Origin of the sequence: Bradyrhizobium sp. WU425, assembly GCF_021052305.1 — a bacterium.
Lineage (GTDB): Bacteria > Pseudomonadota > Alphaproteobacteria > Rhizobiales > Xanthobacteraceae > Bradyrhizobium > Bradyrhizobium canariense_D.
In genome coordinates this window covers 7,715,141-7,772,811 of record NZ_CP088089.1, presented here as the reverse complement: position 1 = coordinate 7,772,811, position 57,671 = coordinate 7,715,141, and the positions used below count along the sequence as shown (strand labels likewise).

General features: G+C 63.6%; 48 protein-coding genes (2 of these 48 running past the window's edge). 28 read left to right on the top strand and 20 right to left on the bottom strand.

The window, feature by feature from the left end; translation table 11 throughout:
• On the top strand, positions 1 to 282 hold the 3' end of the coding sequence (locus BcanWU425_RS36930; RefSeq protein ID WP_204513105.1) for a caspase family protein. 1,551 nt of this gene lie to the left of the window's left edge; 282 of the gene's 1,833 nt are visible here — the last part of the coding sequence; its start codon lies beyond the left edge, outside the window; it ends in the stop codon at positions 280 to 282.
• A 16-nt stretch (positions 283 to 298) separates the two neighbouring features.
• On the opposite strand, the gene BcanWU425_RS36925 is transcribed toward BcanWU425_RS36930, so the two are convergent.
• Positions 299 to 991, bottom strand: a complete 693-nt coding sequence (locus BcanWU425_RS36925; RefSeq protein ID WP_085349782.1) for a DUF1345 domain-containing protein — start codon at positions 989 to 991, stop codon at positions 299 to 301.
• Between the two features lie 7 nt (positions 992 to 998).
• Positions 999 to 1,922: a polyprenyl synthetase family protein gene (locus tag BcanWU425_RS36920; protein ID WP_085361935.1), complete on the bottom strand. Its 924-nt coding sequence runs from the start codon at positions 1,920 to 1,922 to the stop codon at positions 999 to 1,001.
• A 160-nt stretch (positions 1,923 to 2,082) separates the two neighbouring features.
• On the opposite strand from BcanWU425_RS36920, the gene mtgA reads away from it, so the two are divergent.
• From mtgA to BcanWU425_RS36905, 3 genes are all read left to right on the top strand, one after another.
• Entirely contained in the window at positions 2,083 to 2,757 is a 675-nt protein-coding gene (mtgA, locus tag BcanWU425_RS36915) for a monofunctional biosynthetic peptidoglycan transglycosylase (RefSeq protein WP_018455922.1), read from the top strand.
• A gap of 168 nt (positions 2,758 to 2,925) precedes the next feature.
• Positions 2,926 to 3,108 (top strand): 50S ribosomal protein L32, encoded by a 183-nt coding sequence (gene rpmF / locus BcanWU425_RS36910; RefSeq protein ID WP_007598106.1) that lies wholly within the window; start codon positions 2,926 to 2,928, stop codon positions 3,106 to 3,108.
• A 143-nt stretch (positions 3,109 to 3,251) separates the two neighbouring features.
• A complete protein-coding gene (locus BcanWU425_RS36905; protein WP_026233053.1) occupies positions 3,252 to 3,893 on the top strand; it encodes a hypothetical protein in 642 nt (213 codons plus the stop codon).
• 1 nt (position 3,894) lies between these two features.
• On the opposite strand, the gene BcanWU425_RS36900 is transcribed toward BcanWU425_RS36905, so the two are convergent.
• The gene (locus BcanWU425_RS36900; protein ID WP_026233054.1) at positions 3,895 to 4,155 is read right to left on the bottom strand and encodes a hypothetical protein; all 261 of its coding nucleotides are present in this window, start codon (positions 4,153 to 4,155) and stop codon (positions 3,895 to 3,897) included.
• A 220-nt stretch (positions 4,156 to 4,375) separates the two neighbouring features.
• On the opposite strand from BcanWU425_RS36900, the gene BcanWU425_RS36895 reads away from it, so the two are divergent.
• Positions 4,376 to 6,073 carry a bifunctional diguanylate cyclase/phosphodiesterase gene (locus BcanWU425_RS36895; protein ID WP_204513106.1) on the top strand — a complete coding sequence of 566 codons (1,698 nt, stop codon included), beginning with the start codon at positions 4,376 to 4,378 and terminating at the stop codon, positions 6,071 to 6,073.
• Positions 6,074 to 6,089: 16 nt separating this feature from the next.
• Here BcanWU425_RS36895 and BcanWU425_RS36890 read toward each other — a convergent pair whose 3' ends face one another.
• The 7 genes from BcanWU425_RS36890 to BcanWU425_RS36860 all read right to left on the bottom strand — a co-directional run bounded on the left by BcanWU425_RS36890 (position 6,090) and on the right by BcanWU425_RS36860 (position 15,695).
• The gene (locus tag BcanWU425_RS36890) at positions 6,090 to 7,598 is read right to left on the bottom strand and encodes a tripartite tricarboxylate transporter permease (RefSeq protein WP_204513107.1); all 1,509 of its coding nucleotides are present in this window, start codon (positions 7,596 to 7,598) and stop codon (positions 6,090 to 6,092) included.
• A 4-nt stretch (positions 7,599 to 7,602) separates the two neighbouring features.
• A complete protein-coding gene (locus BcanWU425_RS36885) occupies positions 7,603 to 8,088 on the bottom strand; it encodes a tripartite tricarboxylate transporter TctB family protein (protein ID WP_204513108.1) in 486 nt (161 codons plus the stop codon).
• Positions 8,089 to 8,242: 154 nt separating this feature from the next.
• Positions 8,243 to 9,220, bottom strand: coding sequence for a tripartite tricarboxylate transporter substrate binding protein (locus BcanWU425_RS36880; RefSeq protein ID WP_085349787.1), 978 nt, complete (start codon positions 9,218 to 9,220; stop codon positions 8,243 to 8,245).
• A gap of 205 nt (positions 9,221 to 9,425) precedes the next feature.
• Positions 9,426 to 12,293: a PAS-domain containing protein gene (locus BcanWU425_RS36875; protein WP_204513109.1), complete on the bottom strand. Its 2,868-nt coding sequence runs from the start codon at positions 12,291 to 12,293 to the stop codon at positions 9,426 to 9,428.
• Positions 12,294 to 12,519: 226 nt separating this feature from the next.
• Complete coding sequence (locus BcanWU425_RS36870; RefSeq protein WP_026233056.1) at positions 12,520 to 13,395, bottom strand: hypothetical protein; 876 nt, start codon at positions 13,393 to 13,395, stop codon at positions 12,520 to 12,522.
• A 37-nt stretch (positions 13,396 to 13,432) separates the two neighbouring features.
• The gene (locus BcanWU425_RS36865; protein WP_018455931.1) at positions 13,433 to 14,413 is read right to left on the bottom strand and encodes an amino acid--[acyl-carrier-protein] ligase; all 981 of its coding nucleotides are present in this window, start codon (positions 14,411 to 14,413) and stop codon (positions 13,433 to 13,435) included.
• Positions 14,414 to 14,477: 64 nt separating this feature from the next.
• On the bottom strand, positions 14,478 to 15,695 hold the full coding sequence (locus tag BcanWU425_RS36860) for an acyl-CoA dehydrogenase family protein (protein WP_026233057.1): 1,218 nt from the start codon (positions 15,693 to 15,695) through the stop codon (positions 14,478 to 14,480).
• Between the two features lie 356 nt (positions 15,696 to 16,051).
• Between BcanWU425_RS36860 and BcanWU425_RS36855 the strand changes: the two genes are divergently transcribed.
• From BcanWU425_RS36855 to mtnA, 3 genes are all read left to right on the top strand, one after another.
• Positions 16,052 to 16,324 carry a phosphopantetheine-binding protein gene (locus BcanWU425_RS36855; RefSeq protein ID WP_018455933.1) on the top strand — a complete coding sequence of 91 codons (273 nt, stop codon included), beginning with the start codon at positions 16,052 to 16,054 and terminating at the stop codon, positions 16,322 to 16,324.
• A gap of 124 nt (positions 16,325 to 16,448) precedes the next feature.
• Positions 16,449 to 17,324 (top strand): S-methyl-5'-thioadenosine phosphorylase, encoded by an 876-nt coding sequence (locus tag BcanWU425_RS36850; RefSeq protein WP_018455934.1) that lies wholly within the window; start codon positions 16,449 to 16,451, stop codon positions 17,322 to 17,324.
• Positions 17,325 to 17,342: 18 nt separating this feature from the next.
• Positions 17,343 to 18,452 (top strand): S-methyl-5-thioribose-1-phosphate isomerase, encoded by a 1,110-nt coding sequence (mtnA, locus tag BcanWU425_RS36845; RefSeq protein ID WP_018455935.1) that lies wholly within the window; start codon positions 17,343 to 17,345, stop codon positions 18,450 to 18,452.
• Positions 18,453 to 18,493: 41 nt separating this feature from the next.
• Here the strand turns inward: mtnA and BcanWU425_RS36840 are convergent, their stop codons facing one another.
• Positions 18,494 to 19,129 carry an HAD-IA family hydrolase gene (locus BcanWU425_RS36840; RefSeq protein WP_018455936.1) on the bottom strand — a complete coding sequence of 212 codons (636 nt, stop codon included), beginning with the start codon at positions 19,127 to 19,129 and terminating at the stop codon, positions 18,494 to 18,496.
• Between the two features lie 111 nt (positions 19,130 to 19,240).
• Here BcanWU425_RS36840 and BcanWU425_RS36835 point away from each other — a divergent pair, with 111 nt between their 5' ends.
• Both BcanWU425_RS36835 and BcanWU425_RS36830 read left to right on the top strand, forming a co-directional pair.
• Positions 19,241 to 19,999, top strand: coding sequence for a S1 family peptidase (locus BcanWU425_RS36835; RefSeq protein WP_018455937.1), 759 nt, complete (start codon positions 19,241 to 19,243; stop codon positions 19,997 to 19,999).
• 125 nt (positions 20,000 to 20,124) lie between these two features.
• Positions 20,125 to 21,627: a flavin-containing monooxygenase gene (locus tag BcanWU425_RS36830; RefSeq protein ID WP_204513110.1), complete on the top strand. Its 1,503-nt coding sequence runs from the start codon at positions 20,125 to 20,127 to the stop codon at positions 21,625 to 21,627.
• A gap of 213 nt (positions 21,628 to 21,840) precedes the next feature.
• On the opposite strand, the gene BcanWU425_RS36825 is transcribed toward BcanWU425_RS36830, so the two are convergent.
• Both BcanWU425_RS36825 and BcanWU425_RS36820 read right to left on the bottom strand, forming a co-directional pair.
• The gene (locus BcanWU425_RS36825) at positions 21,841 to 22,770 is read right to left on the bottom strand and encodes a response regulator (protein ID WP_007598081.1); all 930 of its coding nucleotides are present in this window, start codon (positions 22,768 to 22,770) and stop codon (positions 21,841 to 21,843) included.
• Positions 22,754 to 26,125, bottom strand: coding sequence for a hybrid sensor histidine kinase/response regulator (locus BcanWU425_RS36820; RefSeq protein ID WP_231190985.1), 3,372 nt, complete (start codon positions 26,123 to 26,125; stop codon positions 22,754 to 22,756). Before BcanWU425_RS36820 ends, BcanWU425_RS36825 begins: the two co-directional genes overlap by 17 nt.
• Before the next feature lie 175 nt (positions 26,126 to 26,300).
• On the opposite strand from BcanWU425_RS36820, the gene urtA reads away from it, so the two are divergent.
• From urtA to BcanWU425_RS36775, 9 genes are all read left to right on the top strand, one after another.
• Entirely contained in the window at positions 26,301 to 27,560 is a 1,260-nt protein-coding gene (gene urtA, locus BcanWU425_RS36815; RefSeq protein ID WP_018455941.1) for an urea ABC transporter substrate-binding protein, read from the top strand.
• Between the two features lie 148 nt (positions 27,561 to 27,708).
• Positions 27,709 to 28,635 (top strand): urea ABC transporter permease subunit UrtB, encoded by a 927-nt coding sequence (urtB, locus tag BcanWU425_RS36810; protein ID WP_204513111.1) that lies wholly within the window; start codon positions 27,709 to 27,711, stop codon positions 28,633 to 28,635.
• A 17-nt stretch (positions 28,636 to 28,652) separates the two neighbouring features.
• Positions 28,653 to 29,792 carry an urea ABC transporter permease subunit UrtC gene (urtC, locus tag BcanWU425_RS36805; protein WP_018455943.1) on the top strand — a complete coding sequence of 380 codons (1,140 nt, stop codon included), beginning with the start codon at positions 28,653 to 28,655 and terminating at the stop codon, positions 29,790 to 29,792.
• A 117-nt stretch (positions 29,793 to 29,909) separates the two neighbouring features.
• Complete coding sequence (gene urtD / locus BcanWU425_RS36800) at positions 29,910 to 30,665, top strand: urea ABC transporter ATP-binding protein UrtD (protein WP_018455944.1); 756 nt, start codon at positions 29,910 to 29,912, stop codon at positions 30,663 to 30,665.
• Positions 30,666 to 30,676: 11 nt separating this feature from the next.
• Positions 30,677 to 31,366, top strand: coding sequence for an urea ABC transporter ATP-binding subunit UrtE (gene urtE, locus BcanWU425_RS36795; RefSeq protein ID WP_204513112.1), 690 nt, complete (start codon positions 30,677 to 30,679; stop codon positions 31,364 to 31,366).
• A 27-nt stretch (positions 31,367 to 31,393) separates the two neighbouring features.
• A complete protein-coding gene (gene fmdA, locus BcanWU425_RS36790) occupies positions 31,394 to 32,623 on the top strand; it encodes a formamidase (protein WP_007598072.1) in 1,230 nt (409 codons plus the stop codon).
• Positions 32,624 to 32,713: 90 nt separating this feature from the next.
• On the top strand, positions 32,714 to 33,088 hold the full coding sequence (locus tag BcanWU425_RS36785) for an FmdB family zinc ribbon protein (RefSeq protein WP_018455946.1): 375 nt from the start codon (positions 32,714 to 32,716) through the stop codon (positions 33,086 to 33,088).
• Between the two features lie 40 nt (positions 33,089 to 33,128).
• Positions 33,129 to 34,169, top strand: coding sequence for an aliphatic amidase (locus tag BcanWU425_RS36780; RefSeq protein WP_204513113.1), 1,041 nt, complete (start codon positions 33,129 to 33,131; stop codon positions 34,167 to 34,169).
• Between the two features lie 369 nt (positions 34,170 to 34,538).
• Positions 34,539 to 37,592, top strand: coding sequence for an autotransporter outer membrane beta-barrel domain-containing protein (locus tag BcanWU425_RS36775; RefSeq protein WP_231189564.1), 3,054 nt, complete (start codon positions 34,539 to 34,541; stop codon positions 37,590 to 37,592).
• Between the two features lie 3 nt (positions 37,593 to 37,595).
• Here the strand turns inward: BcanWU425_RS36775 and BcanWU425_RS36770 are convergent, their stop codons facing one another.
• The 5 genes from BcanWU425_RS36770 to BcanWU425_RS36750 form a co-directional block, all read right to left on the bottom strand.
• Positions 37,596 to 38,426 carry an MlaD family protein gene (locus BcanWU425_RS36770; protein WP_204513115.1) on the bottom strand — a complete coding sequence of 277 codons (831 nt, stop codon included), beginning with the start codon at positions 38,424 to 38,426 and terminating at the stop codon, positions 37,596 to 37,598.
• Between the two features lie 146 nt (positions 38,427 to 38,572).
• Entirely contained in the window at positions 38,573 to 40,792 is a 2,220-nt protein-coding gene (locus tag BcanWU425_RS36765; RefSeq protein WP_204513116.1) for an acetate--CoA ligase family protein, read from the bottom strand.
• 159 nt (positions 40,793 to 40,951) lie between these two features.
• Positions 40,952 to 41,932, bottom strand: a complete 981-nt coding sequence (locus tag BcanWU425_RS36760; RefSeq protein ID WP_204513117.1) for a glycosyltransferase family 2 protein — start codon at positions 41,930 to 41,932, stop codon at positions 40,952 to 40,954.
• Positions 41,933 to 42,082: 150 nt separating this feature from the next.
• A complete protein-coding gene (locus BcanWU425_RS36755) occupies positions 42,083 to 42,652 on the bottom strand; it encodes a class GN sortase (RefSeq protein ID WP_085348665.1) in 570 nt (189 codons plus the stop codon).
• 189 nt (positions 42,653 to 42,841) lie between these two features.
• Complete coding sequence (locus BcanWU425_RS36750; protein ID WP_204513118.1) at positions 42,842 to 45,103, bottom strand: marine proteobacterial sortase target protein; 2,262 nt, start codon at positions 45,101 to 45,103, stop codon at positions 42,842 to 42,844.
• Positions 45,104 to 45,286: 183 nt separating this feature from the next.
• On the opposite strand from BcanWU425_RS36750, the gene BcanWU425_RS36745 reads away from it, so the two are divergent.
• Positions 45,287 to 46,057: a helix-turn-helix transcriptional regulator gene (locus tag BcanWU425_RS36745; RefSeq protein WP_231189562.1), complete on the top strand. Its 771-nt coding sequence runs from the start codon at positions 45,287 to 45,289 to the stop codon at positions 46,055 to 46,057.
• A gap of 47 nt (positions 46,058 to 46,104) precedes the next feature.
• Complete coding sequence (locus tag BcanWU425_RS36740) at positions 46,105 to 47,616, top strand: glycosyltransferase family 2 protein (protein ID WP_204513119.1); 1,512 nt, start codon at positions 46,105 to 46,107, stop codon at positions 47,614 to 47,616.
• A 50-nt stretch (positions 47,617 to 47,666) separates the two neighbouring features.
• Here BcanWU425_RS36740 and BcanWU425_RS36735 read toward each other — a convergent pair whose 3' ends face one another.
• Together BcanWU425_RS36735 and BcanWU425_RS36730 are read right to left on the bottom strand one after the other, a co-directional pair.
• Entirely contained in the window at positions 47,667 to 48,887 is a 1,221-nt protein-coding gene (locus tag BcanWU425_RS36735; RefSeq protein ID WP_204513120.1) for an ABC transporter substrate-binding protein, read from the bottom strand.
• A 73-nt stretch (positions 48,888 to 48,960) separates the two neighbouring features.
• Positions 48,961 to 50,511 (bottom strand): acyl-CoA synthetase, encoded by a 1,551-nt coding sequence (locus BcanWU425_RS36730; protein ID WP_026233060.1) that lies wholly within the window; start codon positions 50,509 to 50,511, stop codon positions 48,961 to 48,963.
• A gap of 262 nt (positions 50,512 to 50,773) precedes the next feature.
• Between BcanWU425_RS36730 and BcanWU425_RS36725 the strand changes: the two genes are divergently transcribed.
• The 7 genes from BcanWU425_RS36725 to BcanWU425_RS36695 all read left to right on the top strand — a co-directional run.
• A complete protein-coding gene (locus tag BcanWU425_RS36725; RefSeq protein ID WP_018455957.1) occupies positions 50,774 to 51,910 on the top strand; it encodes an acyl-CoA dehydrogenase family protein in 1,137 nt (378 codons plus the stop codon).
• Between the two features lie 76 nt (positions 51,911 to 51,986).
• The gene (locus tag BcanWU425_RS36720; RefSeq protein WP_204513121.1) at positions 51,987 to 53,150 is read left to right on the top strand and encodes an acyl-CoA dehydrogenase family protein; all 1,164 of its coding nucleotides are present in this window, start codon (positions 51,987 to 51,989) and stop codon (positions 53,148 to 53,150) included.
• The gene (locus tag BcanWU425_RS36715) at positions 53,150 to 53,806 is read left to right on the top strand and encodes a glutathione S-transferase family protein (protein ID WP_018455959.1); all 657 of its coding nucleotides are present in this window, start codon (positions 53,150 to 53,152) and stop codon (positions 53,804 to 53,806) included. The genes BcanWU425_RS36720 and BcanWU425_RS36715 overlap by 1 nt, the downstream gene beginning before the upstream one ends.
• A 170-nt stretch (positions 53,807 to 53,976) precedes the next feature.
• Entirely contained in the window at positions 53,977 to 54,777 is an 801-nt protein-coding gene (locus BcanWU425_RS36710; RefSeq protein WP_018455960.1) for a helix-turn-helix domain-containing protein, read from the top strand.
• A gap of 199 nt (positions 54,778 to 54,976) precedes the next feature.
• Entirely contained in the window at positions 54,977 to 55,843 is an 867-nt protein-coding gene (locus BcanWU425_RS36705; protein ID WP_018455961.1) for a BKACE family enzyme, read from the top strand.
• Positions 55,844 to 55,956: 113 nt separating this feature from the next.
• Positions 55,957 to 57,573 (top strand): acyl-CoA carboxylase subunit beta, encoded by a 1,617-nt coding sequence (locus BcanWU425_RS36700; RefSeq protein ID WP_204513122.1) that lies wholly within the window; start codon positions 55,957 to 55,959, stop codon positions 57,571 to 57,573.
• Positions 57,570 to 57,671, top strand: partial view of an acetyl-CoA carboxylase biotin carboxylase subunit gene (locus tag BcanWU425_RS36695; RefSeq protein ID WP_204513123.1) — the beginning only. Its footprint extends 1,872 nt past the window's final position; the window shows 102 of its 1,974 coding nt (coding positions 1–102); the start codon lies at positions 57,570 to 57,572; its stop codon lies beyond the right edge, outside the window. Before BcanWU425_RS36700 ends, BcanWU425_RS36695 begins: the two co-directional genes overlap by 4 nt.

Here is a 57,671-nt window from a genome sequence, read left to right as displayed (position 1 = left end):
GCCAAGCCTGCGACCGCCAAGCCTGCGACCGCCAAGCGGGACGACGGCGACGAGCGTCCCGCACGGCAGCGTCGTCAGGCCGGCGGTGAGGCTGCCGGAGCGGCCGGCGGCTTTGGTGGCGCTGCGGGCATCGCTGCTGCCGCTGGCGCCAGCCGCCGCTCGAGTGGCGGACAGCTATTCTGCAACAACAGTGGCTGTCGTGCGGTCAACCGCGGCTGCCATCTCGAATATCGCGGCGGCGGCGGCCCGGGCAACGATGGCAATGCCGAGGTCTGTAACTAGGATTGCGGAAATGAGTTCAGGTCGAGATCGCGCTCGCCGCGATGTTGACCGTCAGCGCCAGCAAGGCCGTGTTGTAGATGAATGAGACGATGCCGTGCGCGGTGGCGGTGCGGCGGATGGTCTTGTCGGAGATGCCGACATCGGAGACCTGCGCGGTCATGCCGATCACGAACGAGAAATAGACGAAGTCCCAGTAATCTGCGTGGTCTTCCTTGTCGCCGCTGGGAAACTGAAGGCCGCCCGGCGTGGCGTGCCGGTAATAATCATGCGCGTAATGCAGAGCGAAGATTGTGTGCACGGCGGCCCATGACAATACGATGGTGGTGATTGCGATGCTCAGCTCCAGGCCGCCGCGATGCGGCGTTCCAAGCTCGGAGACGATCGCGGCGATGCTGGCGAAGGCGCCGATCGCCGTCACCAGCAGGATCACGAAGCGACCGTCGTCCTGCATCGCTGCGGCGCGGCGGATGTGCTGGTGGTCGTTGCACAGCATCATCGCGTAGACCAGCACCAGATAAACGGCGATCAACGCATCCCAGCCGAACAGAAGCCGCGTGACCAGCCGGTGCGAACCCGGGATGAGCAGGCAGACGAGAATACCAACGGCAAGCGACATGAACGTCCGCGGACGCGCATAAATCAGCCGCATCGGCCGCGACATCTTGCGAAAGCGGGCGAGGGCGGGGTCTTCCTTGCTGCCGCCCGCCATCGCGCTATCAGCTCTTCCGTTCGGCCACGAACCGCGCAGCCGCTTGCAGCACGGCGGCCCGTTCGCCGAAGATCGACACGGCGCTGTCGGCGCGCGCGAGCAGATCGCGCACGCGCTGCTTGGCGCCTTCGATGCCGAGCTGGGTGACGAAGGTGGTCTTGCCGAGCGCTGCATCAGCGCCGGCAGGCTTGCCGAGCGCGGCGGCATCGCCTTCGACGTCGAGCAGGTCGTCGGCGATCTGGAAGGCTTCGCCGAGCGCGCGGCCGTAATCGTCGAGCGCCTGATATTCCTTTTGCGAGGCCTGGCCGAGGATCGCGCCGGCGATGCAGCCGTAGCGCAGCAGCGCGCCGGTCTTCATCTGCTGAATGCGGGCGACGTCGATCGGCTCGTTGCCGCCAAAGCGGCCTTCGCCGGCGAGGTCGAGAATCTGGCCGCCGACCATGCCGCCGATGCCGGCGCAGCGCGCGAGTGCGCGGGTCAGCAAAAGCCTCACATTGGCGTCGCGATGAATCTCGTCGCGGGTGATGATGTCGAAGGCGAGTGTCAGGAGGCCGTCGCCGGCGAGGATCGCGGTCGCGTCGTCGGTCTTCTTGTGCAGGGTCGGGCGGCCGCGGCGCAGGTCCGAATTGTCCATCGCCGGCAGATCGTCATGGATCAGCGAATAGCAGTGGATGCATTCGAGCGCCGCACCGACGAGCAGCGCGGCTTCGCGGGACACGCCGAACACGGCCGCGCTCTCGACCACCAGGAAGGGCCGGAGGCGCTTGCCACCGTTGAGGCTCGAATAGCGCATTGCGTCCATCAGTCGCTTGGGCCGGGCGATCTCATCGGGCAGGATGTCGTCCGACAGCAGGCGCCCGAGCAGGGCCTCGGTGTCATCAGCGGTCTTGTCCAGACGTTTGGCGAAATCGGACGGGGACGTGCCGGTCATCAAGAAGGGCTCCAGAACTAAAATTCGGCGGGACAATCCTTTATGCGCCCGCCTCAGTCAATCGTTTGGAAGGCCTAAAAAGTGCTGGAAAAGGCCCGAATTATCACAGACTTAATGCCGGGCCCGTGGCCGCGTTTCGTTCTGCGCCGGAAAGGTTGATTTGCGCGTCGTCAAAACCCTTCTCCTGGTGCTCGCGGTCGCGGCTCTCGCGCCCTATGTCGTCGCGCCGTTCTACCGTGCCGGCCATCCCGTTTCGACGCTGATGATCTGGCGCTCGCTGCGGGGTGCGCCGATGCAGCGGGAATGGATCGATCTGGCGGCGATGTCGCCCTCGCTGCCACGCTCGGTGGTGGCGGCCGAGGACGCCCATTTCTGCAAGCATCACGGCATTGACTGGGGTGCGCTGCGTGAGGCGATCGACGATGCGAAGGAGGACGGCACCCCGTTCCGGGGCGCTTCCACCATCACCCAGCAGGTGGCGAAAAACCTGTTCCTCTGGCAGGGGCGGGACTTCGTCCGGAAGGCGCTGGAATTCCCGTTGGCGCTGTGGATCGATCTCGTCCTGCCCAAGGCACGGATCCTGGAGATTTACCTCAACATCGCCGAGCTCGGCCCGCAGAGCCAGTTTGGGGCCGAGGCCGCCAGCGCCTATGCCTTCGGCAAGTCGGCGGCGAACCTCTCCCCCCGGGAGGCCGCGCTTCTAGCCTCTATCCTGCCGAATCCGGTCAAACGCAGCGCCAGGACGCCGGGACCGGGTGTCCGGCGGCTGGCCGGGACCTATGTGGCGCGAGCGCAGGCGAGTTCACTTTCGACCTGCTGGCGGGAGAATCGCTGATTTCCGGTCCTTTTCGGGCGCATTTTCCGGCCCAGAGCCCTAGATTTAAGGCAGGCCTTCCTCTATAAGCCCGGCCTTGACCGGCATTCAGCTCGCCTCGGTTTGCGGGTGCTGAGCCGTCCCCTCGCGGACGATGCCCCAAAACACCAATCCCTAGAGGATATTGAAATGGCCGTTCCGAGAAGAAAAACCTCGCCGTCCCGTCGTGGCATGCGCCGCTCGGCAGACGCCATCAAGAAGCCGACCTATGTGGAAGACAAGGATTCCGGCGAACTGCGTCGTCCGCACCATCTCGACCTCAAGACCGGCATGTACAAGGGCCGTCAGGTCCTGAAGAAGAAAGAGTCCTGAGTTCGGGACCTTTCTGTGGGCAGGACGATCGGGCCTGCCTGATTTCGGTCCACCCATGAGATATGACAGTGACGGCGGCGGAGCGAATGCATCGCCGCCGCATTGTCCTGTCTGGATATCTTGATCGAGAAGGCATTTCGCCGATGGTCGGTTTCCCGCTGCTCCTGATCCCGCTCGCGGTCTACAACATCATCGCATTCCTGATGCCGAGCGTGTCCTTTGCGGACGTGCTGTTCAAGGTGCCGATGATCACGGGCGAGGCCTGGCCGGTCACGCTCGCCGACGTGATGCTCGCGCTAGGTATCGTGCTGCTGCTGCTCGAAGTGGTCAAGGGCGCGCGGCCCGGCTCGAAATTCCTGATGGATCATCTGCTGTCGCTGATCGTGTTCGGCGCGGCTGCGGCCGAATTCGTGATGTGGCCGAAATTCGGCAACTCCACCTATTTCCTTCTGGTGCTGCTCGCGATGGCCGATTTCCTCGGCGGCATCGCCCAGCGCACCCGCCGCCGCGTCGCTTATGTCGCTGAAACGACGGTGCCGGCGCCCCGCAAGACCAAGCGCCAGGCCGAGACGCCGGCGGATGAGTTCGAGCCCAAGTTCGAGCCAGTGTCCGCTCCGCGACCAGCTCCGGCGGAGCCGCCCGCGCCCACGGCACAATCGGTCGCCGAATCCGTGCTGATGGATCACCCGGCGCCGAAGCCTGTGAGTGCGCCCTCGCCGGAAATTCCCTCGCCGCATTTGCAGCCGGGCAACGGCACCCAGCCGTCTCCCGACGCGCCGCGCTGATTCAAGCCACCTGCCGCGTGCGCGCGCTAACGCTCGGAAGCGGGCGCTTGCTGCCATAGGCGACCTGCGCATCCTCGGAAGACGCGCGGCGGAGCCGGCTCGCCTGGGGCAGATGCTCGGCATTGGCGATGAGCTGGGCGACGAAGCTGGGATCGGGGCGTGGCAGCGGGGCCTTGTGGACCCACTGCAAAACCGGCATCAGCGGCACCAGGGCCGAGCCTGTGCCGTTGTCCGCCACGTCCAGTTGACCAGTACTCAACATCGCAATCACCGTTGACCGGCCTAGATTGTCGCGTTTCGAGACGCTGGCGCCGGTGCGTGTCATGTACTCGCAAGGCCTATGCCGGGTGAGCCGCTTCGGTTCCTGCGAGCGAGGAAACGTGGTTTCCAAATTGTTTATCAACTTTGCCTAGGGTCAATGGCGAATCTGGCTTTATCCTGTGCCGGCTCAGGACTCCCCGCTGTCCCGAAACGAGGCGATTTTGACCCCCGCATTGCCGCAAGCCTCCGACATCCTGGCTGCCCTCGGCCAGGCCGTGTTCGCCTGGGACATCGCCAGCGATGCCATCGTCTGGGGTGAGCAGGTCAGCGCCATCTTTCCCGGAATTCCCGCCGAACGGCTGGCCACCGGCGCCGAATTCGCCAGGCTGATCGAGCCCGCGCAATCAATGCGGACTGCCGCGCTGGCACAGACCTCAGCCGTGCATGGCGCCGACGGCACGCCCTACCGGGTCGAGTACGGCGTGCGCATGAGCGCCGCCGATCCCATGGTCTGGATCGAGGAGACCGGCCGCTGGTTCGCCGGCCCCGACGGCCGCCCGGTGCGTGCGATCGGCTCCGTCCGCATCAACAATGAACGCCATGCCCGCGACGAGGAACTGACGAAGCTGGCCCGGCTCGATCCGCTGACCGGCGAGCTCAATCGCTCGCATCTGATCGCCGCGCTGGCCGAGGCCATCGAGGAGACGACCCGTTTCCGCTCGACCGCGGCCTTCATGCTGGTCGGCATCGATCATCTCGCGCGTGTCAACGAGGCCTTCGGCTTCGACGTTGCCGACGCCGTGATCCTCGACGTCGCCACGCGCATTCGCGCGCGCTTGCGCGGCGGCGACGTGCTCGGCCGCTTCTCCGGCAACAAGTTCGGCCTGATCCTGAAGAACTGCACCGTCGATGACATGAACGTGGCTGCCGAACGTTTCCTCGCCGGCATTCGCGACGAGGTGGTGCCGACCAAATCCGGACCGGTGTCGGTCACCGCCTCGATCGGCGCGGTCAGCGTGCCGCGCTATGCCCGCAACGCCGATGAAGCCGTCAATCGCGCCCACGAGACCCTGGACACCGCGAAACAACGCCGCGTCGGCTCGTTCGCAGCCTGGCGCCCGGATGCCGCGCGCGACGCCCAGCGCCGCGTCAACATCCGCGTCACCGACGAGATCGTCACCGCACTGAATGAGCGCCGCATCAAGCTTGCCTATGAGCCGGTAGTTGCCGCCCTTTCGCGCGACTGCGCCTTTCACGAATGCCTGGTGCGGATGGACCAGGGCGACGGCCAGGTGCTGCTCGCGCCCGACATCGTGCCGGTTGCGGAACGCCTCGGCCTGATCCGCCTGGTCGATCACCGGGTGCTCGAGCTCGTGGTCGCCGAGCTCGCGGCCGCGCCGGACATCTGCCTCAGCCTCAACATCTCGCCCGACACCACCATGGATCCGGATTGGTGGGCGGGAATCGAATCGCTGATGCGTGCCCATCCCGGCGTCGCCGAGCGGCTGATCGTCGAGATCACCGAAACCGTCGCGATCCAGGACATCGACGATGTGCGCGGCTTCGTCACCCGGCTGAAGAATTTCGGCAGCCGCATCGCCATCGACGATTTCGGCGCCGGCTACACCTCGTTCCGCAATCTGCGCAAGCTGGGCGTGGACATCGTGAAGATCGACGGTGCCTTCGTGCAGAACATCACCCGTTCCGCCGACGACCGCGCCTTCGTGCAGACCCTGATCGACCTCGCCCGCCGCCTCGACATCAAGACGGTGGCCGAATGGGTGCAGGACGAAGAAGCTGCGAACATGCTGCGCGACTGGGGCTGCGACTACATCCAGGGCCGCCTGATCGGGCTCGCCTCAGCCGACCGCCCCTGGGGTGCGCCGCCACCGGACAGCGTGCTGCCCGCGGCAGGCTGAGACACCTGCCGATCCCTCACGCGCCCTCATCCAGCGCCACGAGCTCGCGCTTCTTGCGCAGCGCGGGTAATAGCGGCGCCATCAGCAGCACCAGCGCGAGCGCAAGACACGCTGCCGAGATCGGCCGCTGCACGAAGGTCCAGAGGTCGCCTTGCGACAGGATCAGCGACTTGCGCAGATTGTTCTCCATCATCGGTCCCAGCACGAACGCCAGCACCAGCGGCGCGGGCTCGAAGCCGAGCTTGCGCATGAAATAGCCGATGATCCCGAACGCGATCATCACGTAGACGTCGAACACATTGTTGCTCGAGCAGTAAACGCCCAGGATCGTGAACAGGATAATCAGCGGGAACAGGATGTTGTAGGGCAACTTGAGCAGCTGCACCCACATGCCGATCAGCGGCAGATTGAGGATCAGCAGCATGACGTTGCCGATATACATGCTGGCGACGATGCCCCAGAACAGGCCGGGGTTTTGCGTGATCAGTAGCGGCCCCGGTTGCAGGCCGTGGATGACGAAGGCGCCGAGCAGCAGTGCCATCACCACATTCGGCGGGATGCCCAAGGTCATCAGCGGAATGAACGCGCCGCCGGCCGCCGCGTTGTTGGCGGATTCGGGACCCGCTACGCCCTCGATTGCGCCATGGCCGAAGCGCTCCGGCGTCTTCGACAGCCGCTTCTCCAGCGCATAGGACGCGAACGAGGCCACCACCGCGCCGCCGCCCGGGAGAATGCCGAGCAGGAAGCCAAGTAACGTGCCGCGCGCCACCGGGCCGGCGCTCGCCTGCCAATCGGCCTTGTTGGGCAGCAGCTGCGTGATTTTGGCGTTGATGATGTCGCGTTTGATCACCTGCTCGGTATTGAACAGCACCTCGGCGACGCCGAACAGGCCCATCACGACGGGGACCAGTCCTATGCCGTCGATCAGCTCCATGCGGCCGAATGTCAGCCGCGGCTGCGCGGTGATGCTGTCGAGCCCGATCAGTCCGAGCACGACGCCGATACATGCCATCAGAAGCGCTTTCGGCATCGATCCCTGCGTGAGGAAGGTGAGCACGACGAGGCCGAGCACCATCAGGCTGAAATATTCGGCAGGGCCGAACGCGATGGCGATGTTGGCGAGCCGAGGCGCCACCAGCATCAGTGCAACGAGTGAAAATGTGCCGGCGATGAACGAGCCGAAGGCTGAGATGCCCAGCGCGGGGCCGGCACGACCCTGCTTCGCCATCTGGTGGCCGTCAATACAGGTCACGACGGAAGCCGCCTCGCCGGGAATGTTGACCAGGATTGAGGTCGTCGAGCCGCCATACATCGAGCCGTAATAGATTCCCGCCATCATGATGATGCCGGATTCCGGCGTTCCTGACAGTGTCACCGGAAGCAACAGAGACATCGCCGAGATCGGCCCGATGCCCGGCAGCACGCCGACCAGCGTGCCGATGAAGACGCCGATGAAGCAGTAGAGCAGGTTGATCGGCAGGAGAGCGACGCCAAACCCATGCGCGACGTTGAGAAGCGTATCCATGCGATCAGCCGATCCCGAACAGGCCGGAGGGTAACTGGATCAGCAGCAGTCGCTTGAGCATCCACCACATGCCGAGCGGTGCCAGAACGGCGATCGGCATCGCCAATGTCCACCGCAAGGGATCGATCAAGCGCAACAAAAGCAGCATGAGCGGGATCGATGACAGCAGGAATCCCAGCGGCTCAAGGGCAAAGGAAAACGCGGTAAGGCAGACGATGACGAGTAACGGCTTGCTCCAGCTCACGTTCTGCCAACGCGAAGCCAGCGTTGGTCCGCCCTCGGTGATGGCCGAGATGATAATGCTGGCCGCGAACACGCACATCAGGATGCCCGTGTAGAAAAGCACGTAGCCGGAGCCAGGGTCGTTGATGGTGCCGAGCTTGAGCTTTAAGCCTTGCCAGATCACGAAGCCGCCGAGCGCGAGCCCGATCAACCCACCCCAGAGTTCGGAGTTGTTGAGGCGGAGTTTGACGGTGGTTTGGTCGTTCATCAATACCTCTCGGCCGTGCCGGGACGCTACGCGGCGCGAAGCGGTGCGCTGCAGATCCGGGATCGATAGGTGCGTGGCAAAGGTAGGTCCCGGCTCTGTGGTGCAGCGCTGGAGAAGCGCTGCACCACGCCCGGAACACGAAAGTGGCTCAATACTACTTCTTCGCAAGCCCGAGCGTATCGATCACCTTGCGCTCCGATTCCGTGACCTCGACGACGAACTTCTTGTAGTCCTCGGTATTCTTGTAGCTCGGCACCATGTCGTATTTGGCGAGCGTGGCGATCACTGCGGGATCCTCGACTGCCTTCTTGAAGGCGTCGTGCAGCTTGGCGACGATCTTGGGATCCATGCCCTTGGGGCCGGCGATGCCGAACGGGGAATCATAGACCATGGGATAGCCGAGTTCCTTCAGCGTCGGCACGTCAGGATAGTTCGGTGATCGCGCGCCGGTCCACACCATGAGAAGCTTCAGCTTGCCGGCGTCGACCAAGGGTCGCCAACCGGTGGAGTCGGCCTGCAGCATGGTGTGCTGGCCGAGTACCGCGGCGTTGGTCTCTGCCCCGCCCTTGAACGGCACCTGCGTGAGCTTGATGCCGGACATCGCGGCGATCTGCTCCATGCCGATATGAAGCGAGGTGCCGGTGCCGGGCGTCGCGTAGGTCACCTTGCCCGGATTTGCCTTCGCGAACTCGACCACGTCTTTCCAGGACTTGAATTGCGACTCCGCGCTGGTGGTTACGCCGAAGGTGTAGCCGGTGAGATGTATGATGTAGGTAAAATCCTTTGCCGGATCCCACGACACCTCCTGCATCAGGGGCAGGCGGAAGACGGTGATCGGAAGCTGTGAGATGGTGTAGCCGTCCGGCTTCGCAGCCGCGGCCATGGTGGCCGGTCCAACCGTACCGCCGCCACCGGCTTTGTTGTCGATCACGATGGGCTGCCCCAGGACCTTGGACGCGCTGTCGGCGATCGCGCGCATCGAGATGTCGGTCGATCCGCCGGCCGGCCATGGAACGATCAGCGTCACCGGTTTGGTGGGATAATCCTGTGCACCCGCGGCGGTTGCGAGCAGCGCGCTCACGACGGCATGCATGGCGGCAATGGCAAAGGTCTTCAGCCCGTATCGCGACATCGAAACTCCTCCCTCGCGGTGGCCTCGTTCGGACCGCGGTTTCTCATTGTTATGACGGGATTGTCCCCGAAATCATGGGAGAAGAAAAGCGCATTGCGCGGCGGCCCCGCAGGGGCGATACGGTGATCCCGCCGAAAAGCGCACATGCGACAATTGGTCGTTTGGAGGCGTGCCGAGATACGGAATTTGGCTCTCGGCTGAGCCCTTACGCCACACGGCGGACTGCGCTCAGCGTCTCGATCATGCGTCCGACCTCCGCGGCCGGCGAGGGCTTGCCGAAATAATATCCCTGCACGGCGGTGCAGCCGCATTCGCGGACGAAGTCGAGTTGTTCGATCGTCTCGACGCCTTCCGCCGTGGTCTCGACGCCGAGCACCGAGCCGAGGCTGGCGATGGTGCGGACGATCGCCACGCTCTCCGGGCTTTCGCCGAGCGTGCCGACGAAGGAGCGGTCGATCTTGATGCGATCGAACGGAAACTTGCGCAAATAGCTCAGAGAAGAATAGCCGACCCCGAAATCGTCGAGGCTGACGCGCACCCCCAACGCGCGCAGCTGGTGCAGGATCTCGATCGTCGCCTCGCTGTCGTCGAGCAGCGCCGTCTCGGTGACCTCGAGCTCGAGCCGATGCGGCGGCAGGCCGGCCTCCGCAAGCGCGCTCGTCACCATCGTCACCAGCCCGCGCGATCGGAACTGCACCGGCGACAGGTTCACCGCGACCGTGAGATCGGGCCAGGTCGCGGCGGTCGCGCAGGCTGTGCGCAGCACCCACTCTCCGATCGGAACGATCAGCCCGTTCTCTTCCGCAATCGGAATGAATTCGGCCGGCGGGACGAGGCCGCGCGAGGGATGTTTCCAGCGCAGCAGCGCCTCGAAGCCGGTAAGTTCGGTGGTGTCGAGCCGCACCTGCGGTTGGAACGCCAGGTGGAATTCACGGGCCTCCAGCGCGCCGCGCAGATCGTGCTCGAGCGCGTGCCGGCTGCGCGCCTCTTCCTCCATTTTGGGCTCGAACAGCTGATAGGCGCCGCGCCCCTTGGCCTTGGCCTCGTACAGCGCGAGGTCGGCGCATTTCATCAGCTCGTCGGCATCGAGCCCGTGATCGGGAGCGATTGCGATGCCGACGGAGACGCCGACATGGATCGACTGGTTCTCCAGCGGCGGCGGGTGACCGATGATCTCCACCAGGCGGCGTGCGAGCCTTTCCGCCGATTGCGGCTGCGGTCCGCGCTGGAGAACCGCGAACTCGTCGCCACCGAGCCGCGCGACGGTGTCGTGCTCGCCGACATTCTCCTGCAGCCGCGCCGCGACCCAGCGCAACAGCCGGTCGCCGGCCGCGTGTCCGAGGCGGTCGTTGACGGTCTTGAAATTGTCGAGATCGAAGCACAGCACGGCCATCGCGCCACCTGCGATTGCGACCTGGTTCAGCCCCTCGCCCATCTTCTCGCGGAACAGCGTGCGGTTGGGCAGGTCGGTGAGCGAATCGTGCCGCGCCATATGCGCAACGCGGGCCTGGGCCTTGTGGCGCTCGGTAACGTCCTCATAGGTGACGACCCAGCCGCCATGCTCCATTCGCTTGTGATTGAGCTTGATGATGCGGCCGTCGCCCAAATAGCGGTGCAGTGTGTGCTCGCCCTCGCGCAGCCTCTCGACATAGTCGGCATAGAGCCGCGCGGCGGTGGTGTTTGGATGGATGCCGAGCTCGCAGCTGTGCTCCATGATCTCGCGCATCGACACACCCGGCTTCACCAATTCGGGTGACAGTCCGTACATCTCGATGTAGCGCCGATTGCAGACAATGACGCGCAAGCTCGAATCGAGCATGCACAGGCCCTGGCTCATGTTGTTCAGGGCCGCGTCGAAGCGCCGATACTGCTCGCTCAGCTCCTCGACTGCGTGCTCGCGCTCGGTGATGTCCTCGTAGGTGGCCACAAAACCACCCTCGGCCAGGGCGCAATAGCGCACGGAGATCGTGGTGCCGTTCGACATCCGTCGGCGTATCGGCGAGGAGTTGCGGTCGGCGATCCTTGCGCTGGCGGCCTCCAGGAGGTGTCGCGGGCTATACTCGGAAGAGAACGCGCCGTTTGCCATCGAGCGTTCGATCAGTTCGCCGAGATGCGTGCCCGGCTTGGCTTCCTCCGGCGAGAGCCGATAGATCTTCCGGTAGGTGGTGTTGCAGACGCGCAGGCGCATCTCGCTGTCGTAGAAGGCGAGTCCGTGCGCCATGTTCTCCAACGCCGCATCGAGCATGAAGTTCTGCTGCCTCAGCATCTCCTCGTATTGCAGCCGCTCGGTGACGTCTTCGTGCACCGTCACCCAGCCGCCGTCGGGCAGAAAACGGGAAACCACCTGCACCATCCGTCCGTCATAGCGCATCACCAGCAGGGTTTTCTCCTTCCTGGTGCGCACGTCCTCCAGCCTGGTGTCGTGGAATTCCTCGCCCGGCATGCCCGGCAGGTTGCCGCGCGACATCCAATGCTCGATGACCGTACAATGCGAGACGCCCGGCTTCACGATTTCCGGGTCGAGGTTATAGAGATTCAGGAAACGTTCGTTGCAGACGACGACGCGGCTGTCGGCATCGTACATGATCAAGCCGTGCGCCATGTTGGCGAGCGCGTGCTGGCTGCGCTCGGTCTGCACGCGCAGCTCCGCCTCGAGCCGGGCGAGGCGGCTGACGTCGTCGCAGATCGTCATCCAGCCGCCGCCGGGAAGCGGCTTCAGCTCGAGCGCCATGACGAGGCCGCTCGCGAGTGTCTGTTGAGTCCGGAACGGCTGGCCGGCTGCGATCCGCGCCATGCGCGCGGCATAGAGTGCGTCGACTTCCCCCGCGGGGATGTTGCCGAGGGCCACACTGTGGGCGAGCACGTCGCGGTAGCTCGTGCCGACCCGCACGATTTCGGCCGACATGTTGAACAGGCTGAGATAGCGCTGATTGACCAGCACGATCCGGTTGCCGGCATCGTAGACGCAGACACCCTGTTCCATGTGGTCGAGTGCAAGCTGGCTCAGCCCGACCAGGGCCTTCGGGCCCTGCTCGCGGCGTGCATCAAGCTCGTTGTCGCGGATCGACGTCATGGGGCGGCGGGGTCTCGGCGGGCAATAGACTTAACGCAGGGCAATTCAGCCGCCGAGGCTAGCGAACAGGCGGGAAAATTCCCTTAAGCGCCGTAGTTTACGGAGGGTGACCGTGATGCAGAGATGCTGCCAATGTGGAGGGGGGTGCAAGGTAGCGTCGCGCCGGTCGGCCTGCGCAATTGCGCCTTAGGCCCGGATGGACATCGAATGTCTGGTCCAAACGGGCCTACGGCCCGTACAGCACGAGTTCCGTATCCGTGAGATCGGCGAGCTGCGGCCGGTGCGGGCCCTTGAAATATTTGCGGCCGCGACGCTCGGTGTAGATGCCGACGAGGCCGGGAACGGAGCCGTTGGAATCGACGGCGACCGCGATCTTGCCGAGCCGCAGCAGCAGCCGGCCGATGCGGCCCGCGCATTCGGTGTACTCGGCCGCGTTGCGGCAGTAGATCAGCTTCATCGCGGGCGGCGCAATGATGCCACGGCGGATGCGCACCGGTTGCAGGATGAAGGGGAACGCTCCCTTCGGCGTGCGGCAGACGAGGCTGAGGCAATTGTAGCGCGCATGCCGCGTCAAGAGCTCGGTCTCGGCATCGGAAAGCCCGTCGATCGTTTTGGCGTGCTGCGAGATGACCTCGATCTTGCTCCAGCGTGGGACGCGCGCCAGCGCAGGCACGGAGAAGAATATACCCCTGCAATAGGCGCGAAAGCCCTGCGTCTCGATAATCGGCCAGGTCCACGGCGCCGGGCTGATGTTGAGATAGGTGACGTCCTTGTGCCGCTGCGCGATCTTGGTCAGGAGCGGGGCGTAGTTGCGGTAGGCCGGATCGACGTACCAGCTCGACAAATTGCACTGGATGGCGGTCTCATCGCCGTCCCTCCGCGCCGTGTAGATCAGCAGCAGCACGCCGACCGGCGTGCCGTCATTGTCGAGCATGTAGCCGAAGCGCGGGTAGCCATCCGGTACCGGTCGGAAGGCTTGCCGGCGCAGGCCTTGGATCCAATAGCCGCGCGAGCGCCCGACGAAGCCGCGCGTCAGCAAGTCCGCGACCGCATCGACGTCGGACTCGGTGATCTCGCGGCATCGGACCTTGGTGTGGATCACGCTCGTCTTTCCCGTGGAAATGACCGGCCTCGTTCCGTTAGCGCCAGCCTTCGCCGTGGGCATCGGCCGCGATCTGCGGCTGCAGGCCCATGATCTCCCGCACCTTGGCGGGCCAGGCGGAAGGGTCGGTGCCGTGGGTGTGGAACATGGCGACCGCCAGCCGGTCCATGCCGAAAGCGACGCAGCCGGTGTGGGCCGGCTCGCCATTGGCGTCCTTGATGTCCCACGTCGTGCCGAAATGCTCGCGGTGATAATTGAAGCTCATGCAGGCGGTCGGCTGCTCTTCCGAGCGCAGCGGGATCAGCAGTTCGAACTTGAGCTGCTGCTGCTTCTGGCTCACGGCCTTCATCTGACCGACGCGGCCGAAGAACGGATCGCTGGCATAGTCGACGCGGAAGGTGAGACCGAGATCGGTCGCAATCGCCTGCGCGCGCACCATCCAGCGCTCGCGGAAATCGGCCACGTCATCGGGGCTTCCGATGCAGACATATTCCCGCATCCGGAACGATTGCAGCCGGTCGAGATGTTTTGACGGTTCACGGCGGAAGCAGTCGGCGGCGACGTCGAAGCGCAGGCCACCCTTCGGCAACTGGCCGCGGCTCGCCGCGATCGGATAGACGGGATAGCAGGCCGCCGGCGACAGCACGAGGTCTGCCGGCGAGAGCGAGCTGGTCCAGTCACCGCCGGCGTCGAAGCGGCTTACCGCGGCGTTGATCTCGCGCTCGGTGCCGTGCAGGCTGCAGACGCAGCCGAGCAGGTTCGGAAAGCTCTTCAGGTAGCCGGACTTCTCAAGCTGAGATCGGCTCATCACCGGCGGGAAGCGCATCACCTCAGTGCCGGCCTCGCGATGGCTCGTGATCAGCGCGGCGAGCCGCTCGACGATGCCCTCATAAAGCGCGGTGCGGGCGTAGACGCCGTCCGAGCCCATCGGATGAAAGAGCTTATCGGCGAGATGATCGAGCGGATCCGCGATCTGCGGCGCGGTCTCAGGCGAGTTGGGGAGAACAGCAATGTTCATTGTCGGCTTCCTGCTATCTGAAATTATTCTTATTGAACGAAGGCACGTCGGTCTCGAAAGCTCGTCAGTCCCGAAGGCTTGTCGGCACGCCGCTCATCAGGGTCGATGTTGCGGCATTGGCCAGAATGCGGTCGTTGTTGATCATGATCGGCGACGACAGCACGTCGCGCAGGTGGCGGCCCATCGTGAACTCGCCGTCATTGCGGTAGCCGGAAAGGCCTGCGGTGCGCATCGCATGCATCACGGTCTCGACCGCGAGCTCCGAGGCCTGCACCTTCAGAAGCGTGATCGAAGACTGGAAGTCGAGCGAGCCGAGCGCGCGTTCATCGTGCTCGGCGAGAGCAAAGGCGTCGATATTGGCCGATATCAGCGCCCGCAGCTTGGCCAGCGACATCTTGGCGGCGGTGAAATGTGCGGCTGCCGGAGGCATCTGTCCGCCCGAGGTGCGGGCCGCCTTGCGGACGAAGGCCTGCGCACGGGTAACGGCGGCTGCAGCGATACCAGCCCAGGCCGAGGACCAGCACAGATGCGCGAACGGCGTCATGGTCTGGGCGTGGATCTTGTCGTAGGATTCCGGGAAGACGCGGTCGGTGGGGCAGTCGACCTTCAGCTCGAAACCGGTCGAGCAGGTGCCGCGCATGCCGAGCGTTTCCCAGCCCAGCGTCCGCTTCAGCGAATAATCGTCCCTGGCGAGCGCCAACAGCACCTGGTCGGACGCAGAAGCGTCTGTGGCGCGGCGGGCGATGGTCACGAGGCCGTCGGCCTCGGCACCGTAGGAGATCACGGTGGCGTCGCGCAGCAGCGAGACAGTGTCGCCGGCGACGTCGACGGCGGCGGCGCTAGCGCGGATGTTGCCGCCGTTCTGACCTTCGGTGGTGGAGGAGGCGAGCAGCCACTGGTCGCGTGCGACCCGGCGCATCATGGTTTCCATCCAGGGGATGCCGTGGCCGTGCCTGACGACGCAGGCGACCTTCGTGGTGTGCATGGCGTAGATCATCGCCGTGGAGGCGCAGGCGCGTCCGAGCGTGTAGCAGACGTCGGTGGCGTCGTGGATCGAGGCACCGAAGCCGCCGAACTCGGCCGGGATCATGACGCCGAGCAGCTTCTGCTCACGCGCAACCTCGAAAGCCTTGTGGGGGAAGCGGGCATCGCGATCGACCCCGTCTGCGTCGGCAGCCGCCACGGTGGCGGTGCGGGCGGCGCGCTCAATGAGAGAGGGACCATGCTCGAGAAAGCTCGTCTGCGTCTCGTCGACAGTGAGGACTGCTTCACGCACGTTCATATCGTCCGCCTCCGGTTTGCCGTTCAGGATCGCCGGCATCATTCGCGATGCCGCTTGAGCGATTCCTTCGACCATCTTTGCTTATGAGATGAGGCTACGGATTTAATTCAAATTCGTCGATGAAATAGAGGGTAAACAAAGCCCAATTCCGAACGAACAGTTAAGTTCGGGTTGTTTGCCTCGTCCGGATTTCCGCGATCGCGTTAGGGATCTGTAAGAAGCCGGAAATCCAACAATCTGAGTCATCGTTTACTAAGAAACGCGAAGTAATGGTGGCGTCCATTGCGGGATCGGCCCGCCGTGCCCATCGTAGCCGGCAACCGGTCCGACCTTTGTCGACAGATGGGAATTTACCGATGCAGGCTTTCGATACCGAGTTGCGCAATCGCATCATCAAGCTGGTGAAGGGCATCCTCGCGCAGAACTCGCTCTCCGCTGAGGTCACGCCGCAGGCCAAGCTCGTCGACGTCGGCCTGACCTCGATGGACATGGTCAATCTGATGCTCGGCGTCGAAGCCGAATTCGACTTCACGATTCCCCAGGTCGAGATCACACCGGAGAACTTCCAGTCCGTCGAGACGCTGGAGCGCATGGTCGCGACCCAGCTGCGGTCGGCGGCCGCGGCATAGCCGGGAGTGCTGGCGCGCGTTCTCCTGACGGCACCTCTTGACCCCATCACCCGTTCCAAAACCGACGTAAAACTGGCATAGCTTCTCCACGGAATCGCGATGGCGCGAACGGGGTGGAGCAGGCATGACGCAGGCGGTATTGGGCATCATCGGCGGCTCCGGCATCTACGATCTGCCGGGGCTGGAGGACGCTCGCGAAGAGGTGATCAGGAGTCCCTGGGGTGAACCGTCGGCACCCCTGCGGCGCGGCTCGATTGCCGGCCTGCCGATCGTGTTCCTGCCGCGCCACGACAAGGGCCACCGGCTGTCGCCCTCCGACATCAATTATCGCGCCAATATCGACGTCCTCAAGCGCGCAGGGGTCACAGACCTGATCTCGCTGTCGGCCTGCGGCTCGTTCAGGGAGGAACTGCCGCCGGGAACCTTCGTTCTCGTCGACCAGTTCGTCGATCGTACCCACAAACGCGAGAGCTCGTTCTTCGGGAGGGGATGCGTCGCGCATGTGTCGATGGCGCACCCGGTCTCGCCGCGGCTGCGCATCCACCTTGCCACGGCGGCCGAAGCCGAGGGCATCGCGTTTGCGCGCGGCGGCACCTATGTCTGCATGGAGGGACCGCAATTCTCGACCTATGCGGAAAGCATGACCTACAAGACGCTTGGCTATTCCGTAATCGGCATGACCAACATGCCCGAGGCGAAACTCGCGCGTGAGGCGGAGCTTTGCTACGCCACCGTCGCGATGGTGACGGATTTCGATTGCTGGCATCCTGATCACGACGCCGTCACCGTGCAGGACATCATCCGCGTTCTGAGCTCGAACGCCGACAAGGCAAAAGCGCTGGTGGCGCGGCTGGCGAAAGACTTCCCGCGCGAGCATGAGCCGTGCCCGATCGGCTCGGACCGCGCGCTCGATACCGCGCTGATCACCGCGCCCGAGGCGCGCGATCCCGAGCTCTTGAAGAAGCTCGACGCGGTGGCCGGGCGCATCCTGCGAACGTGATACGAAAGGCAGAATCCCATGAAGGTCGACGGCAAGCATTTCCGCAGCATCTGGCGTGAGCGCGACGGCTGGTCGGTCGGAGCGATCGACCAGCGCCGGCTGCCGCATGAGTTCATCGTTGCGAAGCTGACCTCATGCGAGGACGCGGCCCTCGCCATCCGCGACATGCTGGTGCGCGGTGCGCCACTGATCGGCGCGACCGCAGCTTACGGCATGGCGCTGGCGATGCGCGAGGACGCTTCCGACGCCGGCCTGAAGCGCGCCTACGACACGCTCGTGGTGGCGCGGCCGACCGCGATCAATCTGAAATGGGCCCTGGACGAGATGCGCGCGAGCCTCGCGCCGATCGATGCACTGGAGCGCGCGGAGGCCGCCTATGCGCGCGCCGACGAGATCGTCGAGCAGGACGTCGAGATCAACCGCGGCATCGCCGGCAACGGCCTGAAACTCATCGAGGCGATCGTCGCAAGGAAGAAGCCGGGCGAGACCGTCAATGTGCTGACCCATTGCAATGCCGGCTGGCTTGCGACCGTCGACTGGGGCACGGCGACGGCGCCGATCTATCTGGCGCACGAGCGCGGCATCAAGATCCACGTCTGGGTCGACGAGACGCGGCCGCGCAACCAGGGCGCCTCGCTCACGGCCTGGGAGCTTGGCCATCACGGCGTGGCGCATACGGTGATTCCGGACAACACCGGCGGGCATCTGATGCAGCACGGCATGGTCGATCTCGCCATCGTCGGCACCGATCGCGTTGCCGCCAATGGCGATGTCTGCAACAAGATCGGCACATATTTGAAGGCGCTCGCCGCTCACGACAATAATGTGCCGTTCTATGTCGCGCTGCCGTCGCCGACGATCGATTTCGCCGTTGATGACGGCATCCGCGACATCCCGATCGAGCAGCGCAGCGGCACGGAAGTCACCGACATGACCGGCCGCACCGCGGACGGAAGGCTTGAGACCGTGCGCATCGTGCCGGAGGGCTCGCCGGTCGCGAACTATGCCTTCGACGTGACCCCGGCACGGCTCATCACCGGCCTCATCACCGAGCGCGGCGTGCTGAAGCCCGATCGCGCCTCACTTGCCGCGGCGTTTCCGGAGCGGATCGCAGCTGCGGCGGAGTAGTTCTGGCTCGGCGATAGCTCGCAATGACGGAGAATGACGCTCTAGCTCAGCTTCAATCCCGTCGCGGCCTCGAGCCCGGCGATCGCCTGGGCGCCGCTGGTGACCTTGATCGTCGTCATGCCCATCTCGCGTGCCGGCTTCAGATTGACGCCGAGATCGTCGAGATAGACGCAATTCTTCGGATCGACCTTCAGCGTTTCGACCATCAGCTGATAGATGCGCGGGTCGGGCTTGCGCAGGCCGATTTTGGCGGACTCGATGACATGGTCGAACAGCACCATCACCTCGGCGACATAGAGTGAGCGCCCGGTCATGCTGCCGATCGCATTGGCCGGCAGATTGTTGGTAATGCAGCCGGTCTTGAATTGCGCCTTGATGCGCTTCAACGCTTCGACCATCTCGGGGCGCAGATCGCCCTGAAGCAGCGGCAGCACGTCGCGGCCGCGCACCTCCGCGCCGAGCGCCAGCGATTCCGTCGCGAACAGTCTGTCGAACGTGTCGATATCGACCTCGGCGCGCTCGAACTTGGCCCAGGCATTTTCCAGATGATTGGCGGCATTGGTGCGCCGGATGATGTCGATGGGCAGGCCACGCTCTGTCTCGAACCGCGTGAACGCTTCAAACGGCGAACTCGTCAGCACGCCACCAAAATCAAAGATCACAGCCTCGATCGTCAAGATCCCGCCCTCGTCAATTCCTTTCCAAGAGCGCTAGCATGCGCTATCGGCAAGGGCCAGTCCGAAGCCATCCTAATGCTGTCACCGACGCCAACACCAAAGCGTGTTCCCATGAAGAAGCTCGTAACCCTCATTGCGATCGCGCTGCCGCTCGCCACGCCCGCTTATGCCATCGTTGGTGGCGGCACGCCCCAGGCCGATGGCGTCGCGCGCGCCGTCGTCACGATCGTCGGCTCGCGCGGCAATTTCTGTACCGGCACCCTCGTTGCGCCAAAGCTGGTGCTTACCGTCGCCCACTGCGTGCAACCCGGCGCGGACTACAAGATCGTCGATCGCGGCACCGACGGGCAGCCGCAACTGCTGAATGTCCGCACCGTCGCGATCCATCCGAATTTCAACATGCAGGCAATGCAAGCGCATCGCGCTACCGCCGACGTGGCGCTGCTGCAGCTGGAAATTCCACTCAAGGGAAAATCGACGGTGCCCGTCGGCGCGCCGAATATTCCGATCCAAGTCGGCAGCCGCTTCGTCGTCGCCGGTATCGGCGTCACCGTGCGTGGCGAGGGCAAGAGTGGCGGCGCGACGCGTGTTGCCGGCCTCGTCGCGACGGGTCAGCCCGGCACGCTCCAGATCCGGCTGGTCGACCCCGTAACCAACGGTGTTCGCGACGGAATTGGCGCCTGCACCGGCGATTCCGGCGGTCCCGTGTTCGAGGACAAGCCGACCGGATCCGTGCTCGTCGGCGTCATCAGCTGGTCCACGGGGCCGAACGGAGCCGCCGGCTGCGGCGGGCTGACCGGTGTTACGCCGCTCACGCTCTATCGCGACTGGATCTTGCAGACCGCGCGGAGCTGGGGTGCGGCGCTGTGATTTGACCGCGACCCGATCTATGTCATCTTGAAGCGGAAGCGCGATGGGCGACCATGTCCGTCGCGGAGGAAACGCGCCGCCCAACCAAGGGCGGCCACAAAAACAAGCAAGGCATAGAAGCAACAATGAATGTCGCTGTTCGCAGTCACGCCACGGCCAAACAGGCTTCTGAACATTTCGACGTGCTGATCGTCGGCGCCGGCATCTCGGGCATCGGCAGCGCCTATCACATGACCAAGCAGCTTCCGGGTGCGAGCTTCGTCATCCTGGAAACGCAGGCGACGTTCGGCGGCACGTGGACCACGCATCGCTATCCCGGCATCCGCTCCGACAGCGATCTCCACACCTTCGGTTATAGCTTCAAGCCCTGGGTCGGGCCGCCGATCGCGACCGCCGAGGAAATCCTCGCCTACATGAACGAGGTGATCGACGAAAACGATATCGCGCGGCATATCCGCTACAAGCACAAGATCAATTCGGCGAGCTGGTCGAGCGAGCAAAACCTCTGGACTATCGAGGCGGTGACGACCGACACCGGCGAAGCGAAAACATTCACTGCGAACTTCCTCTGGATGTGCCAGGGCTATTACCGCCATTCGGAAGGCTATACGCCGGAATGGAAAGGTACCGATCGCTTCAAGGGCCGCATCGTTCATCCGCAGACCTGGCCTGATGATATCGACCTCGCGAACAAGAAAGTCGTCGTGATCGGCTCCGGCGCGACGGCGGCGACGCTGGTGCCGAACATTGCCGACAAATGCGCGCATGTCACGATGCTGCAGCGTTCGCCGACCTATTTCCGTCTCGGCCGCAACGCCATCGAGATCGCGGAGGAGCTGCGCCGGCTGCAGGTCGACGAGGCCTGGATCCACGAGATCGTTCGCCGCAAGATCCTGTTCGAGCAGGACGCGTTCACCAAGCTTTGCTTGTCAAAACCCGAGCAGGTGAAAAAGGAGCTGATCGGGCAGATCAGCGCTGTGCTCGGTCCGGAGTACGATGTCGACACGCATTTCACGCCGAGCTACCGGCCGTGGCGGCAGCGCATCGCCTTCGTGCCCGATGCCGATCTGTTCAAGGGCATCGCCAGCGGCAAGGCGTCCGTCGTCACCGACGAGATCGAGTTCTTCGTTGAGAACGGCATCCAGCTCAAATCCGGCAAGCTGCTTGAGGCCGACGTCATCGTCACCGCAACCGGCTTCAATCTCGCGGCGCTCGGCGACATCGCCTTCGAGGTCGACGGCAAGCCGCTCGCTTTCGGCGACACCGTCACCTATCGCGGCATGATGTTCACGGGCGTGCCGAACATGGTCTGGGTCTTCGGCTATTTCCGCGCCAGCTGGACGCTGCGCGTCGATCTCGTCGCTGACTTCGTCTGCCGCCTGCTCGGTCACATGAAGGCCAAAGGCAAGAAGAAGGTCGAGGTCAAGTTACGCGCCGAAGACCACAACATGCCGATCCTGCCCTGGATCGATCCGGAAAACTTCAATCCCGGCTACATGATGCGCAACATGGACCTGCTGCCCAAGCGCGGCGACAAGCCGGAATGGCAGCACAGCCAGGATTACTGGACCGAAAAGGACGAGATCCCGAAGACGAATCTGGATGGCGGGGAGTTTGTGTACGGGTGAGGACTAGGCGCTAACCAAGCATTGCAACGTCGTCCCGGCCTAGTGCGCAATTGCGCACGGGGGCCGGGACCCATACAGCGAGGCCTATCGATTGCGGACGGTGCTAGTCCGAACGACTAGTCTTCGCCAAATCACTCCCTGGGGTTATGGGTCCCGGCCTTCGCCGGGACGACACGGTGTGCTGAGTCACATCCCAACTCACTCGGAGCAAGACTACGAATTCCTTCTTGTCGCATTCGTTGCAATCGCCGCAGCCGCGGTCCGGTTCTCGACTCCAAGCTTGGAGTAGATCTGCTCGAGATGCTTGTCGACCGTGCGCGGGCTCAAGCCCAAAATCTGCGCGATGTCGCGGTTGGTTTTGCCCTTGCTGAGCCAGGCCAGCACCTCGCCTTCGCGGGTAGTGAGGCCGAGCTCGCTGGTGAACTCGGGTGGCGGCGCGGTGCCGGATTCCCTGGAGAGCCGCAGCAGGAACTCGTTCGGTGCGGTCTCGCCCATGTAGTACAGCCGGAGCTGAGGATTGTCGGGCAAGGAAGCCGCCTGAGACTTCGAGCTGCCCTTGCCCTTCGCCTGCTCCAGCCATTGCAGCAATGATACCGGCAGGACGAAATCGTCGTCGGCCTGCGCGCCGTGGTGGTCCGCCAGCAGCTTCTGCGCCTGCGGGGTCGCCCACAACAATTTGCCCTGGCGGTTGACCGCGAACAGGAATCGGCCGGAGACATCGAGCGCGGCGCGTGCGCTTTGCGTCAGCCGCGCATTGCCGAGATGAACGCGGATCCGCGCCAGCATCTCCTCGATCACGATCGGCTTGGTCACGTAGTCGACGCCGCCGGCCTCCAGCCCGCGCACGATGTGCTCGGTCTCGGCGAGCCCCGTCATGAATATCACCGGGACATTGGCAAGGCCCGCATCGCGCTTGAGGCGGCGGCAGGTCTCGAACCCGTCCATGCCCGGCATCACAGCGTCGAGCAGCACGATGTCAGGCGTGATTTGGTCGACGATACGCATCGCGGCCGCGCCATCGAGCGCCACCATCACCGTCATCCCGGCGCTGTCGAGCGCGTCGGTGAGCAGCCGCAGCGTCTCCGGGGAGTCGTCAACAACGAGCGCGACGTCGCGCTTTTTCGACTCAGTGCTCATACGCATGCAACGTCTTCAATGTGGCCATGTACTGGCCGAGATCGAAGCGGTCGATCAGCGACCGCATTTCCGCGACGAAGTCGGCATGTTCAGGGTGCTCACTGCCGATCTCGTCCAGCTTCAACTGGATAGCCTTGACGTAGCCGATCTGACCGAGCCCGATCAGAGCCTCGATGTGTCGTACAGGCGGCCGCGAGCCGCTCTCCGGCCGCCACAGCGGCACCGCGATCTCCTCCGAGCCGTATTGCCATTCGACCTTGAGAAGCTGGCGGATACTTTCCAAAAGCCTGGGAATATCGATCGGCTTCATCAGGTAGCCGTCGTGGAAAGGCTGTGCCAGCGGTGTGCCGTGCGCCTCGAGCGCGCTGGCAGACACCATCAGGATGCGCGCCTGATGGTGGCCGCTGGCGCGCAGCGTCTCCGCCACCGTCCAGCCGTCCATGCCAGGCATGGAGATATCGAGCAGGAACAGATCAGGCCGGCAGTGCTGGGCTAGCGCCAGGCAGCCAGGCCCGTCGGGCGCGCTGAGCAGGATGAAGCCGAGTGGGGTCAACACCTCGCGCAGGAGGTCGCGATGCACGGGATCGTCGTCGGTGATGAGGATGGTCTTGCGCGCGCCGTGATAGCCCGAGATCGGGGCCTCCACCGGCGCAATGCGCTGCGGATTGGTGACTTCGGATAGCAGCATCTTGACCTTGAACGTGCTGCCGCTGCCGACCGTGCTCAAGACCTTGATGTCGCCGCCCATGACGCCGGCGAGCAACCGGCTGATGGTGAGGCCCAGCCCCGTGCCGGTCTGCGGCTGCGAGACACCGAGCGCGCCACGTTCGAAAGGTGCGAAGATGCGTTCGAGATCGTCGCCCTGGATGCCGGGGCCGGTGTCGATCACCTCGAACTCCGCGACCGGGCTGCGATAGTGCACCACGAACTGCACACTGCCGACCTGGGTGAATTTGATCGCGTTGGACAGCAGATTGATCAGCACCTGGCGCAGCCGCTTCTCGTCGGCATAGACCACGACCGGCAAATGCGCCGGCCGCCTGAACACGAAGTCGATGCTCTTGGCCGCGGCCTGAAGGCGGAACATGCCGACGAGCTGGTCGAGGAATTCGGTCAGGCGCACCTCGTCGCGCGACAGGTACAGCCGCCCCGCCTCGATCTTGGAGATGTCCAGAATGCCGTCGATCAGGCCGGAGAGGTGATCGGCGCTGCGGCGGACGACGCGGACCTGGTCGCGCGGCTTGGTGTTGAGCGTGGTGTCCTGCTCCAGGAGTTGGGCATAGCCGCTGATCGCATTCAGCGGCGAGCGCAGCTCGTGGCTCAGGCCCACCACGTAGCGGCTCTTGGCGAGGTTGGCGGATTCTGCGATTTCCTTGGCGCGCTGGAGCTCGGCATCGGTGCGCTTGTGGGCGTCGATCTCCTGAATCAGCAGCGTGGTCTGGCGTCGGGTCTCGGCCTCGGCGGCCCGTCGGCTCTGCTGCGCCAGCACGAACAGCCAGGCCACCACGCCGATGATGATGCTGAGCGAGAAGAACACCTTCCAGAGCACGTTGGAGACGAGCATGTTCTCGCCAGGCACGCTGACCGAGCTCTGGAGGTAAATCAGCCCCAGCACCAGCGCGACGAGGCCCGCGGAGACCACGAACACACCGATGTAGTGGCCGAACTGCGAGTTGATCCGCTGATAGATCGCCTGCGGCAAGATCCTGGCGAGTGCGTCGGCGAACTGCACCTGCGCGCGCGCATGCGGTTTGCACAAATCGTGGCAGCGCGCATCGAGCGAGCAGCATAGCGAGCAGATCGGGCCGGCATAGGCAGGACAGGAGGTCATGTCCTCCGGCTCGAAATGGTGCTCGCAGATGCAGCACTGGATCGATTCGATGTTGGCCCAACTCCTCTTCGGCTTGCGCGCGATGTAATATTTTCCGTCGGTGAGCCAGGCGATGACGGGCGCGGTGACGAAGGCGACCGTCAGCGCGACGAAGGCCGCGAGCGCTTTCATGGTCGAGCCGAACAGGCCGTAGAATGCCGCGATCGAGACGATGGTCGCGATCGTCATCGCGCCGACGCCGACCGGGTTGATGTCGTAGAGATGGGCGCGCTTGAACTCCATCTGCGGCGGGCGCAGGCCGAGGGGCTTGTTGACCACGAGATCAGAGACCAGCGCACCGACCCAGGCGATCGCGACATTGGAGTAGAGCGCGAGCGTCTGCTCCAGCGCCTTGTAGACGCCGATCTCCATCAGCAGCAAGGCCACCATCACGTTGAACACCAGCCAGACGACCCGGCCCGGATGGCTATGAGTGAGACGCGAGAAGAAGTTCGACCAGGCGATCGAGCCTGCATAGGCGTTGGTGACGTTGATCTTGAGCTGCGACAGGATCACGAACGCGCCGGTGAGTGCCAGAGCCATGTCCGGCTGCGACAACACGTAGCGAAACGCCTCGAGATACATGTGCGCAGGCTCGGCCGCCAGCTCGCTGGAGAGGCCGTGGCTCAGCGCGAAGAAGGCGAGAAACGAGCCCAGCAGCAATTTCAGCGCGCCGAAGATGATCCAGCCGGGCCCCGCGATCAGCAGGGCGGCCCACCACGACGTTCGCGAGGTGCGGCGGTCGCGCGGCAGAAACCTGAGGAAGTCGACCTGCTCGCCGATCTGAGCCACCAGCGAAAACACCACGGAGGATGCTACGCCGAACAGCAGTAGATCGAAATGTCCGCTGGGGTCGCCGTGCTCGCCGGCGAATTTGCGCCATTCCGTGACCGAGTAAGGGTTGGCCCAGGCGATCGCCGCGAAGGGCAGGATGTGCAGGATGATCCAGATCGGCTGCGTCCAGAGCTGGAAGCGGCTGATCAGCGTGATGCCGTAGGTGACAAGCGGGATGATCGCGACCGCGCTGATGAGATAGCCGATCGGGCGCGGAATGCCGAAGCACATCTCGAGCGCCGTGGCCAGGATCACCGCTTCGATCGCGAAGAAGATGAAGGTGAAGGAGGCGTAGATCAGCGACGTGACGGTCGAGCCGATATAACCGAAGCCGGCGCCGCGGGTGAGCAGGTCAATGTCGATGCCGCATTTGGCGGCATAATAGGCAATCGGGACGCCGCAGCAGAAGATGATGATGGAGACGACGAGGATCGCGGCGGTGGCGTTGGTAACCCCGTAATTCAGGGTGATGGTGCCGCCGATCGCCTCAAGCGCGAGAAAGGAGATGGCGCCCAGGGCAGTGTTGGCGACGCGGGCAGCGGACCACCGGCGCGCGCTCTTGGCGGTGAAGCGCAGCGCGTAGTCTTCCAGCGTCTGGTTGGCGACCCATTGGTTGTACTGGCGCCTGACGCGATCTATTCGCTGCCGCCCTGCCACTTCAGCCCCCACTCCTACTCCCGAACGCGCCGGACCCCCTCGCAAAATCCGTACCAAAAGCCTACGTCGTCATTTTGCGGTGCAGTATACGCGATCTTGCGTATGCTTGCAGTGCACAAATTCGAGCCATCCTCACGGCACCAATCGCGTGTCCTCGAACAACAGTGGGGTGCTCATGTCAGACGAAGCGAACAAGGGCCTGTTATCGCCGCTCCGGCGCAAATTATTGATGGGAATGGCGGCCGTGCCGGCCATCACCATGCTACCGCGAGCATCTTTTGCGCAGGCCCCAGCGACCTCGGCAGTCAACACCACGGGTCTCGCGGTCACCGACACCGAGGTGACGGTCGGCATCCTGCATTCGGCGACCGGCACCATGGCCATCTCCGAGACCGGCTCGATCGAAGCCGAAAAGCTTGCCATCGAGCAGATCAATGCCATGGGCGGCGTGCTCGGTCGCAAGATCAAGTTCATCCAGGAAGACGGCGCCAGCGACTGGCCGACCTTTGCCGAGAAGGCCAAGAAGCTGCTGGTCAACGACAAGGTCGCGGCGATCATGGGCTGCTGGACCTCGGCGTCCCGCAAGGCCGTGCTGCCCGTCATGGAGCAGTACAACGGCATGCTCTATTACCCGACCTTCTACGAAGGTCTCGAGCAGTCCAAGAACGTGATCTACACAGGTCAGGAAGCCACTCAGCAGATCCTCGCCGGCCTGAACTGGATCGCCAAGGAGAAGGGCGCCAAGTCGTTCTTCTTCATCGGCTCCGACTACATCTGGCCGCGCACCTCGAACAAGATTGCGCGCAAGCATGTCGAGAACGTGCTGAAGGGCAAGGTGGTCGGCGAAGAGTATTATCCGCTCGGCAATACGCAGTTCAATTCGGTCATCAACAAGATCAAGCTGACCAAGCCCGACGTGATCTTCACCGACGTCGTCGGCGGCTCGAACGTCGCGTTCTACAAGCAGCTCAAGGCGGCCGGCATCGACCTCTCCAAGCAGGCGCTGCTCACGATCTCGGTGACCGAAGACGAGATCGACGGCATTGGCGGCGAGAACATCGCGGGCGCCTATGCCTGCATGAAGTACTTCCAGTCGCTCGACAATCCGAACAACAAGACCTTCGTTCCTGCGTTCAAGAAGATGTGGGGCGAGAAGACCGTGATCGGAGACGTCACCCAGGCTGCCTATCTCGGACCGTGGTTGTGGAAGTTGACGGTGGAGAAGGCGGGCTCCTTCGACATCGACAAGATCGCCGCGGCGTCGCCGGGCATCGAGTTCAAGGGCGCTCCGGAAGGCTATGTGCGCATCCACGAAAATCATCACCTCTGGTCGAAGACCCGGGTGGGACGCGCCAAGCTCGATGGCCAGTTCGAACTGATCTACGAGACCGCCGATCTGGTCGAGCCGGATCCGTTCCCCAAGGGCTACCAGTAAGACGAGATCTATCAGTTAGTCACGGCGTTCGTCGCCGTTTCCCTCTCAGGCAAAACCTCTCCCTGGCGTGGACCGCAAATCCACGCCCAAGACCCCCGCGTCGCGAACCTGCTCGCGACGCGGGACCCTTTCCCGACGGAGGACATCGATGTTCGGCGACTACTCGCTTGGTGACCTTGGCTCCATCTTCGTCATGCAGGGCTTTGCAGGACTGATCCTGTTCTCCGTCTACGTCCTGATGGCGCTGGGTCTTGCGATCATCTTCGGCCAGATGGGCGTCATCAACATGGCCCATGGCGAGTTCATGATCCTTGGGGCTTACGTCACCTGGATGACCTCGAATTTCTTCCAATCCTATTTGCCGAGCCTGTTCAGCGGCTACTTCTTCCTGGCGATGATCCTGGCCTTTGTCGCATCCGGTGCGTTGGGGATGCTGGTGGAATGGGTGCTGATACGGCATCTCTACAAGCGCCCGCTCGACACGCTGCTCGCGACTTGGGGCCTCAGCCTGATCCTGCAACAGGCCTATCGCTCCGTGTTCGGCGCGCGCGAGGTCGGCGTCGAGCTGCCGCAATGGATGCTCGGCTCGCTGCACGTGACCGACAGCATCGAAGTGCCGATCAACGGCGTCTTCGTGATGTGCCTCACCGTCCTGATCACTGTCGGCGTCGCCTACGTGATGTACAAATCGCGCTGGGGTCGACAGGTGCGCGCCGTCGTGCAGAACCGCATCATGGCCGGTGCCGTCGGCATCAACACCGAAAAGGTGGATCGCTACACTTTCGGCCTCGGCTGCGGCATTGCCGGTGTCGCTGGGAGCGCCTTCACCATGATCGGCTCGACCGGGCCGACCTCCGGACAGCTCTACATCGTCGATACGTTCCTGGTGGTCGTGTTCGGCGGCGCGGCAAGCCTGCTCGGCACCATCGCATCGGCCTTCTCAATCTCGCAGACCCAATCCACCCTCGAGTTCTTCCTGTCGGGCTCGATGGCTAAGGTGCTGACGCTGCTTGCCGTTGTCGGAATCCTGATGCTGCGGCCGCAGGGTCTCTTCGCCCTCAAGGTCCGCAAATAACAAGAAGCAGGCAAGTCATGGTCATCAACTCACGCTTCTTCAATCGATCCGAGCTCATGGGCTTCCTCGTGCTGGCCGCCGTGCTGTTCGTGATCCTGCCGCTCTCGCTGGATGTGTTCCGTCTCAACCTCGTCGCGAAGTATCTGACCTACGCCTTCGTCGCGCTCGGTCTCGTGCTGTGCTGGGGCTACGGCGGCATTCTCAGTCTGGGGCAGGGCGTGTTCTTCGGCCTCGGCGGCTATTGCATGGCGATGTTCCTCAAGCTGGAGGCCTCCAGCGTCGAAAATACCAAAATCCAGTCGACGCCAGGCATCCCGGACTTCATGGACTGGAATCAGATCACGTCACTGCCACTGTTCTGGCAGCCGTTTCACAGTCTCGCCTTCACCATCCTCGCCATCATCTTGGTCCCCGGCATCTTCGCGCTGATCATCGGCACTGCGATGTTCAAGCGGCGCGTGGGCGGCACCTACTTTGCCATCATCACCCAGGCGGTGGCGGCCATCCTCACCATCCTGATCGTGGGCCAGCAGGGCTACACCGGCGGCATCAACGGCATGACCGACCTGCGCACCCTCAAGGGATGGGACATCCGGCCCGACCACGCCAAGGTCATCTTGTACTTCGTCGAAGTGGTGCTGCTGTTCGCCTGCATCGGCATCGCGCAGTTCATCCGCCTGACCAAGCTCGGCCGCATCCTGGTGGCTATGCGCGAACAGGAGGACCGCGTCCGCTTCTCCGGCTACAGCGTCGCCAACTTCAAGATCTTTGCGTTCTGTATGGCCGCGGTTTTCGCCGCGATCGGCGGGGCCATGTTCGCGCTCAATGTCGGTTTCATGTCGCCGTCCTTTGTCGGCATCGTGCCGTCGATCGAGATGGTGATCTACACCGCGGTCGGCGGACGGATGTCGATCTTTGGCGCGATATGGGGGGCCATTCTGGTGAACTTCGCCAAGACCAGCCTGTCGGAATCCTTTCCGCAACTCTGGCTGTTTGGTCTCGGCGCGCTGTTCATCGCGGTCGTGCTCGCTTTCCCGAACGGCCTGTCGGGGCTCTGGGCCGACTATGTGCAGCCGCGCGTCGACCGCCTTTTCGCCTCGCGCAAGAAGCCGGGCTGGAGCGACAATTCGGTTGCCGACGGCGCACCAGCAGAGTGAGGAGACCATCATGCTCGTTGGTCATCGCGAGCCGATGCCATGCTGGCAGTGAGGAGATAGGTCATGCTCGTCGGTCATCGCGATGCCGATGCCACGCTGGCAGTGAGGAGATAGATCATGCTCGTCGGTCATCAGCCCAAGGAATTCCTGCTCGCGGTCTCCGGGCTGACGGTTTCCTTCGACGGCTTCAAGGCCGTCAACGATCTCTCGTTTTACGTCGAGGAGAACGAGATCCGCGTCATCATCGGCCCCAATGGGGCCGGCAAGACCACGGTGCTCGACCTGATTTGCGGCAAGACCAAGGCGACCGAAGGCTCGATCCAGTTTCGCGGGACCGAGCTGACCAAGCTGAAGGAGAACGAGATCGTCAAGGCCGGCGTCGGCCGCAAGTTCCAGACGCCGTCGGTGTTCGAAGACCTCACCGTGTTCGAGAATCTCGAGATCTCGTTTCCGCGCGGCCGCACCGTATTCGGCTCACTCACGTTCCAGCGTGACCAGCTGGTGAGGTCACGCGTCGGAGAGGTTGCCGAGATGATCTTCCTCAAGGACAAGCTCAACACCTATGCCTCCGAGCTCAGTCATGGCCAGAAGCAATGGCTCGAGATCGGCATGCTGCTGATTCAGGATCCTGACCTACTGATGCTGGACGAGCCCGTCGCCGGCATGAGCGTGTCCGAACGCACCAAGACCGCCGAGCTGCTCAACCGCATCATCAAAAATCGCTCGGTGCTCGTGATCGAGCACGACATGAAGTTCGTCGAGGACATCGCGCACAAGGTCACCGTGCTTCACCAGGGCCAGATCCTCTCGGAAGGCACCATGGAAAAGGTGAAGAACGATCCCAAGGTCGTCGAAGTTTATCTCGGTCACTAAGGAGCGCGACGATGCTGGCTATTTCTGATCTTCACGTCGCCTACGGCCAGAGCGAGGTGCTGCACGGGCTCAACGTCAAAGTCGCGCCCAACGAGATCGTGGCGATCATGGGTCGCAACGGCATGGGCAAAACCACGCTGATGAAATCGCTGATGGGGATCCTGCCGGCCAAGAGTGGCTCGGTGACCATGGACGGCGCCGAGCTCGGCAGCCTGCCGAGCTACGAGCGGGTGGCCAAGGGGCTCGCCTATGTGCCGCAAGGCCGCATGATCTTTTCTGCCATGACGGTGAAGGAGAACATCGAGACCGGCCTCGTGGTCTCCGGCGGAACCGAAGTACCCGGTGACATCTACGAACTGTTTCCGGTGCTGCTGGAGATGAAGGACCGCCGTGGCGGCAATCTCTCCGGCGGCCAGCAGCAACAACTCGCGATCGCTCGTGCGCTGGCGACCAAGCCAAAAGTGCTGCTGCTCGACGAGCCGACTGAAGGTATCCAGCCGTCGATCATCAAGGAGATGGCGCGCACGCTCAAGCGCATCCGCGACGAGAAGGGGCTTTCAATCGTCGTGTCCGAGCAGGTCCTGAGCTTCGCGCTCGATATCGCCGACCGTGTGCTGGTGATCGAGAACGGCGAGATCGTCCGTGATGATCCGCGCGACGCCGTCGATGCCGCGCAGGTCTCGAAATATCTGTCCGTCTAACCAACCGTGTAAAAGGGGAGCTTCTCGATGCCAGAGACACTGATCAAGGTCGATCTCACCAAGTCGGCCTATGAAAATGACATGGTGCATAACCGCTGGCACCCCGACATTCCGATCGTGGCCTGGGTCAATCCCGGCGACGACTTCATCATCGAGACTTATGACTGGACCGGCGGTTTCATCAAGAACAACGATTCCGCCGACGACGTGCGCGACATCGATCTGTCGATCGTGCACTTCCTCTCCGGCCCGATCGGCGTCAAGGGCGCCGAGCCCGGTGACCTCCTCGTCGTCGACCTGCTCGACGTTGGCCCGATGAAGGAGAGCATGTGGGGCTTCAACGGCTTCTTCTCCAAGCAGAACGGCGGCGGATTTCTTACGGATCATTTCCCGCTGGCGCAGAAGTCGATCTGGGACATCAAGGGTCTCTACACCTCGTCGCGGCATATTCCGGGCGTCAACTTCGCCGGCCTGATCCATCCCGGCCTGATCGGCTGTCTCCCCGATCCGAAGATGCTGGACACCTGGAACAAGCGCGAGGCCGAGCTGATCGCAACCAATCCGACCCGTGTGCCCGGCCTCGCCAATCCGCCGTTCGCGCCGACCGCTCATGGCGGCCGCGCCAAGGGCGAGGTCAAGGACAAGATCGGAGCCGAAGGCGCGCGCACCGTGCCGCCGCGGGAGCATGGCGGCAATTGCGACATCAAGGACCTTTCGCGCGGCTCGAAGATCTACTTCCCGGTCTACGTGCCCGGCGCCGGTCTCTCGATGGGCGATCTCCACTTCAGTCAGGGCGACGGCGAGATCACCTTCTGCGGTGCGATCGAGATGGCCGGCTGGCTGCATCTGAAGGTCGAGGTGATCAAGGACGGCATGGCGAAGTACGGCGTCAAGAATCCGATCTTCAAGCCGTCGCCGATCACACCGAACTACAAGGACTATCTGATCTTCGAAGGCATCTCGGTCGACGAGGCCGGCAAGCAGCACTATCTCGACGTCACCATCGCCTACCGCCAGGCCTGCCTGAATGCGATCGAATATCTGAAGAAGTTCGGCTACTCCGGCGCCCAGGCCTATTCGATCCTTGGTACGGCACCGGTTCAGGGGCACATCTCCGGCGTCGTCGACGTGCCCAATGCCTGTGCCACATTATGGCTGCCGACGGAAATCTTCGACTTCGACGTGATGCCGTCCTCGGCAGGTCCGATCAAGCACATCAAGGGCGATATCCAGATGCCGATATCGCCGGACAAGTAATCCCTGCGCGACCGGATGCGAGACGGCGTATCTGCCGCCCCGCATCCGCCGCGACAGTTCTCTCACAGACAACAGCGTAGGGATGATGCGATGCCGGTCTATGAATATCTCTGTGACGATTGCGGTCCGTTCAAGGATATGCGCCCGATGGCCGAATGCGACGATCCGCAAGCCTGTCCGCAATGTGAAATCATGGCGCCCCGCGTGATTCTGACCGCCCCGAACTTCTTCTGCATGCCGTCGGAGACGCGCAAGGCTCACGCCGCCAACGAGCGCAGCACGCACGCGCCGCAGACGCTGGCGCAATACAAGGCCTCGCATGGCCCCGGTTGCGGCTGCTGCTCCACGGGCAAGAATTCGTCAAAGAACGCGCCGGATAAGAACAAGCCGGCGCGGCTGGTGACCAAGACCAGGAGCGGTGCCAAGGGTTTTCCCACCGCGCGGCCCTGGATGATCAGTCACTGATTCACGCGGCAATCTCAAACAGAGTAGAGGAGCAATTCAAATGCTTCACGGTGACATCTCCAGCAGCAACGACACCGTCGGCGTCGCGGTGGTCAACTATAAGATGCCGCGCCTGCACACCAAGGCCGAGGTGCTCGACAACGCCCGCAAGATCGCCGACATGGTGGTGGGCATGAAGACCGGCCTTCCCGGCATGGACCTGGTGATTTTCCCGGAATACTCCACCCAGGGCATCATGTACGACTCCAAGGAGATGTATGAGACCGCTTGCGCGGTGCCCGGTGAAGAGACCGCGATTTTTGCGGAGGCCTGCCGCAAGGCCAAGGTGTGGGGCGTGTTCTCGCTCACCGGCGAGCGCCACGAGGAGCATCCGCACAAGGCGCCCTACAACACCCTGATCCTGATGAACGACAAGGGTGACATCGTGCAGAAGTACCGCAAGATCATGCCGTGGGTGCCGATCGAGGGCTGGTATCCCGGCAATTGCACCTATGTCTCCGACGGCCCGAAAGGGATGAAGGTCAGCCTGATCATTTGCGACGACGGCAACTTCCCGGAGATCTGGCGCGACTGCGCCATGAAGGGGGCCGAGCTGATCGTGCGCTGCCAGGGCTACATGTATCCGGCCAAGGAGCAGCAGATCCTGATTTCAAAAGCGATGGCATGGGCCAACAATGTCTATGTCGCGGTCGCCAACGCTGCCGGCTTCGACGGCGTCTATTCTTACTTCGGTCACTCCGCGATCATCGGTTTCGACGGCCGCACCCTCGGCGAGTGCGGCGAGGAGGACTACGGCATCCAATATGCCCAGCTGTCGAAGCATCTGATCCGCGATGCGCGCCGCAACGGCCAGTCGCAGAACCATCTCTACAAGCTGGTCCACCGCGGCTACACCGGCATGATCAATTCCGGCGAAAGCCCGCGCGGCCTCGCCGTCTGCCCCTATGATTTCTACAAGAACTGGATCGCCGATCCCGAAGGCACCCGGGACATGGTCGAGGCGATGACGCGCGCGACGCCCGGTACCGCCGAATGCCCGATCGACGGCATCCCGAATGAAGCGGCGCCCACCAATTACTAAGCCGTTGCCCAAATCAGTGTGTGTGAAGGCGTGCCGCTCGCTCCCGTTGGGACGCGGCGCCGCCCCAGATGATCAGTCATTGATGTGAACGACGGTCAATATTGCGACCGAACCGAACACGCAAACGTCGTGGATCGACCAGGCTGCGCCGGAAAAGCGTGCCTCTGGTGCAACATGGTCCGCTGAATCAGTCCGGTTTTGCTGTCCCCCAGCGATTCCGCCGATTCCGTAGTTCCACGGAGGGGCCCGGCGGCCTAGTTTGCCGGCGGCGCCGCTGGGGAGCGCTGGACTGAGGGCATCAAAGTGGAATTTGGGCCGCCGAGGGCTGGTCGGATTGGGCTGCGCCTTGCCGCGGTCGCTTCGTCTGTCGTGGCGGTCGTTCTCAGCCTCGGCCTATCGGCGACACCTGCGCAGGCGGACTGCGCGCCCGACCCGGCGGCAAGCGGGCAGACCGTCACCTGTAGCGGCACCGATGCCGACGGCTTTGCGGCAAGCGGCGGCGTCACCAATCTGACCGTAAATGTGCTGACTGGCGCCAGCGTCAACGATAACGGCACGGCGGCGATCAACGTCAATGACACCAACGTCATCACTAACAATGGCACGGTGGCGGCGGGCTCGGGCCTCACCGGCATCAATGGCGGCAATTCGAACACCGTGACCAACAACGGCGCCATCACGGTGCTTGATAACGGCCTCGGTATCTCCGCGCTCGATCACAACATCATCATCAATGCCGGGACCGTCACCACCGGCGACCACGGCAGCGCGATCTCGGTAGGAAACAACAATAGCGTTAGCAACAGCGGTGCGCTGTCCATCGGCGCGTCGGGCGCGGGCATCTTCGCGGTCCAGAGCAACACGATCACCAACGCCGCGACGGGCACGATCACCGGACTCGATGATTCAATCGGGATTTTCGCTTCGTTCGGTGGCACGACCGTGACCAATGCAGGCGCGATCAAGGTCGGCGATTCCTCCGGCTTCTCCGGCGGCATCGTTGCGACCATGGATAACAACACGGTCACCAACACCGCCACCGGCACGATTTCGGTCGGGCAGGGTGCCGCTGGCATCTTTATGCAGGGTAGTTTTCAAATCGTCAGCAATTTCGGCGCAATCACGGCCGGCGACTTTGGTGTCGGCATCGCCTTGTTCGGTGATGACGCCAAGGTCACCAATAGTGGCTCGATCAAGTCGGGCGATGGCACGTCCGCCGGCATTGCGGTGCAGGGCAATCGGGTCGCGATCAACCAAAACGGGACGATCAGCGTGGGTCTGGGCGGTGCGGGCATCGCGTTTACGGGCCTGTCCTCCAGGATCAGCAACAATGGACGGATCACAGGGGCCGATTTCGCCGAAGGCATCGTAGCTCTCGGTGATTCCAACACCATCATCAACAGAGGTACGATCACGGTCGGCGATTCCGGCTTCGGCATCGACGTGAGCTCGTTCACAACGACAAACCACGTTGTCAATACCGGAACCATCACCGTCGGTGCTGGCGGCGTCGGCATCAGCGTGAGCGGCGGGGCCAACGTCTTCAACTCCGGGAACATCAACGCTGCGGCCGGAATCGCTGCAATCGAGTTTTGTGTCTGCGGCCCCAACACGCTGACGCTAGGACCCGGCAGCATCATCAACGGCCTGGTGCTCGGCACTGGCGTCGACACGTTCCAGCTCGGAGGCATCGGCAAGGATACGTTCAACCTCGACCTGATCGGTCCCCTTCTTCAGTATGACGGCTTCTCGACCTTCAACAAGGTCGACAATTCGACCTGGACGGTGACCGGCACGGGTAATCAGGACTGGAACGTGCTGGGCGGCACGCTCACGCTGGCCGGCACCATCAATGGCAATGTGAGTGTCGCGGCCGGCGGCACGTTCGGTGGCGTCGGCACGGTCGGAAGCTCCATCTCCGTCAACGGCGGCACGCTAGCACCGGGCAGTCCCACTGGGATGCTCAACGTGTCCGGTGATCTCTCGTTTACGTCGGCGTCGCACTACATGGTGCAGGTCTCGGGCACCAGCAACGGCGTCGCGGTCGTCACGGGAACGGCGACGCTCGCCGGCGCCACGGTCGTCGTCGTACCGACCGACTCGATCGCGAAGCACTACACGATCCTGAACGCGGGCACGCTGCCCGACAGCTTCAATCCGGTCGTCGCGGGTTTGTCGTCGAACCTGCATGCGACCCTGAGCTACGACCCCAACAACGTCTTCCTGGATCTCGCGCTGGGCTATGGCGGCGGCCTCAATATCAACCAGCAGAATGTCGCCAACATTCTGACGCACTACTTCGACAACACCGGCAGCCTTCCCGTGGTGCTGGCGAATCTCTCGCCGACGGGACTGACGCAAGCCTCCGGCGAATCAGGGACGGGATCGCAGCAGACGACGTTCAATGCGATGAACCAATTTATCGGCTTGTTGACCGACGTCTTCAGCGCGGGACGCGGCGGCGCACCGGGCGCAACGCCCTATGCCGACGAGACGAACGCGACTGCCTATGCCGCGACCCGCAAGAACGCCAGCGACGCCCTTGCTTCGATCTACCGCAAGGCACCGCCGCTGACATTCGAGCAGCGCTGGGACGTCTGGGCCGCCGGCTATGGCGGCTCGCAGGCCACTGGCGGCAATGCGGCGCTTGGCTCGAACAACGCCACCAGCAGCGTGTACGGCACGGCGGTTGGTCTGGATTATCGCTTCTCGCCGTCGACGATCGTAGGTTTTGCGCTCGCCGGCGCCGGCACCGGCTTCAATGTCACCGGGCTCGGCTGGGGCCGCTCGGATTTGTTCCAGGCCGGCGCCTTCGTGCGTCACAACGCAGGACCAGCCTATGTCACGGCCGCGCTGGCCTATGGCTGGCAGGACGTCACGACCAATCGCATCGTCACCGCCGCCGGCCTGGATCAGTTGCGTGCGCAGTTCAACGCCAACGCGCTCTCGGGCCGTGTCGAGGGCGGCTATCGCTATGCCTCGCAGTGGATCGGCCTCACCCCCTATGCGGCGCTCCAGGCCACCGTGTTCAGCCTTCCGAGCTATTCGGAGTTCGCTGTGGTCGGCAGCAACGTCTTCGCGCTGAATTATGCCGCCAAGGACGTGACCAGCACCCGCACCGAACTCGGCCTGCGCGCGGACAAGTCCTTTGCCGCAGCCGGCGGCCTGATGACCCTGCGCGGCCGCGTCGCCTGGGCGCATGACTACAATCCGGATCGCACCGTCGGTGCGGTCTTCCAGACGTTGCCGGGATCCGCGTTCGTGGTGAATGGCGCCGCCCAGGCGCACGATTCCGCGCTGACCACAGCGGCGGTGCAGATGAGCTGGATGAACGGCTGGTCTGCGTCGACGACCTTCGAGGGCGAGTTCTCGAACGTCACCCGCTCTTACGCCGGCAAGGGCGTCGTCCGCTACGCGTGGTAGAGGCTAGCGTTTCTGCTGCGCCGGCTTGCGCGGCGGTCGCGGAGCGGCAGCCGGTGTGGGTGTCCCGCTCATCTTGTTGGCGGCCTCGCTGACGTCGAGCAGCGAGCGACGGATGTCTTCGAGGAAGTTCGCCGATTTCTTCCTCATGGTGTCGGCGAGCTCGTGCAATCCGTGGATCTTTTCGAACAGCTCATCCGCCTTGCCGTCGGCAAAGCCGGGCACTACGCCTTCGATCTTTGTGACCGCCTTGTCGAAGCCCGCGAAGGCGCTATCGACCTTGGCCATGACGGAATCGATTTCGCCGCCCTTGCTCCGGAGATCGGCGGTGTAGGTCTCGAACGTGCGCAGGCCTTCCCTGATCGCCGGCGCGTTGCTGACGATCGTGCGGTCGACACTATGCAGGGTGTCGACGATCGATTCGGCGTCGCTAAGATCGGCGGTCAGCACGGGTATGCCGTCCGAGTCCAGCGGCACTGGGGGCGCCGAGGGCGCGCCGCCGATCAGCGAGACCGCGGCGACGCCGGTGAGACCCTGGAACTCGATACCCGCGACGGTGTCCTTACGGATTGGCGCGGAGTTGTCGAGCATCACCAGGGCCACGACCTTGCGCGGATTGTCCAGCTTGATCGACAGGATCTGGCCGGCGGGAACACCGTCGAAATTGACCGGCCCGCCGCGGCGCAATCCGCTGGCCGAGCCGCCCTCGAAAACCACGCGCAACTGGCTGCGGCTCTGGAGGGTGCGCCATTTCTGCACGCCGAGGACGCCGCCGAACGCCACGGCAATCACCGCCAGCGTCGCCGTTCCGATCACCAGATTGCTCGCGCGTGCCATGCTGGGTGATTTTACGGCCAAACGAGGGAAGTTGGAAGGAGCTGCAATGGTACGTAGGGCGGGTTAGCGAAGCGTAACCCGCCAACGCCTCGTGTGGCCATGGACTAATTGGCGGATTACGCTGCGCTAATCCGCCCTACGCGACATCAATGCCCAGCCGCGCGTTTGGCCGCAGCATTGTTCAGCACGATGAGGGCATCGACGGCGACGCCTGTTTTGGCATTGATCAGGAACGGATTGACATCAATCGAGGCGATCCGGTCGCCGGCATCCGCGATCAGATTGGACAGGCCGACCAGCGCCCTCACCGCGGAGGCCTCGTGCAAGGCCGGCTTGCCCCGATAGCCGCGCATCTTGATACCGGCCTTGGTGCGGCCGATCAGGAGCCGGGCCTCGGCATCGTCCAGCGGCGCACCGGCGAGCGCCACGTCTTTCATCAGCTCGATGTCGATGCCGCCGGTGCCGAACAGCACGACCGGACCCATCTCGGCATCGAGGGAGGCGCCGATCACGAGCTCCAGATCGGCCTTCACCTGTTGCGCGATCAGGATGCCGTCGAGCTTCGGCTTGCCCTTCAGCTTGCTCACCCGCGCGGTGATGTCGGCGAACGCCTTCTTCACCGCGGCCGGGTTGTTGAGATTCAGCACCACGCCGCCGATATCTGATTTGTGCAGGATCTCGGCGCTGACGACTTTGGCCACGACCGGGAAGCCGATCTGCTTGGCGATCTTCACGGCCTCGGCTGCTGTCTGTGCGATTGCCTCCTTCGAGATCGGGATGCCATAGGCCTTCAGCAGCTTCTTGGAGGCGACCTCGTCGAGTGCGGCGCCGGTTGCCGATTTCAGCGCCTTCTCAAGCACGGCACGCGCTGCAGGCTTCGAGCTGGAGACGATATCAGGCACTTCCTTGCGCAGCTTGGCGTAGTCGAGCAGCGACTTGATCGCAATCACCGCGCGATCCATGCCCTGCATGACCGCCAGATGCGGCAGCGACTTGCGCAAGGTCTTGGTGAACTCGGTGAAGCCGATCGACATCGCGCTGATATAGATCACCGGCTTGCCGGCCCGGCCGGCCATCTCGTCGACGATGCGCAGATTGCGCTCGCGCAACTCGTGCGGCGCTTTCGGCAGCTCGGCATCGATGATGACGATGTCGATATCGGGGTCGTCGATCATCAGCCCGATCGATTTCATGTAGACGGAGGGATCGACCACCGCGGCAAAGCCGGCGTCGAGCGGGTTGCCGACGATCGAGCCCGGCCCGAGCATCTTTGCCAGCTCCGAGCCGACATGCGAGCTGAGTGGTGCAAAATTCAGGCCTTCTGCATCGAAGGCGTCGATCAGCATGCCGCGCTTGCCGCCGGATAGCGTCACTGCGGCGAGCCGGTCGCCCCTGGGCACTGCGGCGTGGACGAAACATTCGGTGGTCTCGATCAGCTCGTCGAGCCCGCCGACCCTGATGACCCCTTCGCGCGTTGCAATGGCGTCGAAGGTCTCGATCGAGCCCGCGAGCGCGCCGGTATGTGCCATCGCCGCCGCGCGGCCGCCCTCGGACGCTCCGAGCTTGAGCGCGATCACCGGTTTGCTCGCGGCGCGCGCCGCCTTGCAGGCGTCCCGGAATGCCTTGGTGTTGCGCACGCCTTCGAGGTAGACCACGATCACCTTGATGCTAGGATCCTCGGCGAAATAGCGCATCAGGTCCGGCGTCTCGAGCCCGGCCTCGTTGCCGGTCGTCACCATGTAGCCGACCCCGACGCCGCGATCTTCCAGGGCCTGGCGGATCGCCATGACGATGGCGCCGGATTGCCCGGCAATCGCCACCGCGCCCTGTTCCATGGTGACGATACGGTCGTCGATATTGGTGAAGAGCTTTTCGCCCGCGCTCAAATTGCCGAGGCAGTTCGGGCCGGTGACCGCCAATCCCGTCTCGCGCACGGCCGCTTGCAGTTCGGCGGCGAGCTTCTGGCTTTCCTCGTCCTGCAACTCGCTGAAGCCCGAGGTGACGATGGTGGCCGAGCGCGCGCCGGCCGCGGCGGCATCGCGGATCACCTGCACGGCAAAGCGCGCCGGCACCAGCACCAGCACGTGGTCGGGCTTCTCCGGGAGGCTTGCAAAGTCCTTGTAGCAGGGGACACCCCAGATGGTGTCGCGCTTGGAATTGACGGGATAGAGCCCGCCCTCGTAGCCGTATTTGACCAAATTGTTCCAGATGCGCTCGGCATAGTTGCCGGGCTTGTCGGTCGCGCCCACCAGCACGATGTTGCGCGGATGCAGCATGGCGTGGATGCCCTTGACGATGTCGCTGGCATCGGGCGGCGGAGACCATGGGCGCGATGAAGCTGAGGCGGCAGATACGCGAGCTTCCATGGTGTGACCTCACCTGTTGTTCTTGTTGGCGGTGCGTCACTCTGTTCTATGGCGAGTTCTTCGGACTGGCAACCACGTGGGCGGGTATGCCGTGCGGTGGAATGAGCGCGCGCCAAGCCCTGGTGATCGACATTTTGGGATCACTGCTCGCGCCGTGGTTCAGTATCGCAGGATGCCGAGCTTGTAGGCGTAGTGATAGGCCAGCTGCTTCGCCAGATAAGGAGCGATGGCGCGCCGGATCTGCATCTGTGTCGGTTCGAAGCCGAGAATGCGTCGCCGCAGGATGCCCATCTCCCTGACGCCGACCGCATAGGTCGATGCCGTCTTTTGTGCGTCATGGATTCGGAAGCAGGCGAGAAATCGCGGCAAGCGTGCAAATTTGAATCCTGCGGCTTGCGCCCGCAGGATGAAGTCCCAGTCCATCGCGTAGTGTAAGCTCTCGTCGATCGGCCCGATCCTGTCCCACACGCGCTTGCGCCAGAACATCGTCTCTTGCGGAATGTAGTCGGCATATCGCAACGCCTTGCCGTCATGAGGCGGGAGCACGGCGCGGCCGACCTCGAGGCCCTCGCGATCGATGAAGACGCGATGGCCGTAGACGACGTCGACACGCGGATGTGCGATGAAGTAATTTGCGACATACGCAAGTGTCCCGGGCAGCAGCACGTCGTCGCTGTTGAGATAGGCCATGATCTCGCTCTCGGCGCCGACGAAGCCGAGATTGATGGCGCTGGATTGCCCCTTGTCCGGTTCGCTGCTCCAGCTCAGGCTATCGCCGCGCCTCTTCAGGAGATCGAGCGTGCCGTCGATCGAGGCGCCGTCCTGCACGTGATAATACAGGTCCGGATAGTTCTGGCTGACGATGCTGTCGATCGTGGCGCCGAGATATTGCGCATGGTTGTAGCTCGGAGTGACCATCGCGATTCTGGGCGCGCCCGGATGGATCGCAGGAGTTCGCGGGAAAGCCGTCAGGTTGAGCAGGCGCGGCGGATATTGCTCGAAGGTCCACATCGGCGGGCGGCGCCAGAGGCTCCGAAGCGAGGAGCGTCTTTGCCCGGCGGCGATAAGATCCTGGTTCCTCTCCAGGAGCGCGACGCGGCTTTCCAGCTGTTCGAGACGCTGCCTGAATTCCTCATCCATCACCGTCTTCTCGCAAATTACAGCGGAAATGCTCAATGGGCCATTCTGATGGGTCTGCGGTCGACGGCGCCGGTTCAGGGGTTCCATCGAGCGGCATTGTCCCTACAGGTCGGGCGGATTCAAGAGGGGGTGCGGATCGATTGCGAACCGCTATTCATCAGTGCCGATCAGGGTAGCATGCAGGATGTAGCGCTCGGGGCCGGACGCGACGGCGTCGAACGGCCAGCAGGTCGCGAGCACGAGTTCGGCTGCTCGTGCCGCAGGATCGATCCCCGAGGCATCGAAGCGAACCACAGCGGAGGAATCCGCGCGAAAACGAAAGTGCTTGCCATCACTGCGTGTGACGTCGATCAGGTCACCAATGGCGACATTCCGCAGGAAACGGAAATGAGTGTCGCGGTGCGCTGCATATACGGCAACGCCCCGCTCGCCCGCGTCAGCCGTTTGGCGGATATGGCCGGGCCCGAAAGCGAGCGCCTGGCCGCTCGCGCCTTCCAGTACGATCGCGCGGGCGCCGATCCGCCTCACCTCGATTCGCGCAACCGGCCAAGTATCGGCCCATGACCATGGCCTGACCACCTCGCCGGTCGCAACGCTCTGGTCGAATGCGCGCTCCAGCAGCACCTGCGCGAGCCATGCTTTGGCATGGATGTAGGCGCCGTCGCCGAACAGGATGATGCCGATCAGGGCGAGAGCGAGGGGAGAGATGATGCGCGGCATTGTACTAATTCCCGTCATTGCGGGGAGCGAAGCGACGAAGCAATCCAGACTGTCTCCGTGGATGAGTTTCTGGATGCTTCGCTTGCAATGACGAAGGTGAGAGGGCGAGTTCAAAAAGGCGCGCGCGGCCGTTGGTGTGTGGGACGGGCAGCCGCGCGCGCTAACAGAGGAGTTCGGGGGGCTCCTCTCTCAAGCGGCGTCAGTGAGCAAGGACTGACGCCGCTTGAACACGAACAGGATCAGGGCGAGCACGACCAAGATCAGGCCTGCGGTCATTTTCAGCTCGGCCGAGGTCGCGGTCTTGGGCAGGCGGATCGCATCCGGTGCAGCGGGCGTCGGTCGCCTCGTGGCCGGCTGGTTGCGTGCATCGGCGTGACGCTCGCGGAGCTGCGCTGGGACCTGCTGTCGTTCGCCAAAGACCTTCGCGAAATCCCAACCGGCCGGCAGGTTGATCGGCAATTCGCTGGGCTTGAGCGGCTCGCCTTCGGGACGGCTCGGCGTCTTGTCGACCGCGACGAGGCTGGTGAGCCGCGTGACGATCTGATGGTCGAGCGCCAGTGCCAGGATTGCCTTGTCCGAGTCTTCGGGCGTCATTTCGCGCAGGGTGCGCGCCACTTCGGCATCGGCGATCTTGCGCTTGGCCCAAAGCTTCGACAGGCCGTTGCCTTCGGCCGTATTTTGCAGCGGCAGCGTCACCGACCATGGGCGGTCACCGACGCGGCCCTTGATTTCGACCGAGCCCGCAAGCGTGTCGAGCTTTGCCGCCAGCACCAGCGGCTCGTCGCGATAGACGTCGGGAATGATCGTCGGTGTGACGTCGGCCTTCGCTTCGGAGAACTTTACGCTCAGCCCGGTCACGGCCGGGTTCTCGAGCTTGGCAAACAGGCCGCGCATGCGCTCCTCGACCTGCTCGACGGAGCCGATATGGGTGAAGGCACCGCGGCCGAGCTCGGCGGCGCGCGTCATCAGATAGGTGTTGGGCGCCGATCCGATGCCGACCATGAACACGCGCGAGCGGCCGCGCATCGCCGTGATCGTTTCGAACAATTGCTGCTCGTTGCCGATCGCACCGTCGGTCAGGAATACGACCTGGCGAACCATGCCGGCGTCGCCAAGCTTGTCGGTCAGCGCGGCCCGCATCGCCGGCACCATCTCGGTGCCGCCACGCGCCTGCAGCGCGCTGACGAACGAGGTGGCTTCACCGACACGCTCGGCATCCGCCGCGACGGAGACCGGAAACAGCACGTCCATGGTATCGTCGAAACGGATGACGTTGAAACGGTCGGTCGGCTGGAGACGGGAGAGCGCGTAGGTGAGGCTCGCCTTGGCCTGAACGATCGACGTGCCGCCCATCGAGCCGGAATTGTCGATCACGAATATCACCTCGCGCGGCCGCGGCTTCTGCGTCGCCTGCTCGGCGGCGGGCGGGGTGACAAAGGCAAGCAAATAATCGGCGTCGCCGACGCGCTCGCGAAATAAGCCGACCGACGGCGCCTTCACGGCCGCTGGCTTCCAGGTCAGTTCGAAATCGCGGTCGGCAGCCACGGCACCGTCGGCAAGCGAGACGATTCGCATCGTATTGTCCGGGCTCGCGACCTTGACGTTATGATGGGGGCTCGTGACCTCGCCGAGCGCAAAGCCGGCGTTCAGACGCACCGTGATGCTGGTCGGATTGACCGGTGCATTCCTGGCGGGATCCAGCACGGGCGGCGAGATGCGGTCGCGGTCCGGCACCGGGTCCGAGTTGGTCGCGCCCCAGCCGGAGCCATCGTTGCGGAAATCGGCGCTCTGGACGATCGGCGCCGGATTGTAGCGCGGCCCGACCACCAGCGGCAGGCGCAGTGAATATTCGTTGCCGGATTGATGCACCGGCTCCTGATATTCGATCTGCACCAGCACGGTTTCGCCGGGGCCGATATTGGCGACCGAGTTGGTGAAGATGTTCGGCCGCTCCTGTTCGGTGAGCGCGGCCTTCTGGCCGGCGCGGCGCGCCTCTTCGTAGATCATGCGCGCCTGTTGCCGCTCCTTGATGTCCCCGACGATGACGCGGTTGCCGACCACCATCTTCAGCGAATCGACGGCGCCGCCCGCGGGGAGCGGATAGACATAGGTGGCCTCGACCCAGTCCTTGGTCGGGTTGCGAAAGATTTGGGTGACTCGTGCTCGCAGCGTCGGGCCCGACACCGTGATGTCGACGTCGATGCCGAGGCGGATCGCTTCCGTGTAGGCGCCATCCTCCTTGAGGAGGAGAGACCCGGATTTGGCATCGCCGGGCTGGAGCAGGCTGGCCTGCTCCGTCGTCGCCGACCAGCCCGGCTCGAAGCTCACCAGCAGGGCCACGAAGGCGACCAGCATCACCGCGATGCCCTGCGCCAGAAGGAACAGTCCGACCACGATCAGTCTGCCCAGCCAAGGGTGTTCGTTGCTGTCCGTCGTGTCATAGATATCCATTTGGCCTGCTCCCGAGCATTTTTGCTGGCCCCGAGCATCCGCCGGGACGGCCCGATTTCGCGAGCAGAATGATCGGCAATGTTCCGCCACGGCCGGCCCGGCCCGCCGCCTCCGAGATGGCGAAGTGCGGTTTTGTGCTGGTTTGTCCGTCCTGCTAGGATGTCGTCCTGGAGCAGGGCCACGATGCAGACGCAGGACAAATTCACCGACAAGCAGCTGTCGGACGAGCAGAGCCGCGAGATCGCGGAGACCATTCGCGAGGAGCTCGCCAGGCGCCGGATCTCCCGGCAGGCGCTGGCCGAGCAGGCCAAGCTCAGCCTGTCGACGCTGGAGAAGGTGCTCGGCGGCCGACGGCCGTTCACGCTGGCGACCACGGTGCGGCTGGAGCAGGCGCTGGGCGTCTCCCTGCGTAGAAGCGCCGCCGTGGTGACGCCTCCGGCCGCAAACGATGTCGCGCCCGACAGCCTCGGCTCCTATGCGCATCGCGCGGTGACGTGGCTCGAGGACGTCTACATCACGCTGCGACCGTCGTTCGGCGACAAGGACGCGATCTTCGCCTACCGCACCGAGATCGTCTGGGAGCCGAAGGTCTCTTCACTGGTGTTCCGCGAGGGCGAGCGGACCGATGCCGCCTATGAACACACCGGCGAGGTCGCCGTGCCGCATCAGTCCGGCTTCATCTATCTCGTCATCATCAAGCACGGCCAGCATCGCGTGATCACTGTGTCGCGGCCGACGGTCGCCGGCGAGATGTACGGGATCATCTCGACGCTCCGCGCCGGTCCCGGCTCGCAGCTGACGCCGATCGCAGCGCCGATCGCTTATGTGCCGCTCCGAAACTTCGCGAAGCCCTCGCTGGGTCGGGTCGCGCCCGGCGATGCTAACCACGAATTGTACCAAAAGCATCTGCGCCGAACGATGGAAGAATCGTTCGCGCTGTTTCTGTCGGTATAGCCCGCAAGAAATTATCCGGAATGACGAGCATGCGTCTATAAGGGGACATGCAGGACGCGTCCGCACTCTACGACGGCGAATCTCCGCTGTTCTCAATCATTATCCCGCTCGAATCTCACCGCGGGCAGTGGGAGATGTCCTGGCTCGGCTGGACGTCGCAAACTGCCGACACATCGCTCTACGAGATCATTCTGGTCGTGCCTCCGGATTTCACGGCACGCGAGCAGTTGAAGGCGCTGGCCGGCAACAGGGCTCGCCTCGAATTCACCGATTCCGAACACGACATCGGGCTCTGCGCATTCGGCGCGACGAAGGCGCGCGGCAGCTATCTGTTCTTCACGGAATCGCACTGCCGGCCCGAACCCGACGTGATCGAACTCTGCATTCGCGCGATCGATACTCATCCCGATTGGGCCGGCTTTTCCTGCCGTTCGATCCCGATCTGCCATAACCGGTTATCCGTGGCAGAGGCCGCCATGTACCAGGCCGACATCGAGTTCGGTATGAAGCAGCATCCCTGGCGCAAGGTCCTGGATCAGTGTTTCGTGACGCGGCACGACGTCTACCGGGAATGCGGCGGCCTGCGCGAGGAGCTCGGTCATTTCGCCGAATGGGTGCTCGCCGCCGCCTATCACGCGAGAGGTCATTCCATCGGCTATCTCGAGGAGGCGCGCTTCCATCACTACTATGTCGGTGAGATCGGCGAGCTGAAGCAATTCACGCTCGACTTCGTGCAAGGCGAGATTCGCTATCTGAGCGAGGCCCGCAACGATGCCGGCAGCGAGCTGCTCGACATTCCGGTCGAGTGGAGCTCGCGGAGCGAGGCCGGCGCGTCGCTCGCCCGCAATGCACTGAACGCGCTCCTGCGCTCCAGCCTCGGTGACGGCGGGGGAGGGCCTGGCGAGAAATGGCTGGCGGTATGGCGTTGGGCCGTGCCGGCGCTGCTCGGCGGTCTCGGCGCGCGCGGTTTCGCGCGGCTGGCGGCATGGCACGCGCGGGCCGTGCTGGTCGCTGTGACGGCCGCCGGATCGAGCGATGCGATCGCGCGATGGATGCGGCGATACATCGCCGCGCTGATCCGGCATCAGAGGCTCGATTGCATTCACCGTCTCGGACGAGATGCGGGACCTGTTGACGGGCTCCTTGGTGAGCGCGTTGTCGCGCAGATCGGATTCCATGCCGAAGAGTTCTCTGCCGGTCACACTTTCCGCTGGAGCGAACCAGAGGCAGCCGTGCGCATCAAGGGGAAGCCGGGCCGCACCATTGTCCGCGTTCGAAGCCCCGCACTTCGCGCACCGCTAGATACGATAGACACGCGATTCTATGTCGATGGCACGGCCATCCGCCCCGAAGCGGTCGTGACCGGTTGTGACAGCTACAGGCTGAGCCTCGATCTGCCGCCGTCAGGCATCGCCACCCTCGCCTGGGCATGCCCCATGTTCAGGGGCGTCGGCGATTCGCGTCGTCTCGGCCTGCCGATCGCGGGCATCGACGTCGGCGACGACATGATCGAGGTTGAAAGCGCGGGAACAGCGCCGTCGCTTGCTGGAAAAGAATAGCGGCCCTTCGGCCGCTATTCGGTCGATTCAGGCTGTTGCTCTCAGTCGAACTAGCCGCCCGTTTCGGCGCTGATGATATCGCCGAACAGTTCCCACTGGCCCTTCTTGAACCGCCACATCTTGAGCTGCTCGATCGGCGCGAAGTCCGTGGCGGAGGTGTTGATCTTGATGCCCGGGATCAGTGTGTCGGGCACGAAGCCCTTCAGGCTCGCTGCCTGCTTCATCACATTCTCACGGGTCAGATTGTCCCCCGCCTGCTTCAGCACCTGCACCATCGTCTGGGCTGCGGCATAGGCGTAAACCAGATTGGCGTCCGAAATATTTGCACCGGGTATGTATTTGTCGACGAAGACCATGAACTTCTTCATGCCCTCATCATCCTTCCACTGCGGATCCGACGCATCCTTCAGATAACCAGCCGACAGCACCCCTTCGGATGCCTCGAGGCCGGCAGGCTTCATCACCGCGCCGATGGACACCGAGACATCGGTCATGAGATGCATCGGCTTCCACTCCAGCTCCGCGATCTTCTTGATCGCCTGCGCCGCGAATTTCGGCGTGGCGATGTTTACGAAGACATCGGCGCCGGTGCCCTTGAGCTTGACGATATGAGCATCGATCGAGGGTTCCGACGTCTCGTAGCTCTCTTCGGCCACGATCAGTTTCGATGCCTTGTCACCGAACACGTCCTTGATGCCGGCGAGGTAGTCCTTGCCGAAATCGTCGTTGGCATAAAAAATCGCGACCTTCGCGTCCGGCTTCTCCTTCAGAATATACTTCGCGAAGATCTGTGCCTCGACGCGGTAGCTGGGCTGGAAGCCCATCGTCCAGGGAAAGTTCTTCGGGTCATTCCACTTGCTGGCGCCTGTGGCGAGGAACAGCTGCGGCACCTTCTTGGAATTATGATATTTCTGCACGGCGGTCTGGGTCGGCGTGCCCAGCGCGTTGAACACCAGGAAGACCTCGTCGCTCTCGATCAGCTTGCGGATCTGCTCAACGGTCTTCGGCGGCGAGTAGCCGTCGTCGTAGGAGATCCAATTGATCTTTCGGCCGTTGATGCCACCCTGGTCGTTGATCATCTTGAAATAGGCTTCCTCGGTCTTGCCGATGACCCCGTAGGCGGAAGCCGGGCCGGAATAGGCCTCGACATTGCCGATCTTGATCTCGGTGTCGGTGACGCCGGTGTCGTACGCCTTTTGCGCATACGCGGTTTGGGCTGTCAGCAGCACCAACGCCGTTGCTGCGGCGAGCAGGGAGAGTTTCTTTTTCATGAAAATTCCTTGGCTTTTCTGGGTTGGAACACGCACGTCAAAAAGAAAAGTGCCCGCGAGAGGGGCGCTTTGATCAGGCGTTGGCGGCTTTCTTGTCGACTTCCGAGGCGCCCGAGAATTCCTTGCGCAAGGTCGGCTTGTGGATCTTGCCGGTGGCGTTGCGGGGTAACGCATCGACGAAGCGGACCTGGCGTGGACATTTGAAGCGCGCGAGATTCGCCGCGCAGTGCGCGAAGACATCTGTCTCGGTCAACCGCTGGCCGGGCTTGGCCGCGACGATGGCGAGGCCAACCTCGCCCCATTGCGGATCGGGAATGCCGATCACGGCGGCTTCCGCGATAGCGTCGAGTTGGTGCAGGACGTTCTCGACCTCGGCCGGATAGACGTTCTCGCCACCGGAAATGTACATGTCCTTCCAGCGGTCGACGATGTAATAAAAACCTTCCTCATCGACGCGTGTCGCGTCGCCCGTGTGCAGCCAGCCATCGGTGAACGACGTCTTGTTCGCCTCCGGCCTGTTCCAGTAGCCGGGCGTAATGTTCGGTCCCTTGACCCAGAGCTCGCCGAGTTCGCCGACATCGGCGTCGCCGCCGTCAGGACGCACGATGCGCACTTCAGTGTGCAGCACCGGCTTGCCGGCGGAGCCGGCTTTCCGTGCCGCATCCTCGCGGTCGAGCACCAGCACGGCCGGCGAGGTCTCGGTCATGCCGTAGCCCTGCTGGAGTGCGACGCCACGCGCCTCCCACACCTTGAGCAGCGGCACCGGCATTGGTGCGCCGCCGACACCTCCCACGATCAACCGGCCGAGGTCGGTGGTCGCGAACGCCGGATGCTGGGCCATGAACTGGTAGATCGCGGGCACGCCGAAGAACACGTTGATGCCCTGTGCGGGATCGTTGATCAGGCCGAGCGCCGTGCCGGGATCGAAGGCGCGCATGATCATCACGGTGCCGCCGGCGTGCAGCACCGGATTGGTGTAGCAATTCAGGCCGCCGGTGTGGAACAGCGGCAGCACGGTGAGCAGCACCGAGGACGGCCCGATGCAGGCTGGGCCGCCGAGATTGACGCAATTCCAGAAGGTCATGCCATGGGTGATGGTGGCGCCCTTGGGATGACCCGTTGTGCCCGAGGTGTACATGATGGTCGAGACGTCATCGAGGGTCACCTCCTCGATTTTCTCGAGTGGCTTTGCGGCGGCGATGCCGGCCTCATAAGTCCCGCTGGGGCCAAGCAGCAGGCTCGTCGCAATGCCGCAGAGCCTTGCCACGGCCAGCGCCGTTTCGGCGAGATCGGTGTCGTGGATCATCACCTTCGGCGCGCAATCTGCGGTGATGAACTGGAGTTCGGGAACGGTGAGGCGGGTGTTCAGCGGCACGAAGATCGCACCTAACCGCCCGCAGGCGAATTGCACCTCCAGCGTATCGGTCGTGTTCAGCGCCAGCACCGCGACCCGCTCGCCGCGCGAGACTTTCAGCGCATGGCGCAGAAATGACGCGAGACGCGAGATGCGCGCGTCGAGCTGCGCATAGGTAAAGCGGCGCTCGCTCGCGAGGTCTATCACCGCAATCTTGTTCGGTGTGCGGCGGCCATGGTGGGCGATCCAGTCGTAGTAACGAACGGCCAAGAATTCCTCCCTCGGCGGACTTGTGCCGCCCGCGTCCCTATTGCCATGCACCATGCCCGGCATGGCCCAAGGGCCAGCCGGAGTTTGTGCACCATCCTTTTTTTGATCCGGAGTTGGCGCGCGAGCGATGAAAATCGTCTTGCGTTGAGTTGCTAGAGCGAGCTTGCTTGGAGCGGGGCTCGGCCAGCCACTCCGCGCAAGTGAGCCGCCAAGGTTCCGGCCATGGTGGACGAGACGAATCCGCCAGCAAGGCGAGAGTGCGATGATGAGCCCGTTCTATACCGCCGAGCATGACGCCTTTCGCGAGGTGATGCGCCGCTTCGTCGACAAGGAGATTGCGCCCTTCGCCCACGAGTGGGATGAGGCCGGTGAATTCCCCCGCGCGCTCTATCGCAAGGCGGCCGAGATCGGGCTCTTGGGACTCGGTTTCCCCGAGGAATATGGCGGGATCGCCGCCGACCAGTTCATGAGGATCGTCGCCAGCCAGGAGCTGGCGCGGGCTGGCGCCGGCGGTGTCAGCGCCAGCTTGATGAGCCATACGATCGGTTCGCCGCCGGTCGCGCGGGCCGCGCGCCCCGAGGTGAAGGCGCGCGTGCTGCCTCAGGTGCTCGCGGGTGAGAAAATCTCCGCGCTCGCGATCACCGAGCCGGGCGGCGGCTCTGATGTCGCGGGCCTCCGCACCAAGGCGCGGCGCGACGGAGATCACTACGTCGTGAGCGGCGAGAAGACCTTCATCACATCCGGGATGCGTGCCGACTATTTGACCGTTGCGGTGCGCACCGGCGGCGAGGGCGCCGGCGGCGTCAGCCTGCTCCTGATCGAGGGGGATACGCCCGGCCTGTCCCGGACAAAGCTGAAGAAGATGGGCTGGTGGGCCTCCGACACCGCGACCCTGCATTTCGACGAGTGCCGCGTACCGGCGGAAAACCTGATCGGCGAGGAAGGCCAGGGGTTCAAGATCATCATGCGGAATTTCAACAGCGAGCGCATGGGCATGGCGGCGGGCTGCACCGCGTTCGCGCGCGTCTGCCTCGACGAGGCCATTGCCTACGCCAAGGAGCGCAAGACCTTCGGCAAGCCGCTCGCGCAGCACCAGGTGATCCGCCACAAGATCGTCGACATGGCGCAGAAGGTCGCCGCATCGCAAGCGATGCTGGAGATGCTGGCCTGGCGGCTGGAGCAGGGCGAAAGCCCGGTCGCCGAAATCTGCATGATGAAGAACCAGGCGACCCAGACCATGGCGTTCTGCGCCTCGGAAGCGGTGCAGATTTTTGGCGGCGCCGGCTTCATGCGCGGCATCAAGGCCGAGCGCATCTACCGTGAGGTCAAGGTCAACGCGATCGGCGGCGGCACCGAGGAGATCATGAAGGATCTCGCGTCGCGGCAGATGGGGTTGTGACCTCTTTCTCCGTCATGGCCGGGACGAGCCCGGCCATGACGAGCACCTCAGAGATACCAAGAACTGGGCTAACAAGATGCTGTTCACCGCCGACCACGACGAGATCCGCCGTTCCTTGCAAAAATTCATTGCCAACGAGATCAATCCGCATGTCGATGAATGGGAGAAGGCCGACATCTTCCCGGCGCACGAGCTGTTCAGGAAGATGGGCAGGCTCGGCTTTCTCGGGCTGAACAAGCCGGTCGAATTCGGCGGCTCCGGCCTCGACTATTCCTATGCGCTGATGATGGCGGAGGAACTCGGCGCGATCAATTGCGCCGGCGTGCCGATGGCGATCGGGGTGCAGACCGACATGGCGACTCCTGCGCTGGCGCGGTTCGGCTCCGATGAAGTGCGGCGCGAATTCCTGGCGCCCTCGATCTCTGGCGACTATGTGGCCTGCATCGGCGTCTCGGAGCCCGGCGCGGGTTCTGACGTGGCCTCGATCAAGACCAATGCGCGCGGGGACGGCGACGATTACGTCATCGATGGTGGCAAGATGTGGATCACCAACGGCACCCAGGCCGACTGGATCTGTCTGCTCGCCAATACGGGCGACGGGTCCGTTCACCGCAACAAATCGCTGATCTGTGTGCCCATGAAGACCAAGGGCGTCACGGTCGCGCGCAAGCTCGACAAGATGGGCATGCGTTCCTCCGACACCGCGCAGATCTTCTTCGACAATGTCCGCGTGCCCAAGCGCAACCGGATCGGCGAGGAGGGCAAGGGCTTTACCTACCAGATGATCCAGTTCCAGGAGGAGCGGCTCTGGGGTGCGGCCGCCTGCCTGAAGGCGCATGAATACATTATCAACGAGACCATCGAATACACCCGCAATCGCAAGGCCTTTGGGAAGTCGATCCTCGACAACCAGGTCGTTCATTTCAAGCTCGCGGAGATGCAGACCGAGGTCGAGCTGTTGCGCGCGCTGATCTACCGTGCCGGAGAGGCGCTTGTGGCGGGCGAGGATGTCACGAAACTTGCGACCATGGCCAAGCTGAAGGCCGGGCGACTCGGCCGCGAGCTTACCGACGCCTGCTTGCAATATTGGGGTGGAATGGGCTTTACCAACGAGACGCCGGTCAGCCGTGCCTATCGCGACAGCCGTCTGACATCGATCGGCGGCGGCGCCGACGAGGTCATGCTGATGGTCCTGTGCAAGATGATGGGGACGCTGCCCGGCAGCAAAGGAAGTTCCTGATGATCACGCTCTATCACTGCGACGCCGCGCGCTCATTCCGTCCGCTCTGGATGCTGGAGGAGATGGGGCTGCCCTACGAGCTCAAGATGCTGCCGTTCCCGCCGCGGGTCTTCGCCAAGGAGTATCTCGCGCTCAATCCGCTGGGCACGATTCCCTTCATGGTCGACGGCGAGACGAAAATGACCGAGTCCTCCGGCATCTGCCACTATCTCGGCATCAAGCATGGACCGACGCCACTGATGGTCGGACCCGAAGATCCCGCCTATGGCGCGTTCGTGAACTGGATGTATTTCAGCGACGCCACGTTAACCTTCCCGCAGACGCTGGTGCTCCGATACACCCAGCTCGAGCCGGAAGAGCGCCGCAATCCGCAGGTCGCCGGCGACTATGCCAAATGGTTTTTGGGCCGCCTGCGCGCCGTCGAGGCAGCCACCGCAAATACCGAGGCCTTGTGCGCGGGCCGCTTCACTGCCGCCGACATCGTGATCGGTTACGCGCTCCGCCTCGCCGATACTATCGGGCTTGCCAAGGATTTTGGGCCAAATGTCGCAGCCTATTGGGCGCGCTTGCAGCAACGGGATGGTTTCAAGCGCGCGGTTGCTGCGGAGCAACAGGCCGGCGTCGAGCAGAACGTGGCGCCAAGGGTGAGGGCCTGATTATCGTTCTGGCGAAAGCCGGGACGGCCATGTTGCCGGGAGTTCCGGGTCGTCGGGACTGCCGCTGTTTTGCGCTTCATGATAGCGCTATCCCGCCGTGACAGCGCCCAGATTTCCGCTAAGGTGACCTCCGTCCGCAGCGGCCAAAGAGCCGCGCGAGGAGGATCCCAATGGAAGATAACGGTCGCGAATCCGACCATTTGATGCTGATCACGCCGGAGCGGGTATTCTATGCCGGCCTGCTCGGCCGCCCCCGCAAGCGGACGCCCGGCTGCTGCCATGTCTATGTCGCGGTGAAGGGCAGTCTGCATCTGACGATCGATGATGCGCTCGCCACCGGCGAGCTGTTCGTTACCCTACCGAACCAGCGGCATTCCATTGCGAGCGACTACCGCACCGCGATCAGCGTGACGCTGGAGCCGGAGAGCATGCCCGATGGCGTGATCGAGGTCCTGGCCGAGCGGCTCACCGGACCCGACAGGGCCGTCTATGCCCGCAAGATCCTCGCCGCCTACACGCTGCTGCGCCAGCGTCGCTACGGCGACATCACCACCGCCGAATTCGACCAGATGTGTTTTGGCGAGGCGCTGCCGCGCCGCGTGCTCGACCCCCGCGTGACGCGTGCGGTCGCCCGTATCGGCCGCTTCACGGGCGAACCCGTGACGGCGGACACATGCGCGGCGGAGGCCGGACTTTCCGCTTCGCGCTTCCTGCATCTGTTCAAGGAAGAGACCGGCATCTCGTTCCGCTCCTTCCGCGCCTGGAAGCGGGCGCGTCACCTGCTGCACTTCGCCAACCAGGACCTCAACCTCGCCCATCTCGCGCAGGACATCGGCTATCCCGACTCCACCCATTTCAGCCACTCGATCCGCCGCTTCTACGGCCTGAAGCCGCGCGCGATCTTCGTCGGCTCGCGCGATCTCGCGATCTATCGCAGCAGCGAGACCGTGAGGCTGGCGGAGGCGAGCTAGCGTCGTCTCGTAGGGTGGGCAAAGCGAAAGCGTGCCCACCATCTTCGCGAGGTATTGAGAGATGGTGGGAACGGCGCAAGAGCGCCTTTGCCCACCCTACGGTTTATCGCCTTTTTCCAGCTTCTCCGCGCAAGAAGCCGCCTGCCGCCCATCACATGATCGCAAACGTTGAATTATCAACGTGCGAGACATTCAAGGCATGAGCGACAAGGCCGTCATCACCTGCGCGCTGAACGGCGTGCTCACCGACCCGAAGCAGCACAACGTGCCTGTCACGCCCGAGCAGATGGCGCGCGAGGCCAAGGCTGCGTTCGATGCCGGCGCGTCCATCATGCACATCCATCTGCGTCAGCAGGCGCCGGACAAGGGGCATCTGCCGTCCTGGGAGGTCAGCGTCAGCAAGGAGATCCAGCAGGCGATTCGCGAAGCCTGCCCTGGCGTGATCATCAATCACACCTCCGGCGTCTCCGGGCCGAACTACAACGGTGCGCTGGATTGTATCCGCGAGACCAGGCCGGAGATCGCGGCCTGCAATGCCGGCTCGCTAAATTACCTGAAGGTGAAGGCCGACAACAGCTGGGCCTGGCCGCCGATGATGTTCGACAATGCGGTCGAGAAGGTGAAGGACTATCTCGACGTCATGAACGCGGTCGGTACCATCCCCGAATTCGAATGTTTTGACGTCGGCATCGTCCGCTGCGTCGGCATGTACCGCCAGGTCGGCATGTACAAGGGCCCGCTCGAGTATAACTTTGTGATGGGCGTCGCCTCCGGCATGCCGTCGGATCCCGATCTGCTGCCGATCCTGATCAAGCTGAAGCGTCCCGAGGCGCAATTTCAGGTCACCGCGATAGGCCGCGAAGAAATCTGGCCGCTGCACCAGCGCTGTGCGGAGCTCGGCGGTCATCTGCGCACCGGTCTCGAAGATGCCTTCTATCTCGCCGACGGCAAGAAGGTAACGTCGAACGGCCAGCTGATCGACGCCATCGCCGCCTGCGCCCGCCGTGCCGGCCGCGAGATCGCGAGCCCGGCGGAAGCGCGAAAGATTTTTGGGACGAATAGGTAAATTATCGCCTCAACCGTCATTGCGAGCGAAGCGAAGCAATCCAGAATCTTTCCATGGATGCGCCTGGATTGCTTCGTCGCTTTGCTCCTCGCAATGACGAGCAGGATTGAGTTATGTCCATTCTCGAAAACACGATTTCTCCCGGCAGTGCCGCCTATCGCGCCAACCGCGACGGCATGCTTGGCCTGATCGACCGCATGCGCGCGCTGGAAGAGCGCACGCGTGTGGCATCAGCCGCGGCGAAAGACCGCTTCCACAAGCGCGGCCAGCTGTTGCCGCGCGAGCGCGTCGCGCTGGTGCTCGATCCCGGCGCGCCCTTCATCGAGCTGTCCACGCTCGCCGGGTACATGTTCGACGTATCTGATCCGGACAAGAGCGTCCCCGGCGGCGGCGTCATCGCCGGCATCGGTTTCGTCTCGGGCATCCGTTGCATGGTCAGCGCCAACGATTCCGGCATCGATGCCGGCGCGCTTCAGCCCTACGGCCTCGACAAGACGATACGCGTGCAGGAGCTCGCGCTGGAGAACAAGCTGCCTTACGTCCAGCTGGTCGAAAGCGCCGGCGCCAATCTCCTGCGCTACCGCGTCGAAGACTTTGTCCGCGGCGGCAACATCTTCCGCAATCTCGCGCGACTCTCCGCAGCGGGCCTGCCCGTCGTGACCGTAACCCATGGCTCCTCGACCGCCGGCGGCGCCTATCAGACCGGCCTGTCCGACTACATCGTCATGGTCCGTGGCCGCACCCGCGCCTTCCTCGCCGGGCCGCCGCTGCTGAAGGCCGCCACCGGCGAGATCGCGACCGAAGAGGAGCTTGGCGGCGCCGAGATGCACACGCAGGTGTCGGGACTTGGCGACTACCTCGCCGAGGATGACCGCGACGCCCTGCGCATCGCGCGCGAGATCATGGCGGCGCTGGAATGGGAACGGCCGGGCAGGGCGAGCGCGGAATATAAGCGGCCGCGCTACGATCAAGACGAACTGCTCGGCATTATGCCGATGGACCACAAGCGCTCCGTGGACATGAAGCAGGTGATCGCACGTATCGTCGATGATTCCGACTTCACCGAGATGGCGCCGAACTACGGCCCGGCCACCGTCTGCGGCCATGCCCGCATCGAGGGCCAGACCATCGGCATCATCACCAACAACGGTCCGCTCGATCCGGCCGGTGCCAACAAGGCGACGCATTTCATCCAGGCGTGCTGCCAAACCCGAACGCCGCTGCTCTATCTGAACAACACCACCGGCTACATGGTCGGCAAAGCTTACGAAGAAGCCGGCATGATCAAGCATGGCTCCAAGATGATCCAGGCGGTGACGTCGGCGACAGTGCCGCAGATCACCATCTATTGCGGCGCCTCGTTCGGCGCCGGCAATTACGGCATGTGCGGGCGCGGCTTCCATCCGCGCTTCTGCTTCTCCTGGCCCAACGCCAAGACTGCCGTGATGGGCGGTGAGCAGGCCGCCGAGACCATGGCGATCGTCACCGAAGCCGCAGCCGCGCGTCGCGGCAAGCCGGTCGAAAAAGAAAAGCTCGATGGCATGAAGGCGCAGATCGTCGGCGTGTTCGACGGCCAGATGGACGTGTTCTCGACCAGCGCGCGCGTGCTCGACGACGGCGTGATCGATCCGCGCGACACCCGCGCGGTGCTGTCCGAAGTGCTCGCGATCTGTCGTGAAGGTGACGCGCGGAGCCCACAGCGCATGCAATTCTCGGTGGCCCGCCCATGAGGAACGGATCAGTGCAGCACCGGCCGTTCTTCAAGGTCCTGATCGCCAATCGCGGCGAGATCGCACTGCGGGTGATGCGCAGCGCGCGGAAGCTCGGC

Coding starts and splice junctions, on each gene's coding strand:
- BcanWU425_RS36785 (WP_018455946.1), top strand. CDS start 32,714: ATGCCGGTCTATGAATATCTCTGTGACGATTGCGGTCCGTTCAAGGAT.
- urtE (WP_204513112.1), top strand. CDS start 30,677: ATGCTGGCTATTTCTGATCTTCACGTCGCCTACGGCCAGAGCGAGGTG.
- BcanWU425_RS36750 (WP_204513118.1), bottom strand. CDS start 45,103: ATGGATATCTATGACACGACGGACAGCAACGAACACCCTTGGCTGGGC.
- BcanWU425_RS36715 (WP_018455959.1), top strand. CDS start 53,150: ATGATCACGCTCTATCACTGCGACGCCGCGCGCTCATTCCGTCCGCTC.
- BcanWU425_RS36755 (WP_085348665.1), bottom strand. CDS start 42,652: ATGCCGCGCATCATCTCTCCCCTCGCTCTCGCCCTGATCGGCATCATC.
- BcanWU425_RS36830 (WP_204513110.1), top strand. CDS start 20,125: ATGAATGTCGCTGTTCGCAGTCACGCCACGGCCAAACAGGCTTCTGAA.
- BcanWU425_RS36925 (WP_085349782.1), bottom strand. CDS start 991: ATGGCGGGCGGCAGCAAGGAAGACCCCGCCCTCGCCCGCTTTCGCAAG.
- fmdA (WP_007598072.1), top strand. CDS start 31,394: ATGCCAGAGACACTGATCAAGGTCGATCTCACCAAGTCGGCCTATGAA.
- BcanWU425_RS36875 (WP_204513109.1), bottom strand. CDS start 12,293: ATGACGTCGATCCGCGACAACGAGCTTGATGCACGCCGCGAGCAGGGC.
- BcanWU425_RS36780 (WP_204513113.1), top strand. CDS start 33,129: ATGCTTCACGGTGACATCTCCAGCAGCAACGACACCGTCGGCGTCGCG.
- BcanWU425_RS36865 (WP_018455931.1), bottom strand. CDS start 14,413: ATGAACATTGCTGTTCTCCCCAACTCGCCTGAGACCGCGCCGCAGATC.
- BcanWU425_RS36850 (WP_018455934.1), top strand. CDS start 16,449: ATGACGCAGGCGGTATTGGGCATCATCGGCGGCTCCGGCATCTACGAT.
- BcanWU425_RS36725 (WP_018455957.1), top strand. CDS start 50,774: ATGATGAGCCCGTTCTATACCGCCGAGCATGACGCCTTTCGCGAGGTG.
- BcanWU425_RS36825 (WP_007598081.1), bottom strand. CDS start 22,770: ATGCGTATGAGCACTGAGTCGAAAAAGCGCGACGTCGCGCTCGTTGTT.
- BcanWU425_RS36885 (WP_204513108.1), bottom strand. CDS start 8,088: ATGAACGACCAAACCACCGTCAAACTCCGCCTCAACAACTCCGAACTC.
- BcanWU425_RS36860 (WP_026233057.1), bottom strand. CDS start 15,695: ATGAACGTGCGTGAAGCAGTCCTCACTGTCGACGAGACGCAGACGAGC.
- BcanWU425_RS36765 (WP_204513116.1), bottom strand. CDS start 40,792: ATGGAAGCTCGCGTATCTGCCGCCTCAGCTTCATCGCGCCCATGGTCT.
- BcanWU425_RS36740 (WP_204513119.1), top strand. CDS start 46,105: ATGCAGGACGCGTCCGCACTCTACGACGGCGAATCTCCGCTGTTCTCA.
- BcanWU425_RS36770 (WP_204513115.1), bottom strand. CDS start 38,426: ATGGCACGCGCGAGCAATCTGGTGATCGGAACGGCGACGCTGGCGGTG.
- BcanWU425_RS36705 (WP_018455961.1), top strand. CDS start 54,977: ATGAGCGACAAGGCCGTCATCACCTGCGCGCTGAACGGCGTGCTCACC.
- BcanWU425_RS36855 (WP_018455933.1), top strand. CDS start 16,052: ATGCAGGCTTTCGATACCGAGTTGCGCAATCGCATCATCAAGCTGGTG.
- BcanWU425_RS36890 (WP_204513107.1), bottom strand. CDS start 7,598: ATGGATACGCTTCTCAACGTCGCGCATGGGTTTGGCGTCGCTCTCCTG.
- BcanWU425_RS36735 (WP_204513120.1), bottom strand. CDS start 48,887: ATGAAAAAGAAACTCTCCCTGCTCGCCGCAGCAACGGCGTTGGTGCTG.
- urtD (WP_018455944.1), top strand. CDS start 29,910: ATGCTCGTCGGTCATCAGCCCAAGGAATTCCTGCTCGCGGTCTCCGGG.
- urtB (WP_204513111.1), top strand. CDS start 27,709: ATGTTCGGCGACTACTCGCTTGGTGACCTTGGCTCCATCTTCGTCATG.
- urtC (WP_018455943.1), top strand. CDS start 28,653: ATGGTCATCAACTCACGCTTCTTCAATCGATCCGAGCTCATGGGCTTC.
- BcanWU425_RS36760 (WP_204513117.1), bottom strand. CDS start 41,932: ATGGATGAGGAATTCAGGCAGCGTCTCGAACAGCTGGAAAGCCGCGTC.
- BcanWU425_RS36700 (WP_204513122.1), top strand. CDS start 55,957: ATGTCCATTCTCGAAAACACGATTTCTCCCGGCAGTGCCGCCTATCGC.
- BcanWU425_RS36745 (WP_231189562.1), top strand. CDS start 45,287: ATGCAGACGCAGGACAAATTCACCGACAAGCAGCTGTCGGACGAGCAG.
- BcanWU425_RS36920 (WP_085361935.1), bottom strand. CDS start 1,922: ATGACCGGCACGTCCCCGTCCGATTTCGCCAAACGTCTGGACAAGACC.
- BcanWU425_RS36720 (WP_204513121.1), top strand. CDS start 51,987: ATGCTGTTCACCGCCGACCACGACGAGATCCGCCGTTCCTTGCAAAAA.
- BcanWU425_RS36880 (WP_085349787.1), bottom strand. CDS start 9,220: ATGTCGCGATACGGGCTGAAGACCTTTGCCATTGCCGCCATGCATGCC.
- BcanWU425_RS36900 (WP_026233054.1), bottom strand. CDS start 4,155: ATGTTGAGTACTGGTCAACTGGACGTGGCGGACAACGGCACAGGCTCG.
- rpmF (WP_007598106.1), top strand. CDS start 2,926: ATGGCCGTTCCGAGAAGAAAAACCTCGCCGTCCCGTCGTGGCATGCGC.
- BcanWU425_RS36835 (WP_018455937.1), top strand. CDS start 19,241: ATGAAGAAGCTCGTAACCCTCATTGCGATCGCGCTGCCGCTCGCCACG.
- urtA (WP_018455941.1), top strand. CDS start 26,301: ATGTCAGACGAAGCGAACAAGGGCCTGTTATCGCCGCTCCGGCGCAAA.
- mtnA (WP_018455935.1), top strand. CDS start 17,343: ATGAAGGTCGACGGCAAGCATTTCCGCAGCATCTGGCGTGAGCGCGAC.
- BcanWU425_RS36710 (WP_018455960.1), top strand. CDS start 53,977: ATGGAAGATAACGGTCGCGAATCCGACCATTTGATGCTGATCACGCCG.
- BcanWU425_RS36905 (WP_026233053.1), top strand. CDS start 3,252: ATGGTCGGTTTCCCGCTGCTCCTGATCCCGCTCGCGGTCTACAACATC.